This is a genomic window from Hymenobacter lapidarius (assembly GCF_001816145.1).
Classification (GTDB): Bacteria; Bacteroidota; Bacteroidia; order Cytophagales; family Hymenobacteraceae; genus Hymenobacter; species Hymenobacter lapidarius.
The window spans coordinates 57,672-111,441 of the sequence record NZ_MDZB01000022.1 but is presented as its reverse complement, the minus strand read 5'-3'; the positions used below and the strand labels follow the sequence as shown (position 1 = coordinate 111,441).

Below are 53,770 nucleotides of genomic sequence, written 5' to 3'. Positions count from 1 at the left end.
GGCCCTCGCCTCGCGTTACGAGAAGAACGCCAGTACCTTTCTGGCAATGGTCACGCTAGGAGCCATCCTGATGTGGCTTTAATTGTTCACACGTCCTAGCACGCTTCCCTTTTCCCCGTACCGGTCCGGCTGGCCCTCGAGTCCGTAATGCACCGGAATGGTGTCGGGCAATTGGAAGTAGCTCCAGCCAGCCAGGGCCCAAAGTAGCGCAAGCACGACCCACGCCAGCAGTTCGCGTTTTCTATCGCCAGGTGTTTGCGTAATCGACAGCTTTGGTCTTGTTTCCATTGTTGGCGCTGAACTGGCAACCAGTGGGCCACAGCCGTAAGCCGGTTGAATGTGGGTGTTCGTTGACTGTTCAAAAATAGTACAGATGCCGGGTTTTATACCCTGGGCGGGACCTCCAAGCGGCCACAGTTCGGGGACGCGCCGTAGCTTCGCCCCAAGGGCCCGGTTCTACTCCTGGCCCGCCAATTTTAGCATGAAAAAACGCATACTCTGCGGCCTGGTGGCGTTGCTGCCCGGCCTGAGCCTGGCGCAACCCGCCAAACCCGCCCGCCCGTCAGCGGCGCCGTACTTCCAGCAGGAAGTAAATTATTCCATCGACGTGACCCTCGATGACAAAACCCACCAGCTCACGGGCCGCGAGGAGCTGACGTACACCAACAACTCGCCCGCCACGCTCTCCTTCATCTGGTTTCACCTCTGGCCCAATGCCTACCGCGACAACAGCACGGCGTTTGCCAAGCAGCAGCTGCGCAACGGCGAACGCAAATTCCAGTTCGCCAAAGCCGCCGACCGCGGCTACATCGACGGGCTCGACTTCAAGGTGAACGGGCAGGCGGCCAAGCTGGAAGTTGACCCCAACAACCCCGACATGGCCAAGCTGCTGCTGCCGCAGCGGCTGGCGGCCGGGGCCAGCGTGCGCATCAGCACGCCGTTTCGGGTGAAGATTCCGGCGTCGTTTTCGCGGTTCGGGCACGTGGAGCAGAGCTACCAGATAACGCAGTGGTTCCCCAAGCCGGCGGTGTACGACCGGCGCGGCTGGCACCCGATGCCCTACCTGGACCAGGGCGAGTTTTATTCGGAATTTGGCTCGTTCGACGTCACCATCACCCTGCCCGCCAACTACACGGTGGGCGCCACCGGCGAGCTGCAAAACCCCGACGAGCGCGCCCGGATGGACGCCCTGGCCGCCGCCACGGCCCTCAAGAAAACCGCCAAGGACTTTGGCACCGACCGGGCCTTCCCGCCTTCCGACGCCGCCACCAAAACCCTGCGCTACAAGCAGGGCCGGGTGCACGACTTCGCCTGGTTCGCCGACAAGCGCTTCAACGTGCTGAAGGACACCGTGACGCTGGCTTCGGGCCGCACCGTCACTTCCTGGGTGCTCTTCACCAACAACCAGCCCGAGCAGTGGATAAAGGGCCTGCAGGACGTGAATGACGCCCTTACCTACTACTCCCGCTGGGTGGGCGAATACCCCTACTCCGCAGCCACCGCCGTGGATGGCGCCCTGAGCGCGGGCTCCGGCATGGAGTACCCCATGGTGACCGTGACGCAGCCCAGCGCCATTATCCACGAGGTGGGCCACAACTGGTTTTACGGCATTCTGGGCAGCAACGAGCGCGACTTTCCCTGGCTGGACGAGGGCGTGAACAGCTACGAGCAATTGCGGGTGGAAGGCCGCGAAAACCCGCAGGCGGGCATTCTGGGCGACCTTTATAAAAGCCCGAAGGCCGTTTCGTCCCTGGGCATTGAAAACCTACCCGGCAGCGCCCTCAACCTCCTGCCCTACCAGGTGATGGCCAGCCGCGGGCTCGACCAGCCGGTGCAGGGCCCCGGCTCGGCCGCCTACGGCCAGGTGAACTACGGCGTGATTGTGTACTTCAAAACGGCGGCGCTGATGAAATACCTGGCCGGCTACTTGGGCCAGGCTACGTTTGACGATGCAATGCGTGCCTACTACACCAAGTGGCAGTTCAAGCACCCCTACCCCGAGGACATGGAGGCGGTATTTGAAGAAATCACCGGGCAAAAGCTCGACTGGTTTTTCCGGGAGATGCTCACCAACACCCGCGAGTACGACGCCGACATTTTTGCCACCCAAATAATCGGCGACGTGGTAAAAGTGCTGGTCCGCACCGACTCGCCGGTGCTCTGGTCGGTGCCCGTGTCCACGGTGGATGCGCAGGGCAAAGTCCTGCAGACGCTCTGGACCAAGCCCTTCGGCGACCCCGAAGACGAGGACCAGACCCAGCTTGATTTTCGCCGCGAAAACGTGGCCGCCGTGGTGGTAGATGCCGAATACCTCACGCCCCAGCTCAACCGCCGCGACGACCGCCTGAAACTGGCCGACGGCAGCTTCCGCCGCTGGGAACCCCTGCGCCTGAAGCCCCTGCTGAGCGTGGAGCGTTGGGACCGGTCAGTTATCAACTGGGTGCCCGTGCTGGGGGCCAACACCTCCGACAAGCTCATGCTCGGGGCGGCGTTCTACAACGGCTTGCTTACCACCAAGCGGGTGCAGTACCTGGCCATGCCCATGTACAGCTTCAGCCGCAACGAGCTCAACGGCATCGCCTCGCTCAACCTCAACGTGCTGCCTGCCAAAGGCAGCCGGCAGGTAACCACCGGCGTCACGCTGCAGCGCTTTGAGCGCTACCTTAAGCTGGAGCCCAGCATCACGGTGGTGCTGCCGCATTCGGCCTACGACCAGCCCCAGCACCGGTTCAAACTGTCCACCACGTCCGTCGATGACCAGGACCGGGGCGTGACCAACGCCATTTCGGGCGAGTACGCCGTGCGCGGCGGCAACGCCCTGCACAGCTGGACAGCCCACGTCGAGCTCAACCAATTCGACAACAAGCCCACCGAGCTCGCGCGCACCGGGTCGGCGCTGCTGCTCCGGGCCCACGCCACCTACGAGCGGTTTTATTCCCCTAAGAAACGGGCGTCGGTTCGCCTTTTTGGCGGGCGCTTTCTCACCCAGTCCAGCAACCCGGCCTTTGTGCTGGGCCTGAGCGGCAGCCCCGACTACCGCCGCCAAACCGCGTTCCTCGACCGCCAGCAGATTTCAAACAGTGTCACCGCGCAGCTGCACCAGACCGATAACCGCGACGGCGCTTTCAAAGCCTATGTCCCCGTTGTTAGCAGGGAGTGGCTCAGCACGCTCAACCTGTACGCTGATTTGCCGATTACCAAACTGGGGGTGTTTGCCGATTTTGGCGTGATTGCCGAACAGCGTCAACTGCACCCCAACCTCCCGGCCCAAGGCCTGTTCTACGACGCGGGCCTGGCGCTGCCCATCGTCCGCAACGTGCTGGAAGTGTACCTGCCCGTGGCCGGCTCGCAATACAAAAACGGCCTGCCCAGCAGCCGCAAGGACTTCACCGACCGCATCCGCTTCGTGCTTAATCTCAATCAAGCCAATCCGTTCCGCTTGGCTGACGAGAAACTGGCGCAATAATCCTCCCCGACTTCATGCCTTCCATGCACTGGCCCCAGCTGCTTTCGCAGCGCCGTTTCCCCGACCAGCAGCTGCCGCCGGCCAGCGCGGCGCCCGTGCGCGGGGCCTTCGTGCAGGACTACGACCGGGTGGTGTTCAGCTCCGCTTTCCGGCGCCTGCAGCGCAAAACCCAGGTGATGCCGCTGCCCGAAACCGACTTCGTGCACACCCGCCTCACCCACTCCCTCGAAACCGCGGTGGTGGGCCGCTCCCTGGGCCGGCTGGCCGCCCGCCACCTGCTGGAAGATGATGCCGCTCTGGCCCAGCTGCTGCCCAACCTCGACCAAGACTGCGGCGACATTGTGGCCGCCGCCTGCCTGGCGCACGACATTGGCAACCCGCCCTTTGGCCACTCCGGCGAAGATGCCATCAGCAGCTACTTCGAGAGCGCGGCCGCGGCCCCGTTTCTGGCGCCGCTCACCGCGGCTCAGGTTGCCGATTTGCAGCACTTTGAAGGCAACGCAGCGGGATTTCGCATTCTCACGCACACCTACGCCGCCCACAGCACCGGCACGGCCGGCCTGGGCCTCACCTACGCCACGCTCGGGGCGTTCACCAAGTATCCAAAGCCCAGCATCGTGCCCGCCGAGGCCCGCACCGGCGGCGCTTCGGAGAAGAAGTACGGCCACTTTCAAACCGAAAGCCTGCGCTTCCAGCACGTGGCGGCAGAGCTGGGCTTGCTGCCGAAAGGCGACGTGGCACTGGGCTTCACCCACCGCCACCCGCTGGCATTTTTGGTTGAAGCAGCCGACGACCTGTGCTACCGCATCATCGACTTTGAAGACGGCTTGAAGCTGGGCCTCATTGAGCCGCAAACCGGCCTGGGCCTGCTCAAAAAGATGCTCAACGACCCGGCCGGCCGCGTGGGCAGCGTGCAGTGGCACGACTGGCGCGAGGAACTGGGCTACATCCGCGCCCGCCTCATCGGCAAGCTGGTGGCCGAAGCAGCGGGCCTGTTTGCCCAGCACGCCCCCGCCATCCTACGCGGCGAATACGACCAGCCCCTCATCAAAGAGCTGTCCTGCTGGGCTGATTTGCAGGAAGTGCAGCGCCTCAGCATCGAAAAGCTCTACCGCAGCCGCCCGGTCCTGGAAATTGAAGCCGCGGGCTTCGAAGTACTAGGCGGCTTGCTAGATGTCTTCCTCACCGCCATTTTCGACGCCAGCCAGGGCCACCGCAGCCGCAAGCTGCTGTTGCTGCTCCCCGAGCAATTCCGCGCCGAGGGTCATCAGGCTGGCGTTTCGGCCTATGAGAAAATCCTGCTGCTCACTGATTTCGTGGCTGGCATGACGGACCAGAACGCGCTGAGTTTATACAAGACCATTAAAGGAATTGAGCTACCGAAAGGGTTTTAGCGCAGTGTAAGGGCGCGGCTGGGCCACCTCACCGCCGCCCGCGCAAAATGCGCGGGGGTTGCAGCAGCACTGCGTCAGTGCGCGAGGCCAACTGGCGAGGCGTGGGAATAATTTCGATGTCCGGGCGCACGCCGCGTCCTAGTTGGGGACGGGCGCACGCGCTCAACAGCCGGAAGTGCGGCAGCTGCAGCACCAGCTGGGTTTGGGGCAGGGCGATGGCCGAAATAATGCCGCCGTTTGCGCCCGCCTCTGCTCCCCCACTCTCCTGGCCCAGCACGGTTATGTGGCGCTGGGCACGCAAGCTGGCAGCAAAGTTGGAAGCCGCGGAAAAGGTACCGCCGTCCACCACAACCGCCACTTTCCCGCGAAAATAGTCCTGCCGGTAGGGCGTTTGCTTACCCACGGTGGCGGCAGCGAAACCAAATAGGCCGTTCGGCAGGCGCTTCACATTCGTGGTGTCAAAGGCCGAGTCGCTGTCCTGGCCGAGCGGCATAAAAGACGGGGCAAAAACGGGAGTGAGGGCGCTTTTGGTCAGTGCAAAGTCTCTTTTGAGCAAGTACTTCAACAAGTCAATGGCAATGGCGTTGTTGCCGCCCGTATTGCCGCGCAAGTCAATAACCAGCCGCCGGACCTTCCGCTGCGCCATTTCCGCGAACACCGACGCATGGTAGTTTTTGTAGTCTTCCAGCTCATCGTAATCAAAGCTGCTGATGCGCAGAATAGCGGTAGCAGGAAGGCCAGCGGGGTAGCTCAGTGAGCGCCGGCGCGCCAGTTGCCGGTCCCGCTGTTGCGCGGGAGAAAGGGGCATCTTTGCCGATGGTGTGGCAGCAGCTGAAGCAGGCCGTTGGAGCTGGGGGCTGAGCCGCCGCTGCTGGCCCGTACTGTCTTGGACCAGCAGCTCGTAGGTGGGCTTGGCTTCGTACAACGACCAATAGGTATTATCGAAAAACCCCGCTTCAAGCTGCTGGTCCTGAAATCCGAAGCCGTAGCCGTCGCCCGATAAGCGGACGCGCATGCCGGCCAGCACTTCGCGGGCCGGGTGCCCTTCAATGGCCAGCAGCTCGGTGCCGGGGCGCAGGGTGGGGTCAGTGCTTTGGTTGGCCGCTACAAACAAGCGGTTTTGGCGAATTGCGACTGTAAAAGGAAAGATGTAGTGCGGTTGCTGGCGAGACCACGCCCGGTAGGCAGGCGAATGTTGGAGCCGCGTGTGTCCGCAATGCACCCGCGCCACCACCGTCTGCAGCAAGCCCCAGTACTCCTCCTCGCCCATCTGATGCGAGAGGGCCGCCGCGGTGCGTTCAAAATAAAGGTCCAGCGAGTCTTTGGGAGTGTACCAGTACAGGCCCGGATGCGCTTCCTCCAGGGCCCGGCGCAAAAACGCAAAGTCAGCTTGCAGCTGCGGTACCGAGTAGCGGGTGGCGGGGTCGTAGGGCAGCTTGCCAGCATTTTGGGCAACCGCCCCAAAATTGATCCATAGGCAACAGGCACCAATCCATACTTTCTTCATCATCAGAGTTAAAAGCTGTCGGGAAAGGTGAATCAATCCCTAGGAATGTCACCAAATGTATCGTCGTTACTTTCATTTTCGTGCAGCGCCACCAGATTCTCCAGCAGCGCTTCCAGCAGCTTCCTCCCCTTCCACACTGATTTGAGCTTGGCCCGAATCTGCTCGGCGGTCTGCACAAATTCTTGCTCCTCGGCCGTTTCGTGGCCTTCAAACGCCATGAGCTGCTCCACCATGGACACCGTCATTTCGGGGTGAAACTGCAGACCGATGATGCCATCGCCCCACACAAACCCTTGGGTGGCGCACCCCGCCGACATGCCCACCCGAATGGCGCCCGGCGGCACCGTGAATGTATCCAGATGCCAATGCAGCACGGCCGCCTTTTCGGGCCAGCCGCGCAGCAACGGGTGCTCCAGAGCCTTGGCCGAAAAACGCACCGTCCAAAAGCCTATTTCCGGCTCGTGGTTGGGCCGAACTTCCGCCCCGAGAGCCTCCGCCACCAGCTGCGCACCCAGGCAAATGGCCAGCGTCACCTTTCCAGCCCGCAACACTTCCCGAACGAAGGCTTTTTCATTTACCAGCCACGGAAAAGTAGCCTCGTCGTGCACGCTCATGGCCCCGCCCAAAATCAGCAGCCCATCAAACTCGTTGAGGTCCGGAAATACTGGATTTAGCTCGAAAAAACTCGTAAACGTGAGCACATGGCCGTGCGCCGCCAGCCAGTCGGCGGCGTGGCCAGGTCCTTCATTAGGCAGGTGTTGGAGGCAGTGCCAACGCATATAGTACACGAATTAGATAAGAGCTTACACGTAAAATGTCATGCTGAGCGCAGCCGAAGCATCTCGCGTGCCATCACTAATCATAACGATTGAGTTACTACCACACGCGAGATGCTTCGACTACGCTCAGCATGACGTTCTAAAAAAAATCAAAAGGCGCCTTACTCCCACTCAATCGTGGCTGGGGGCTTGCTCGAAATATCGTACACCACGCGGTTGATGCCGCGCACTTGGTTGATGATTTTGTTGCTCACCTCGGCTAGAAAATCGTAGGGTAGGTGCGCCCAGTCGGCGGTCATGCCATCTACGCTGGTTACGGCGCGCAGGGCCACTACCCGCTCGTAGGTGCGCTCGTCGCCCATTACGCCCACGCTTTGCACGGGCAGGAGCATGGCACCGGCTTGCCACACCTGCGAGTAGAGGCCGTGCTCTTTTAGCAAGTTGATAAACACGGCATCGGCGCGCTGCAGCAGGTCCACTTTCTCGGGGGTGATGTCGCCGAGGATGCGGATGCCCAGGCCGGGACCAGGGAACGGGTGGCGGTTGAGAATGTCGGCGGGCAGCGCCAGCGCAGCGCCCACTTCGCGCACCTCGTCTTTGAAGAGCATCCGCAGCGGCTCTACAATTTTCAGGTTCATTTTCTCCGGCAGGCCGCCCACGTTGTGGTGGCTCTTGATGGTGACCGACGAACCGTGCACCGACACCGACTCGATAACGTCGGGGTAAATAGTGCCCTGGGCCAGCCAGCGGGCGCCTTCCACCTTCTGCGCTTCGCGGTCGAATACCTCAATGAAAGTGCGGCCAATGGCCTTGCGCTTGGCTTCGGGGTCGGATAGGCCAGACAAGGCGGCGTAGAACTCGGGCGCGGCGCGCACGCCGGTCACGTTCAGCCCCAGGCCTTCGTAGGCCTGGAGCACCGTCTCAAATTCGTCTTTGCGCAGCAGGCCATTATCTACAAAGATGCCGTGCAGGCGCGGGCCAATGGCGCGGTGCAGCAGCAGGGCCGCCACGCTGCTGTCCACGCCGCCGGAGAGGCCGAGAATTACCTGGTCGTCGGGGCCAATGGTGTTTTGCAGGGCCAGCACCGCTGAATCCACAAAGTGGTCGGGCGTCCAGGTTTGGGCGCATTCGCAAATATTCACCACAAAGTTGGCCAGCAGCTGCTTGCCTTCGGTGGAGTGCGTCACCTCGGGGTGAAACTGAATGCCGTAGGTGTTTTGGCCTTCAATTTTGAAAGCAGCCACCGCCACCTCGGGCGTGCTGGCAATGATGTCGTAGCCGGCGGGCAGCGTCTGGATGGTGTCGCCGTGCGACATCCACACCTGCGAATCGGCGTGCATGCCGCGCAGCAGCGGCGACGCCTCGTTGAGCTCAGCCAGGCGGGCCCGGCCGTACTCGCGGATGGTGGCCGGCGTGACCTCGCCGCCGCCCTGCTGGGCCAGCAGCTGCGCGCCGTAGCACACGCCCAGCACCGGCACCTGGCCGAGCAGGTGGCTCAGGTCGGGATTGGGCGCGTTCTCATCGCGCACCGAACAGGGCGAGCCGGAAAGAACAACGCCCCGAATATCCTCAGTTAAAACGAGGTTCGGGGCGTGGGTGTAGGGGTGAATTTCGCAAAAAACATGCAGCTCGCGAATGCGGCGGGCTATCAATTGGGTGTATTGCGAGCCGAAATCCAGAATGATGAGTCGTTCCATGCCGCAAAGCTAACCACGGATTAGCACGGATTTTAGCGGATTTCACGGATTTTGTGCCCGGCTGCACGCTTCAAACCTGCGTTTGGTGGCGCCACTAATACGGGCTATTTGCAAAACCTTCAATCCCTTACACGCTACTAACGTGGGAGGCTGCGTACCCGCCGTCTATAAAATCCGGGAAATCCGTGCTCATCCGTGTTCCGTGCATTACCTTTGCATCGGCAAGTCAGAACGACCAGCTCCCGCTGAACTCCCCCAGGACCGGAAGGTAGCAAGGGTAAGTGGTTGTAGCGGTGCGATTTTGGCTTGCTTTTTTTTGCCCTTTCGTGTCGGCCCCGGCGCTGCTCTGTTCCGCATTTTGGCGGCCCGTTGAGTAGCTTTGGGGCTGATTCTTTTTTATTAGCTGTTAGCTAATAGCCGTTAGCGGAAGCCTTAAATCGGCTTTTAGCTTCTGTTCTGATAGCTTGCTTTGGTAAGTAGCTAACAGCTAATAGCTAACAGCTAATAGCTCAAGTATGAAATTCTTCATTGACACCGCCAACCTCAACGAAATCCGCGAAGCTGTAGAGCTGGGCGTGCTCGACGGCGTGACCACCAACCCGTCGCTGATGGCCAAAGAAGGCATTCGCGGCATGGACAGCGTGATGGCCCACTACCGCCAAATCTGCGAGCTGGTGGACGGCGACGTGTCGGCCGAGGTGATTGCCACCGACTACGAGGGCATGATTCGCGAGGGCGAAGAACTAGCCGAGCTGCACCCCAACATCGTGGTGAAAGTACCCATGATTAAGGACGGCATCAAGGCCATCAAGTACTTCTCGGATAAAGGCATCAAAACCAACTGCACGCTGATTTTCACGGCCGGACAGGCGCTGCTAGCCGCCAAAGCCGGCGCTACCTACGTGTCGCCCTTTGTGGGCCGCCTCGACGACATCGGGCACGACGGCTTGCAGCTGGTGGAGCAAATCGTGCAGATTTTCAGCAACTACGGCTACCCCACCGAAGTGCTGGCGGCTTCGGTGCGCCACGTGCCGCACCTCATCCAATGCGCTGAAATTGGCGCCGACGTGGTGACCTGCCCACTAAACGTGATTACGGGCCTGCTCAATCACCCCCTGACCGACAAGGGCCTGGCCACGTTCCTGGCCGACCACAAGCGCGTTAATTCTTAACGCTTAATTAAAAATTGAGAATTAAAAATCAAAAGCTTTCGGTTGATTTCTTGTAGCGGCGATAATTCCATTTTTAATTCAAAATTCTTAATTCACTCCATGTACATCATCAAAGTAAAGGGCAAGGCCAAAATTCCGGACTACATCCAGCTCCGGGACGAGGCCTTTGTGCTCATTGCCTACTTCCGGGCCGACCGGCCGCTGAAGGACCTGCACCGCTACGGCCTGGAGGGCAAGGAAGTGGCGCTGGCGGCGGTGATTGCGGATTTGGAGTTCGGCAAGCTGCGGCCGTTAGCGCTGTAGCGTGCCGGCCGGGCAGCGGCGCTTTTTGTATTTTCAACTTCCCTGGCGGCGGCTTCGCGCCGCTGCCGTTTGGCCAGTTTTTCTATGTCCGAGAACGTTATTGAGCTGCACGATGCCACGATAATGCAGGAGCAGCAGGCGGTGTTGCAGGGCGTGACTTTTACGCTGGAGAAAAGCGCCTTTGCCTACCTGGTGGGCCGCACGGGCGCGGGCAAGTCCTCGCTGCTCAAAACGCTGTATGCCGACCTGCCTCTGCAAAGCGGCAGCGGCACCGTGGCCGGGTTTGTGCTGCCCAAGCTGCCGGCCGGCAAAGTGCCGTACCTGCGCCGCCGCCTGGGCATCGTGTTTCAGGATTTCCAGCTGCTGTCGGACCGCTCGGTGGCCGAAAACCTTATGTTCGTGCTCAACGCCACCGGCTGGAAGGGCAAGGCCAAGAAGCAGCAGCGCATCAGCGACGTGCTCACCCAAGTGGGCCTCAACGGCGCCGCCAACCGCATGCCGCACCGCCTCTCGGGCGGCGAGCAGCAGCGCGTAGTTATTGCCCGGGCCATGCTCAATGAGCCCGTGCTCCTGCTGGCCGACGAGCCCACCGGCAACCTCGACCCAGACGTATCGGCCAGCATCATGCAGCTGTTTGGGGAGATAAATAATGCTGGCACGGCTATTCTGATGGCCACGCACAACTTCCAATTGATTGAGAAGTACCCGCACCGGGTGCTCACCTGCAAGGACGGGGAGCTGCTCGATTCGGCTAGGCCACCTCGGATTTAGCCCGATTGTCGGCCCGGATTCGCTGTCGGCTTGTTGTTAATGGTTACGTAGCATGGCGCCTGGGCTGTCGGTATTGATTCCTGTTTTTAATTGGAACGTCAACCCCTTGGTTGAGGCGCTGCTGGCGCAGGGGGGCGACTGGCCAGGACCGGTCGAAATCATCTTATTGGACGATGGCTCCCGCGAGGAATTCCGGGTGCTAAACCGGCCGCTGGCCGCGTGGGCCGGCGTGCGCTACCGGGAACTGGCGCAGAATGTGGGGCGAGCCGCCATTCGCAACCAACTGGTGGCGGCCACGCAACACCAATGGCTGCTGCTGCTGGATAATGACAGCCTGCCGCCCGATGCCCACCTGCTGGCCCGGTACGCCGCGGCCCGCACCCAGGCGCCGGTCCTCATTGGGGGCACCAGCTACGCCCCTACCCAGCCGGCCGATGCGGCCCTGCACCTACGCTGGCTCTACGGACGAGAGCGGGAGGCACGCCCCGCCGCCGTGCGGCAGCTGGCCCCACACGGACAGCTCACCATCAACAACGCCCTGATTCGGGCCGATGTACTGACCCGCTATCCGCTCGACGAAACCCTGAACGGCTACGGCCACGAGGATACCGCCCTGGGCCTTGCCCTGGCCAGGGCGCAGGTGGCAGTGGTGCACCTCGACAATCCGGTGTTGCACGCGGGCCTGGAACCGGCCGCGGTATTCCTGCAAAAAAGCGAAGAGGCCGTGCGCAACCTGGCGCAGATGCACCACCACCCAGGCGACGCCACCGAGTCCCGGCTGCTCAAAACCGCCGGGCAGCTGCATCGCCTCGGCTTGGCGCCGGCCGCGCGGCACCTGCTCAAGACGCTGGCACCCATCCTTCGGCGTGGGCTGCTTTCACCGTGCCCACGCCTTGCCCACCTCGACTTATTGAAGCTTTACTGGCTTCTGGTGGCACAGAGCCGCCGCGTGTAGGGCTGCTATTCACACAAAAATGCCGGTTCCCAGCACTTGGCTGAAAACCGGCTTTTCGAAGGACCGTTGCGGTCGGAAATTAGTTTTTCTTGTCGTCTTTGCCGTCGAATACGTCTTTCACGGCACCGCCCACTTTTTTGCCGGCCTGCTTCACATCGGCGGCGGTGTTTCTGGCGGCCTGGCCTACTTTACTGCGCTCATCGGCGGTTTCGGCTTTTATTTCTTGGGCTTCGCCGCTCACGGCGTTGGCTCCCTGGGCAGCGCGGCCCTGGGTTTTATCCCAGGATTTGAAAGCGGCGTACTTCAGCTTCTCCTTCTGAATCTCAGCAAGGTCTCTGGCAGAAATGTCGCCTTTCACTTTGTCGTAGGCTTCATCCAGGGCACGCCACTCGGCGTTAATGTTGCGCCAGTCGTCGAGGTCGTAGCGCTCCTCGTTCCGCTTTATGTCGCGGGTAAACGCCTCGTAAGTGGCGCGGGCATTGGCAGCCGTGAGCTGGGCAGCGGGCCGGGTGGGCTTGTAGTACTGGCCCATTTTCATGGCGCCGGCGGTGCCGCCCGTGGCCCGGGCGTCCCAGTTAGCCTGGCGCCGGTCGTAGGCGGTGGAGTAGCGGGTGCGCAGGCCGTCTATTTCCTGGCGGCGGGCTTCGTCGTATTCGCTGGAGTACTTATCAACGGCAGCCAATTTGGCGTCGAAGTCAGCTTTCAGCTGGGTGCTTTCCCGGTCGTAGTCGGCGGCCACTTCATTGGCTGCCGCGCTGGATTTGGCTTCGGTTTGCTCCACGAAAACGACCAGGTCGTTGTACGCCTGGTCTCTTTCGGCTGAAACCTCTTGCTTATCCGCCTGCGAGCAGCTGGTGCTGGCAAAACCGGCGCCGCCCAACATCAAAAGGGCAGCCAGGGAGTGGAGGGTGAAGTATTTTCTGAACATAACGCAGGGGAAAGAAAGGGGGAGAAAGATGTGTTTTCGGCAGCATTGACGCTCCCAAGTGCCTTTTTAACGCAATGTTTTGCCGGGAAGTTGTCGCCCCTCCCGGCGCACGGCTTCCACCAGGCAGGCGACGCGCCACTGCGGCTGGCGCAACAGGGCGGCTGTGGCGGGGCAGTCCTTTATCTTTGGACACCGATTTGCTGCTTGTTCCGTGTCCATTTTACCCGCTCCGCCCACTCCTATTCACCTGCTCGACCTAGCTGGGGAGCACGCCGCCATGCAGCCGGCATTGGCCGATGCCCTCCGTGAGACCATGGCCGGGGCCGCATTTATTCAGGGGCCGGCCGTGGGGGAGTTTACCACAGAGTTGGGCGCCTACCTGGGCGGCGCCCACGTGGTGCCGTGCGCCAATGGCACCGACGCCCTCACCCTGGCCCTGATGAGCCTGGAGCTGCTCGCCGGCGCGGAGGTCATTGTGCCGGCTTTCACCTACGTGGCTACCTTGGAAGCAGCGGCGCTGCTGGGCCTGCGCCCGGTGCTGGCCGATGTAGTCCCCCATACCTTCAACTTGGACCCCACCGCCGTAGAGGCCGCCCTCACGCCGCGCACCGGGGCCATCATCGCCGTGCATTTGTATGGGCAATGCGCCGATTTGGAGGCCCTGCGCCGTATTTCCACGCAGCACGGCGTGGCGCTGATTGAGGACAACGCCCAGGCCATTGGGGCCTCTTACCGTTTCGCCAGCGGCGAAACCGCCTTTGCCGGCACCGTGGGCGAAGTAGGCACTACGTCGTTTTTCCCCTCTAAAAACCTGGGCGCCCTGGGCGACGGTGGCGCCCTGCTCACCCGCGACCCGGCCCGCGCCGCCCTACTCCACCAGCTGGCCAACCACGGCCAGAGCCAGAAATACCATCACCAGCGCATTGGCCTCAACTCGCGACTCGACACGCTGCAAGCCGCTCTGCTTCGCGTGAAGCTGCAGCACCTGCCCGCCGCCACCGCCGCCCGCCAGGCCGTAGCCGCCCGCTACGACGCGGCATTAACGGGCATTTCGGGCCTGCGCGTTCCGGCCCGTGACCCGCGCAGCACGCACGTTTTTCATCAGTACACCATCACGGTAGCGGACCCCGGGCGCCGGGCTGACTTGCAGCACTTTCTGCAGCGCTGTGGCGTGCCCACCATGATTTACTATCCGCTGCCGGTGCACGCACAGCCGGCGTACACCTACTTGGGGTACCAGGCGGGCCAATTTCCGGTGGCCGAGCGGCTGTGCGCATCGGTGCTGTCGCTGCCAGTGCATCCGCGGCTGACGCCGGAGCAGCAGGCGTACATTATCGAATGTGTTGGCTCTTTCTTTGGGAATTAATTCTGCCTAGTGAGCCTACCTGCTATCCCTGTTCGTTTCGCCATTTGCGGCGTGGGCCACATCGGCCGCCGCCACGCCACGCTAGTTTCGCGGCACGCCGGAGCCGAAGTAGTGGCCCTGGTTGACGTGCGCCCCGAGCTGCAGGCCGACTTAGCGGCCAGGTTTCCCGGTGTGCCGTTTTTCCTTTCGCTTGAGGATTTCCTGCAGCACGGCCCCGCTGCCGACGTCCTCACCGTGGCCACGCCCAACGGGCTCCACGCGCCGCAGGCGGTGGCGGGCCTGCGCCACGGCCTGCACGTAGTTATTGAAAAGCCCATTGCTCTGACCACCGCCGATGCCGAAACCATTGTGCGCACGGCTCGGGAAACCGGCAAGCTGGCCTTCGGGGTGATGCAAAACCGCTACTCGCCGCCCGCTGCCTGGCTCAAGCAGGTGGTGGACGAGGGCCGCCTGGGCCAAGTGTTTCTGGTGCAGCTCAATTGCTTCTGGAACCGCGACGCCCGCTACTACCAGCCCGGCAACTGGAAAGGGACTCGAGCCCTGGACGGCGGCACGCTCTTCACCCAGTTCAGCCACTTTGTGGATTTGCTGTACTGGGTATTCGGCGACATCACCAATATCTCGGCCCGCTTCCGCGACTTCACCCACGCAGGATTGACGGAATTTGAGGACAGCGGCCTCGTGACCTTTGATTTGGTGCGCGGCGGCAGCGGCACCCTCAGCTACAGCACCGCCGTGTGGGACCGTAACCTCGAAAGCAGCCTCACCGTGGTGGCCGAGCGCGGCAGCCTGCGCATCGCCGGCCAATACCTGGACAAAGTCGAGTATTGCCACTTGGAAGACTATACCTTGCCCGACCTCGCCCCCACTAACCCCGCCAATAATTACGGCGCCTTTCAGGGCTCCGCCGCCAATCATGTGCAGGTCATCGACAACGTGGTGGATACCGTGCAGCAGCGCAGCTCTGCCACGACCAATGCGCTGGAGGGCCTTAAAGTGGTGGAGATAATTGAGCGGATTTACGCGCTACGGTAATTGCGTCGGCGTAATAGATACCAGTCACTTCCTATTTCTTCTCATCTATAAAGTTCTGGAAAGCGTAGGCGATGCCGATGGTGAGGCCCTGCGAGTACTGCAGGCCGGCGTCCTGGTCGAAGTCGTAGAGGCCGATGCCGTTGAGGGCGACGTTGACGTATTTGCCCACTTTGGCGGTGAGGCCGAGGTCGAGGCGGTGGTCAATTTCTTTGCCGTTGAGGTTGGCGTAATTGGCGAATAGGACGTAGCGGGCCTTGAGGGCCACGGCGGGGCTGAGGGGCTTGTCGTATTCGGCCAGGATTTGGGCGGCCAGGACTTCCCAGCGGGTGCTGTGGCCGGGGTTCACGCCGTAGGGCGTGTCGCCGAGCACGGCCACAAACCGCTCGGCGCGGTTCACCACCGTGAGGCGGGGCGCGAAGGGCGCCAGGCGCACCCGAAACGTGGGGTTGGGGTGGTACTCGAAGCCGTAGGCGGCAGTGAGGAAGGCAGGCGCGAAGAAGCCGGACACCTGCCGGGCGCGGTCGTTGCCCAGGGCATCCTTGTCGTACTTGTAGCCGCCGGCGAATTGCGTGAGCAGGTTCAGGGAGAGGAACATATTCCAGTCGGTGCTGATGGCGCGGCCGTACTTGGTGTCGAGGTAGAGGCGGTCCTGGCCCTTGCGGTAGCCCAGGCCGCGGGTTTCGGAAAAGGCAAAGAGGAAGTCTGACTCGTTGTCGAAGGAGTGCACGCCGAGCTTGCGGTTAGCTTTGAGATTGGCCAGGGCGTTGAAGCCGATGGTGTTGACTCCTCCCCCGCGCCAGTTGGTGCTCAGCAGGGACTCGTTGAGGCCGAGGCTGGCTTTGCCGGATTTGCGCCAGAGCGGCGGGGCCGGCGGCGGCACGGCACGGACGGTATCGGCGGGGAGCACTACCTGAGCCTGGCCGCGGCCGGGAGCCGCCAGCAGCCCGAGGCCCATTGCAAAAAGCAGTAAAGAAGCACGCATAAGGCAACTATAGAATACAGGTGAGGGGCCAAAGAAAGGAACAAAGCCCGAATCCGGGACGGCCGGGCAGGCCCGCCGGGGCTTAACCTGGACCATTTGGGTGCGCCATTATTTTTTGTAATTTGCTGTATGATGTGCTGGGCCGGTTGGGGAGGCGCCGGAGGCACTGAGCGGGTCTTTATACACTTCCTTGCTGCCGTCATGGTACTCTATCAACTCATCTATCAAAGCCAGTCGCTGGTGCCGTTTGAGACGCCCGAGCTTGAGGACCTGCTGGCGCAGGCCCGGACCTACAACCTCATCCACCACATCACGGGCATCCTGCTCTACACCCCCGACGGGCGCTTTATGCAGGTGCTGGAGGGCCAGAAAAGCGTGGTGCGCAACCTCTACTACAACCACATTCTGCTGGACCCGCGCCACTACAACTGCCGGGTGCTGACCGACGGCCCGGCCATCCTCCGCAGCTTTAGCACTTGGACCATGGGCTTCCGGGCAGCCACCGCGCTGGACTTGCGGACCCTGCTGTGCACCGTGCCCCCCGATACGCAGGGCCCCCTGGAACCCCGCCCCCACACCCGCCCCGAGCTGCTGGAGCTGCTGCAGGAGTTTGTGGAAAGCTGCGAAACCGAACCCTGGCTGGAACACCCGCGGGCGTAGGGCGGGACGGTGCTTCGCGCTGCTGCCGGTATCTTTGGGGCCATGCCCGCCCAGCCCACTACCTACCCCGTTTCTACCACTGCTTTGCCCGGTGGGGCACCCGTCTCCTTCTTGGCCGGGGTGGCCCGCGAGCTACTGGAGCGCTACGGCTCCGGCCCGCTCGATGAGCTGTCTGACCTGGTGGTGGTGGTGCCCACGCGCCGCGCCGTGGTATACCTCAAAAACGAGCTGGCTCTGGCCCTGCCGATGGGCGCGCCGCTGTGGGCCCCGCGCGTGGCCGCCATGGAAGACTACATGGTGGAGCTGGCCGGCGTGCAGGTGGAGGAGCCCATTGCGCTGCAATTGCTGCTGTTCGACCTGCTCAAGCACATCGACACCAGCCTGGAATTTGACCGATTCGTGGGCTGGGCGGGCCTGCTGCTCAGCGACTTTTCCAACCTTGACCAGAACCTGGCGCCCACCCACAAGGTGTTTGAATACCTGAGCCAAGCCAAGGCGCTGGAGCGTTGGAATTTGGAAGCTCTGCCCGAGAAAAGCAAGGCCGCCGCGCACTCCTTCAGCTTCTGGGACCAGCTCGAACGCGTGTACCTGGAGCTGCAGCGGCGCATGAAAGCCACCTCCCTCGCCTACCCCGGCCTGGCCTACCGCCTGGCCGTGGAGAAGCTCGAAAAGTACCTCCTCGACCCCGCCGCGGCCGAAGTAGCCCGCCACGTGTTCGTGGGCCTGGGCAACTTGTCTAAGGCCGAGGAGAAGCTCATTCGCTTGCTCATTGGGGCCGGGCGGGCCGAAGTGCGCTTCGACGCCGACCCGTTTTACCTGGAGGAAGACTCGCCGAACCGGGCCGGGCAGCACCTGCGCCGCTACTTTAAGAACTGGAACCTGCCCCGCGAGCACATGGGCGGCGGCACCGAATGGCTGCGCGGCCAGCCCCGCCACGTGCGCTACCTGGGCGTGGCCAACCCCAGCATGCAGGGCAAGCTGGCCGGCCAGCTGCTGGCCGAAGCCCGCCGCCAGTACCCCGACGCCACTGTGGCCGTGGTGCTGCCCGACGAGACCCTGCTCCTGCCCGTGCTCCATGGCCTGCCGCCCGACGAAGTGCCCGACTACAACGTGACCATGGGCCTGAGCTTCCAGGCCACGCCGCTGTTCAACCTCGTCGATTTGCTGTTTGAAGTGCACCTCACCGGCATCCGGGAAGGCAGCGCTGAGACGGGCTACGGCGTGCCCCGCTACCACCACCTGGCCGTGACCAAGCTGCTGGGCCACCCCTTTTTGCGCCGCTACCAGCAGTGGCTCGATAAGCAACCCGACCAGCCCCAGTACCACGGCGTGCTCGACCAGGTGTGCCGCGAAATCGTGCGGCTCAACGCCGTGCTGCTGCCCGCCACCGAGCTGCTGAAGCTGGGCGCGCACCACCCGCTCATCGAGGCGCTGTTCAAAACCTGGGACAACTGCGACGACATCATTCGGGCCTGCCACGCCCTCATCGACCTGCTCAAGCAAGTGTACGCCGACAAGCAGTCGGGCATTGAAGCGGAGTACCTCTACCTGTTCTACACGCTGATAAAGCAGCTGGATTCGGCGTTCGACTGCCGCGAGCAGCGCCTGTCGGTGCGCTCGTTCCGGCGCTTTCTCTACGAGCAGATGGGCCGGACGCGCCTGCCCTTTTCGGGCGAGCCCCTGGCCGACGTGCAGGTGATGGGCCTGCTCGAAACCCGGGCCCTGGACTTCGACCACGTCATCATCCTGAGCTGCAACGAGGGCGTGCTACCGGCGCCCAAAAAAGCGCAGTCGCTGTTTCCGTACGATGTACTCACGGAGTTCAAGCTGCCCACCTACGCCGATGCCGAGGCCATTACGGCTTACAATTTCTGGCGGCTGCTGCAGCGCGCCCAGCGCGTGGATTTGGTGCATGTGCTGCCAGGCGCCGAAGGCATGAAGAGCGGCGAGCGCAGCCGTTTTCTGCTGCAGCTGCAAAACGACTTGCTGCCCCAAAACCCACACATGGTGCTGGAGGACCTGACGGTATCGGTGGCTACCGCGCCAACCCCGATGGGCGTTGACCCCTACGAGGGCGACCTTATTCTGGAAAAGGACGAGGAGATGCTGGCCGCGCTGCGCGGCGTGCTGGAGCGCAACATCTCGCCCTCGCGCCTCAACGATTTTCTGGCCTGCTCGCTGCGGTTCTACTTTTCCAAAGTGGCCCGCTTTCAGGAAAACGAGGCCGTGGAAGAGACCCTGGAAGCGGGCAGCTTCGGCACCATGGTGCACGCGGCGCTGGAAAACCTGATGCTGCCCTTCGAGCAGGACGCCCGGCACATCACCGCCGCTGACATTCCGGAGCTGCTCAAGCTGGTGCCCGAGGAAGTGCGCAAGGCCCTGCGCCAGGAAGAAACCGAGAAGCACGCCCGCCCCGACGAAGGCCTGAACCACGTGTACGGGCAGGTGGCCGTGCGCCTCATCTCGCGCTACCTCGAAGGGCTGGAGCAAAACGAAGGCCTGCCCCTGCGCCTCTTCAGCCTGGAAAAAGACCTGGCCGCCACCGTGTTTGTAGACGTGCCCGGCTCGGGCAGGCTGGCCGTGCGCCTCTTCGGCAAAGCCGACCGCGTGGACCGGTTGCCCGACGGCCGCCTGCGCGTGGTGGACTACAAAACCGGCCTCGTGGAAGCCAACGACCTCAACCTGACCAACCGCGGCAAGCTCACCCCGGCCGAGGCCACCGAGCGCCTGCTCGGGGAAGCCACCTCCAGCGCCGACAAAGTGCGCCAGCTCTGGCTCTACCGCCTCATGCTGGCCAGCACCGAAAAGCGCGAAACCGAAAACACGGCCATCGTATCGATGCGCAACCTCGACAAAGGCCTGCTATCAGCGGACTTAGACTTTCTTACCCCCAACGGGGAAGATTTTGTCCGGGTTTCCGAGGAATTAATGAGTAAAATTGTGCTGCGAATCCTGGACCCAGCGGAGCCCATCCGCAAAACCGACGATTTAAAAAAGTGCGAGTATTGCCCCTACCGCGGCATCTGCGCCCGGTAATTCATATTTTCCTGTCATCCTGAGCTCGCGAAGACCTTATCACGGTCGACCAAAAGCCGTTCTGCCTTTATAAAGTCCTTCGCAAGCTCAGGATGACGGGCATTAACCACCCCACCCATGACCGACCACAACACCAAAGACGAATTCATGCAAGCCGCCATCGACGAAGCCCGCCTGGGCCGCTCGCAGGGTGGCATTCCCATTGGCTCGGTGCTTGTGCGCGACGGCAAGATTGTGGGCCAGGGCCACAACAAGCGCGTGCAGGAAGACTCCGCCATCAAGCACGGCGAGATGGACTGCCTCACCAACGCCGGCCGCCAGCGCACTTACCGCGACACCGTCATTTACACCACGCTCATGCCCTGCTACATGTGTGCCGGCACCATCGTGCAGTTCAAAATCCCGAAGGTGATGGTGGGCGAGTCGCGCACGTTCGGCGAGTCGCGGGCTTTCCTTGAAAGCCACGGCGTGGAAGTGGTGGACCTCGACCTGCAGGAATGCGTGGATATGATGGATGAGTTCATTGCCGCCGAGCCCACGCTCTGGAACGAGGACATTATGGAGCTGTAGGCCAGCACCGCATGCCAGCCGAGTGGTTCAACGGGTAAAGACACCGGTTCATCGAGCTTGTGTCTTTACCCGGCATCCGACGGCTTCGTTTTTGCGTCCCCACATACGCGTTAGCCTTTTGTTGTAGTCCATGTCCCTCCACGCCGTCCATCGCCTGTTGCGCCCGCTGCTGGTGTGGCGTGCGCGCCACATCAGCGAGCGGATGTACATGCTCATTCTGAGCGTGTTGGTGGGCTTGGGCGCGGGCCTGGCGGCGGTGTTGCTGAAAACAGCCATCCGGGCGCAGCAAAACCTGCTGCAGGGCGCCATCTCGGAACCGCAGCGCGTGTTTGCCCTGTCGCTGTATCCCATCATCGGCATCACCCTCACCGTGCTGGTCACCAAGTACTTGCTAGGCGGGCAGCTGGGCCGCGGCATTGGCCCCATCATCTACAGCACGGCCCGGGAAAACAGCGTTGTGCCGCGCTCCAAGTTGTATTCGCAGATGATTACGGCTTTTCTCACGGTTAGCTTCGGCGGCTCGGCTGGTACCGAGGCCCCGATTTCCGTGACTGGGGCCGCCCTGGGCTCCAACATCGGCCGGGTGCTGCACGTGGACCGGCGGCGGCGGCGCCTGCTCACCGGCTGCGGCGCGGGCGCGGGCGTGGCGGCCATCTTCAACTCGCCTATTGCGGGCGTGCTGTTCGCTGTCGAAACCATCTTGCTGGAGCTGCCGGCGCAGTATTTTATTCCGCTGCTCATTTCCTCGGCCACGGCCACCGTGGTATCCAAATTTCTGTACGAAGGCCAGCCCTTCGTGCTCATTACCACGAGCTGGCCCGTTGATGCGGTGCCGTTTTACATTTTGCTGGGCTTTTTCACGGCCTTTTTTTCGGTTTACATGATTCGGACCTACCATTGGTTCGAACGCTTCTTTAACCGGTGGCCGGGCCTGGACTGGCGCAAGGTGCTGCTGGGCGGCGCGGCGCTGGGCGGCCTGATTTTCTTCTTCCCCACCCTGTACGGCGAGGGCTACAACACCGTGGAGCAGCTCCTGCGGGGCCAGGCCGACCGCCTGACCGACGGCAGCATTTTCTCGGTCTACCAGGACAATAACCCCTGGCTGCTGCTGGTGCTGGTGCTGTTCAGCTTGCTGCTGAAGGTGGTGGCTACCAGCATCACGGTGGGCGCGGGCGGCAACGGCGGCATGTTTGGCTCGTCGCTGTTTGCGGGGGCGCTGGCGGGGTTTTTCTTTGCCCGGCTGCTCAACCTGAGCGGGGTGGTGCACATTCCGGAGGTGCACTTTGTGGTGCTGGGCATGGCCGGCACGCTGGCGGGCGTCATACACGCGCCACTCACGGCCATCTTCCTCATCGCAGAAATCACGGGCGGCTACGCCCTGTTTGTGCCGCTCATGCTGGTGAGCAGCTCTTCCTACCTCATCACCAAGTACTTCGAGCCTTACTCCGTGTACACCCGCAAGCTCACGGCCCGGGGCGTGGACGTATACGCCAACCGCGACCGCGGCCTGCTGGCCCAGCTCGACCCGCGCAAGCTGCTTGAAACCGATTTTATTGCCGTGCGCCCCAACACCACGCTGGGCGAGCTGGTGGATATTTTCCGCCACACTTCCCGCAATCTGTTTCCGGTGGTGACAGCCGGCGGCCGGCTCCTGGGCATTGTCAGCCTGGATTCTGTGCGGGATGCCCTCTTCGATGACGCCCACTACACCACCACCCAGGTGCGGGAGCTCATGCAGTCCGCCCGCGCCGTGGTGGGCCCCAACGACGACCTGCAGCACACCCTCGCCCTCCTCGACCGCCACGACGCCTGGGCCCTGCCCGTGTGCGAGGAAGACGGCCGCTACCTCGGCTTCATCCTGAAATCAGCCATCCTGGCTCGCTACCGGCGACAGCTCATTCTGGAAAGCGAAGCGTGATTTTCAGTGAGCAGTTATCAGTGAACAATGAATAGTTCCTTTTTCGACCAACAACTGATAACTGCTCACTGATAACTACTCACTGTTCATTGATAACTGCCCTACACCTCCAGCATGTCCGGCGTTCGGTGCGCGAGCATCAGCCCTATCATCATCAGCAGGCCGGTTAAGAGAATGACGACAAAAAGGATGTTTTCGCTGACCTCACCGATGAGCATATTCTGGGGAATGCTGTAGAAGAGCAGGACCGAAATCAGGCCTTTGGGCGCAATGAACAGTTCGGGGATGAGGTCGGTCTTGGCCACGTACTTGAGGTAAAGAAACCGAATAAAGGTCAGCATTACCACAATCAGCACCCCTTGGAATAGCAGCGACAAGCTCACCAGGTTGGAGAGCGTGATGGAGAAGCCAAACATCAGGAAGAAAAACGTGCGGATGAGAAACGCCGATTCGGCGGTGATGCTCTTGAGCTGCTGGAGCTCGGCGGCCAGTTTTTCGGGACGGAACCAGCGCTGCATGCGCGCGCCGCGCGCCAGCAAATCGGCGTTGTTCACCACCAGGCCAAATACGAGTACCAGCACCAGGGAAGAAAGGTGCAGCTTTTTGGCCAGGCTGTAGATGAGCACCAGAAAGGCAAAAAGCAGGAAGAACTTGACATGGGCGCGCAGCCGGCCCAGCAGGAAAACCAGCAGCGCGGTGCTGAGCACGGCCACTACCACCACGGCCAGCACGTCGCGCCCGAACGTGACCACTGACAGCCCCTGCGCGAAGTTGTCCTGCAGGGCAAAGTTGAACAGCATGATGCCGATGATATCGGAAAAAGTGCTTTCGTAAATGATAAACTCCTGCTTCTCACCCCCCAACCCGGCCACGCTGGGAATGGCCACCGCGCTGCTCACCACGGCCAGCGGCACGGCATTTACAATGCAGCTCTGCCAGCCGACGTCAAGGTAAGCATGCAGCAACGCCGCGATGGCCCCTACCTGCACCAGCATAATGACCAGCGCTGCCAAAAACGAACGCCGCACGAGCGGGAATTTTTCGGGCGTCAGGCGAAGGTCCAAAGAGCCTTCCAACACAATGAAAATCAGGCCAACAATGCCAAACAGCTGCAGCACAACTGGGGGTACTACAATGGGCATTTCCCAATAGGCGCTGGCCTGGCCGAGGGCGATGCCGGCCAGCAGCAGCAGCAGGACCGAGGGCACCTTGGTGGCGCGTGCCGTGAGGTCAAACAAGTAGGACAAGAGCACGGCGAGGCTCAGGCCAATTAGTATAGTGTAGGGTCCCATACGCCAAAACTAACGGCAAAGCCGCGCTTTGGTTAGTTTACTTGCCAGCCGCGGGCCGTACTTTGCAGCCTTTACCCCTTCTGGCCGTGGCCGAAACACCCCGTGATAACGCGTCTTTTGTAGCGGTGGTGGGCGGCGGGCCGGCCGGCCTGCTGGCCGCTCAGCGCCTGGCCGAAGCCGGCTGCCGGGTACGGGTGTACGAAGCACAGGCCACGGTGGGACGCAAGTTTCTGGTGGCCGGGCACGGCGGCTTCAACCTGAGCAACGCCGAGGACATGGGCCGCTTTGCCAGCCGCTACGGCCCCGAAGAGCCCCGGTTCCGGAACTTGCTGCACCACTTTTCGCCGCTTGAGCTGCGGGCCTGGGCCACGGGCTTGGGCATCGAAACCTTCGTGGGCACCAGCGGCCGCATTTTTCCGGTGGCCGCCCACAAACCAGCCGAGCTGCTGCGCGCCTGGGTGGCCCAGCTGGGCGAGTTGGGGGTTGAAATCCTGACCCGCCACCGCTGGCTGGGGTTTGTGGGCGCCACGGGCCTGCGCGTGCGCGACGAGAGCGGCCGCCCGGAAGTGGCCCGCGAGCTGGTGCTGGAGCCAGTCGCGACCATCCTGGCATTGGGCGGCGCCAGTTGGGCCAAAACAGGCTCAGATGGCGCGTGGGTGCCCTTGGTGGAGCAGCTTGGCGTTGCCGTTACCTCGTTTGCGCCGGCCAACTGCGGCGCGGAAGTGGCGTGGTCGGCTTTCTTCAAGGAGAAAGCGGGTCGGGCGCCCCTCAAGAACATGGCCCTGCGCGTGAACGACGGCCCAGCCCTGCGCGGCGAGATTATGCTAACCGAGTACGGCCTGGAAGGCACGCCCGTGTACGCTAAAACGCCCCAACTCCGGGCCGCGCTGGCCACCGGCGGCCCCGCCAACCTGCACCTAAACCTGAAACCCGACTTGACGCCCGAGGCTCTGTTGACCAAGCTGCGGCAGCGGCGGCCGGGCGCGTCCCTGTCCGACTTCCTGCGCAAAACCCTGCACCTGGGGCCGCCGGTGCCCACCCTGCTGCGGGAGGTGCAGCCCGAAGCGGCCACGCTGGACCCGGTAGCTCTGGCCGCCCTTTTGCAGGCCTTGCCAATTGCCGTGACGGGTCTGCGCCCCCTGGACGAGGCCATTTCCACGGCCGGGGGCATTGCCTTTGCGGCCGTGGACGACCACCTGATGCTGCGACAGCGGCCGGGCACTTTTGTGGCAGGCGAAATGCTGGACTGGGAAGCGCCCACGGGTGGCTATTTGCTGCAGGGCTGCTTCAGCACCGGGGCGTGGGTGGCCAAGGGCGTGCTGGCGTGGCAGCAGGCAATGAGGAATATAAGGTGAGAACATCCCCTTATTAAGGCAGTCATGCTGAGCGCAGCCGAAGCATGACCGTTCTTTTGCTTATGTTGGATAACCGCTGAACGGCTACTTCTCGGCCCGGATGCGGGCGGCAGCTTGTTCGGCGTCGCGCAGAATCTGTTTGGCTTCGCTCAAAAGCCGGCGGGCGGGGTTTAGCTCATCGCGGGCGATGAGGGCGAAAAGCAGGAAAAACGACACCAAGGGCAGCACCCACCCCAGCACAAACCAGAGCCAGAACGACCGGCCGCGGCTGTGCGCGCAGTAGCCGGTCAGAATGGGGATGAAGGAAATGGCCACCGCCACCACAAAAAGCATGTCGACGAAGAGCATAGGCTTGCGAGGTTGGCGGTGCGTGAGTGGGCCGCAATGAGGGTGGCTGGCTTTATCCCGAATATACGGCAATGCAACCGGCAAATGAAGCAGCTTGACAGGAAATTTGTTTAAATGAACCACTATGCCGAGCTTTTTTCCGTAGTTCGAGGCGAAGTCGGGTCCGCAACGGGGCCCGGCCGTTCTGTAATTGCCAATGTGGGAACACCAAAGCCTGTTTCGCGTCTCTGCCCAACTCTTCGCCGAGGGAATCTTTAATCTACTGGACCGCAGCCTGCGACCCGAAGTTTTCCTGCTCGGGTTCGCTTCGTCGAAAGAGCCGGACGAACCCGGTGCCGTAATCATCGAGCCGGCCACCATGCGCTACTCGCCCTTCGATTTCAAGGACGTGAAGAGCATGGCTGCCTCCCTGGAAACGGATACCGGCCCGCAGGGAATTGTGTACCACCTGCACCCCAACGACCACGACCGCATCGCCAAGCATCATTGGTACGAACTGGTGTGCCGGGCCACCGAATCGACATTGCAGACGCTGGCTACTTCGCGCAACGAAAACCGGCGTTCCTTTTGCGCCGTGCCCGTGAGCCTGCAAGGCTACCTGGTGACGGTGGTGCTGCAGCTTTCCGCCGATTGCTACGACGGGTACTATACGCTGCCCAAGTCAACAGCTACCCGCCCCGTCAACCTCCCCCACGCGGCGGTAATAGAGTTTTTGCACGACTGCAACCGCGCCCTGCGCGAGGCCGACACGGTTGACAACGACCAGCCCGTGCTCGACCGCGACTACAACGAGCTGCTGCGCTCGGCGGGCCGCCGCCTCATGCTGCGCGTGGCCCCGGCCGGCACCCACGGCCTCTACGATGCCTGCAACGGCGTGGCGGCCTTGCGCCACGAGGGCGACGAGGGCGTGGGCACCATGCTGGTGAGCCGGCGCCTGCACCCGGCCGTAATGCCGGTACTCACGTTGGAAACGCCCGTGCCCATGCGCGACCACCGTTCCATTCGCAAGCTGCTGGAGCTGAGCGAAGGGCACACGGCCCTGATTTCGGATGCCTCGCATGTCTTTGGGCTCGGGCAGCTGGTGCCCGAGTCCGACGGCCAGTACGAACCGCTGGTTACGGTGCACTTCACCAACCACTATAGCTGGGAAATGAGCCACGCCGGCCACGTACTGATGCGCGTGGTGAGCAACACCCCGCGCCTGCCGCAAGGCCAGGTAGCGGCCGACAACTTTGCCCGCACGGCCCGCATCGTTTTCCCCACCCTCTCCCTTGACAGCATCGATTATCTATGGGATTTGGCCCACAAAGCCACCACCCAACCCACCGGGACCATTCTGGTTATCAGCACCGGCGCGGCCAAGGAAGCCCAGCGCCTTACCCGGCAGTGCTTCCGAGTGGTGCCGCGCATTATGACGCCTTCCGTGCTGCGGCTCGTTACCAACATCGACGGGGCCGTGCTCATTGAGCCCAGCGGCATGTGCCACGCCATTGGCGCCATTCTCGACGGCCTGGCCACCGAAAAAGGCGACTCGTCGCGTGGCTCGCGCTATAATTCAGCCCTGCGCTATGTGAACAGCAGTAAATACCCTACGCTGGCCGTGGTGGTGAGCGAAGACGGCTGGATTGATTTGCTGCCTTCCTGATTGGAATGTGCGGGTGGGAGGGCGAAGGGAATGTAGTGTTCCTACGGAGGTGACGCTAGGCCCGAAACCAGTGCCGGCCTGGCAGCGCAGCAACCGGCTTATGAAAGGCGTTTACCGGAGATGGCTTGGGGCGACGGATACGCCCGGCCGGCCGCCGCACGTATCCGTGCGCCGTACCTTTGCCCCGTGAAATTCTTCCAACACACCCACCGGGCCCTGGTGGCTGCCGCCGGGCTTCTGCTGACAGCCTGCGCCTCGCCCAACCAGCCCATTGCCGAACAAGGCCCGCCCTCGCCGGCCACCGCTGCCGAAATGGCCGTCATGGCGCGCCACGATTCGTTGATGGCCAAAATGGACGAACTGTACCGGCTCAAGGGCTTAATTACCAAGGCCAAGGCACCCGGGGCGGGCCCGTATTTCCGCGGCCTGGCCGCCGCCGATGCCGCCATGATGGGCTGGATGCATCAGTACCGCGCCCCCGATTCCACAGCCATCCCGGCCGCGCGCCTGGCTTACTTTCAGCAGCAACAGCAGCTGCTGGCCACGGTGAGCCGGCAATTTCGTGCAACGATAGACTCGGCTTCGTTGTTTATCAATCGGCAGCCCGCGCTGCCGTCACCGTCCGAGTCCGCTCCTTCCAACTAAGTTATGCTGAAACGCCTTTTTTTGCTGCCCCTGCTGGCGGCATCGCTCTTCACGTCCTGCACCGAGCCTGGTTCCGACACCGCCGCCCGCCTGCCCATCCTGGGGGAGCGCGACGTGCGCCCCCGGGCCGATGGTGGCCCCGCCGATACGATTTTCGCCACTGTGCCCGCGTTCAAGCTCACCGACCAATCCGGCAAAGTCATTACCAACCAAACCTTTGCCGGCAAAGCGTACATCGCCGACTTCTTCTTCGCCACCTGCCCCGGCATCTGCCCCAAAATGCAGGGCGAGCTGCTGAAGGTGTACGCCAAGTACGGCCAGGACCCGCACCTGGCCTTCCTCTCGCACACCATCGACCCCGCCCACGACACCATTCCGGTGCTGCGCGACTACGCCGAGCGCCTGGGCATGGGCGCGGCCAAGAACTGGTACTTTGCCACCACCGGCGCCAAGGGCGAGCCCACCGCCAAGGACTCCGTGTTCCAGCTGGCCCGCGCCTACTACACGGCGGCTGAGCCCGACAAGCTGGCCCCCGGCGGATTTGCCCATAATGGCACCTTCGCGCTCGTGGACGACCAGGGGCACATCCGGGGCCTTTACGACAGCCTAAACGAGCAAGAGGTAGCCCGGCTGATGACGGAGCTCCCCATCCTGCTGGCTGAAATCAAAACCCGTCAGCCGGCCGTGGCCCGCCAGTAAATGCGCATAGCATTTCGACTTCTGTTGGCGTGCGCGGTACTGGCCCTTACGGTGCCCGGATGCTTCCCCGTTAATAAAAACCAGGGCGAGCGGCTGTACGTGGAGCACTGTTCCAGCTGCCACGGCGGCGAGGGCCAGGGCCTGGCGCGCCTGATTCCACCCCTCGCCGGGGCCGACTACCTTGCCCTGCACCGCGCCGAGCTGCCCTGCCTGGTGCGCAATGGGCAAAAGGGACCCATTGTGGTAAACGGCATTTCCTACAACAACGTGATGCCCGGCGAAAAAGGCATGAGCCCCGCGCAGCTCACCAATCTGCTGAACTACATTGAGAACAGCTGGGGCAACAAGTCCAAGCCGCGCACCATCCGGGAAGTGGAAGAGCAGCTGCAGGCCTGCCGCTAATCCAGCGCCAGCACGCGGCAGCTTGACCACCGCAACGGGCCTAATATTTTGCCTCGCAAGAGCCGCACCGGGCCCTTTTGCCCGCTTTCCAACCCGTTTTCTGCCGTAGATTGCGCCACTAATCCATTTGCATTCTTAATTCCATTATGGGCCTGCTCGACTTCCTAAAAAATAAACCCGCCGACACCACGCCGGCCACTCCCGCTCCGGCGGCCAACCCTTCGGCGCAGCCCGCTGACAAAGCCGCGAATAAACCGGCTGAGAAGCCCGCCGGCGGCCCCCGCTACCAGGGCTCCAAATTTGTGGCGCCGCCCGAGCCGGTAGCGCCGGTGCCTACCTACCAAATGCCGGAGCCAGAGCCGTTTCCCTTCGAGCCCGAAAACGTGTTGGAGCAGCTGCTGCTGTTGGCCGCTACCGATGAAAACGCCCGCCCGGCGTTCTACCAGGCCCTGCTGCAGGAGGAAATCCTCATGATTCTGGCGCCCATGGAAGGCATCAACGAAGGCGAAGTGGTGCTGGCCGAAGGCCAGGAAATCCAGCTGCAGATTTTGTCCGATGGCAAGCTGCCCATCTTCTCCTCGGTGCCCCGCCTCACCGATGGCGGCGTCGACAACGGCACCGTGAGCTACGTGCGCCTGCCCGGCCACGCGTTTTTCAGCATGGTGCAGGGCCAGGACTGCGTGCTGAACCCGTTCTCGCCCGCGGGCAAGATTCTGCCCAAAGACGAGCTGGCCGCCCTGCTGGCCGGGCAGCTCACCGGGCCACTTTCGCCCGCCGGCGGCGATGCCCAGGTGCTGCTCAGCCCGCCCGCCGAAAACCCCACGGCCGTAACCGACGCCATTGCCGCTTGGGCTGCCACCCAGCCCCATCTCGAAGCCGCCTACCTGGCCCAGATGCAGCTTGCCAACAACCCCGAAGTGCCGCGTCTGCTCCTCGCTTTTGTGAGCAACAACCCCGACCCTGGCTTTATGCAAGAGCTGGGACCGGTGCTGCAAGGCCAGACTGATGCGTACCAGTTTGTGGATTTAATGCTGCTGGACATGAATTCAGAAGAAGGTGTGAATCCGTATTTCCGCACCATAGAGCCGTTTTACAAGGCCGGGTAAGAATGAAGCCTCAGCAGCGTTTCTAAGAAACTGCTTGGGCAAATAAGAACGTCATGCTGAGCTTGTCGAAGCATCTCTACCGCCATAGTAAATGAACTACTTGCGCGGTAGAGATGCTTCGACAAGCTCAGCATGACGTTCTTTTGTTTATTGCTCACCACAGGATTTTGGCACTGCCGGCCCGTGTCTTGGTGTCAACTGGCATTGCGCGCTACCTTTCCTGTATGAAACTTGCCACACTCCTGCTCCTGGCGCCTTTTGCCGCCCTTGCCCAAAACAAACCCGGTCCGCTGCTCCCGCCCGCCGACCCACGCATTCAGAAACTGGTTGAGGAGATTTCGGCCAAAAACCTGGAAGCAGATATCCGCAAGCTGGTCTCCTTTGGCACCCGCCACACGCTGAGCGAGACGGATAACCCCAAGCGCGGCATTGGCGCGGCCCGCAACTACGTGCGCGATGAGTTTCTAAAGTACAGCAAAGCCGGGGGCGGCCGCATGACGGTGGAGATGGACACCTTCACGGTGAAGCCCGATGGCCGCCGCATCAACAAACCCGTGCTGATGGCCAACGTGCTGGCCACCCTGCCCGGTACCGACCCCACCGACACCCGCATCATCCTGGTGAGCGGCCACATCGACTCCCGCGTTTCGGACGTGATGAACGCCACCGCCGACGCGCCCGGCGCCAACGACGACGGCTCGGGCACGGTGCTGGTAATGGAGTTGGCCCGCGTGCTGGCCGGCCAGAAGTTTCCCTGCACCCTGAAGTTTGTGGCGGTGCAGGGCGAAGAGCAGGGCCTCTACGGCTCTAGCCACCTCGCGGCCCGCGCCAAGAAGGAAAACTGGAACCTGATTGCCATGCTCAACAACGACATTGTGGGCAACTCGCACGGCTTCGACCCGGTGATTAACAACGACAAGCAGCTGCGCGTGTTCAGCGAAGGCGTGCCGGCCAATGAAACGCCCGAGCAGGCCCGTGTGCGCCGGCAGCTAAGCAACGAGAACGACGGCATCAGCCGCCAGCTGGCGCGCTATACCCAGCGCGTGGCCAAGCAGTACGGCAAAGGCCACGAAGTGGTGCTGGAGTACCGCCCCGACCGGTTCCTGCGCGGCGGCGACCACACGCCGTTCAATCAGCAGGGTTTTGCCGCCGTGCGCTTCACGGAGATGAACGAGGACTACACCCACCAGCACCAGGACCTGCGCACCGAAAAGGGCCGCGCCTACGGCGACGTAATTGAAGGCGTGGACTTTGCCTACCTGCGCCGCAACGCCGGCATCAACCTCGCCACCATGGCCAGCCTGGCCCTGGCTCCCGCTGCCCCATCTAAGGTAGAAGTCCTCACCGCCAACCTCACCAACCGCACCGAGCTGCGCTGGGAGGCGCCCACCACCGGCGCCCGGCCCGCCAGCTACGTGGTGCTAGTGCGCGAAACCAGTGCGCCCCAGTGGCAGCAACGCATCCCCATGACCGGCCTAACCGCCAACCTAGACATCAGCAAGGACAACTTCATTTTCGGCGTGGCCAGCGTGGACGCGGCCGGCCACGAAAGCGTGCCCGTGCTGCCGGTGGTGGGGCGGTAATAGTAGTTTCGGTACGCGCGAGCTTTTCGAAAAAGTGCAGTTGCTCACGCAACCATTAGCTCAGCCCGCAGGTCAAGCCAGAGAACCAACTTCCCTATTATGCGCTACTTGCTCATCTCCGCATTGCCTTTTTTGCTGTTGACAACCAGCTGCAAGAAATCAACTCCCATTCCCAACCTGGATGGCACCTACTCCGGCACCTTTCAGCGAGAGCCCGGCGGGCAGATATCGCAGGTGAGCCTGGTTTTTTCGGGAGGCGAATGGAGCGGCACCAGCCAAATACCCAAATACCCGGCCCTATGCTCGGGCACTTACAAAGTGACCAGCAACGACAAGATAACATTTACCAACGCCTGTATTTGGACAGCAGAATTTGACTGGACGCTCATACTAGGCGGAGAGTATGATTTAAACACGAAGGGAAACACCATAGAAATCATTGCGCAAAAGCGTAACGAGAGGGACATCTACCGCCTTAGCAAAAAGTAAGCTGCCACAGGCTTGCATACCTTTTGCTTGGAAAAGCAAATGAGAAAAGGCTCCGCTCGTAAAAGAGCGGAGCCTTTTTTGTAGCGCTGCTGATGCTCACTTCTTCCCACCAGCCGCGGCCAGCACCTCCTGATTGAGGCGGATGTATTCGTTGCGGGCAACTTCGTTCTTGTCGTCTTTCAACAATTCCAGAGACTTGTTGGCGGCCACGATGGCGTCTTTGTTGTTGCCCTGCTTTTGCAGCAATTTGCCCTTCCAGTAGTAGCCGTTGTAGCGGGTGGGGTTGGCGGCGATGTACTCGTCGAGCCAGCCCAGGGCGGGCGTCAGGTCCTTGCCGGCGTTGTAGTAGTACTGGATGGCCGTCATGTAGGGCTTCTTCTCGCCTTTCATGGCCTCCTGAATTTGGGCCATTACAATGCGGTCGGGGTCAGCCGTGATGGGTAGCGCCACCTGGGTGCGGTCCCAACTTACCACCAGGTCGGCGGAAGCGGGCCGGATGTTTTCTACGGTCAGCGACATGGTTTCCTGGGGGGCGGCCAGCTTGGTAGGCTTGGCTTTCACCCGCAGTACGTCGAGGTCCGGCTTGTAGGCGTAGGTGCCCCACTGCGCGGTGTCGCGGTTCAGGATGAAAGTCCACTCCTTGGCGTCCGGGATAGCCAGCAAAGCGTAGGCGCCGGCTGGCACAGTCTGGCCGACGATTTTAACGTCTTCGCCGAAGCGCACCTTGGTCACGGTATTGGCCCCAGTGCGCCACACCGTGCCATTGGGCACCAGCTTGCCGAAGGCCTCCCGCCCCCGCAACGAGGGGCGCGAATACGTGAGGTCGATGAAGGAGGTGGAGAAATCCTGGCGGATGTGCGTGGCCGGGCTAAGCGGCGGCACCGTGAGCTTGGTTTGGGCCTGGGCAGCGGAGGCCAGCAGCAGGCCGGTGGCGAGCAGTGCAAACATGTGTTTCATGGGTGCAAAGATGCTGAGAATGCAGTAATTGCGGAGCCCGCTTTGCCGCATTTCGAAACAAGGCCCCGTCTCAGACGTTCAAACAAAGAGCCTGCTCCGGGCCGCTAACTTATTCGCCGCATGAAAATCCTCCTCACCGGCGCCACCGGTTACATTGGGCAGCGCCTGCTGCCGCTGCTAGCCGCCGACCACGACGTGGTGTGCCTCGTGCGCGACCCGCGCCGCTTCTCCCTACCCGACTCGGTGCCCGAAGCGCTGCGGGCCCGCGTGCAAGTGGCCAAGGGCGACCTACTGCGGCCCGCCACCCTCAAACACCTGCCCACCGACATCGACGCCGCCTACTACCTGGTGCACTCCATGAGCGGGCACGGCGAAAACTTTTTCACCCTGGAGCAGCAGTCGGCGCACAACTTCACGCAGTACCTCAACACAACCCCCGCCCGGCAAGTCATCTACCTCTCCGGCATCGCCAACGACGAGGGACTGAGCGTGCATCTACGCTCGCGCCGGGCCGTGGAAAACGTATTGGGCCAGGCCACCACCGCCCGGCTCACGGTGCTGCGCGCGAGCATCATTATTGGCTCGGGCTCGGCTTCGTTTGAGATAATACGGGACCTGGTGGAGAAGCTGCCGGTGATGGTCACCCCGAAGTGGTTAAACTCACGTTGTCAGCCTATTGGAATCCGCGATATCATGTATTACTTGATGTCAGTTTTGAATAACCCCGATTGCCTGGGCAAGGCATTCGACGTGGGCGGGCCCGACGTGCTGACCTACCGCCAGATGCTGCTGGGCCTGGCCGCGGAGCGGGGTTACAAGCGCTGGATTGTGACCGTGCCCGTCCTCACCCCGCGCCTTTCATCGTGGTGGCTGTACCTGGTCACGAGCACCACGTTTTCGCTGGCCCAGAGCCTGGTCGAGAGCCTTAAAAACGACACGGTGTGCGACCCGGCCAAAAGCATCAACGGCGTAATTCCGCACGAGTGCATGGGCTACCGCGCCGCCCTGGCGCTGGCCTTCCAGCGCATCGAGCAGAACGAAGTGGTGAGCAGTTGGAGCGACGCCCTGAGCTCCGGCACCATGCGCCAGAACTACATGGACGCCATTCAGATTCCCAAGAATGGCATGTTCTTCGACCGTCAGCTTATGGCTTTTCAGCGGCCGGCGGCGGAGGTGCTGGACAATATCTGGCGCATCGGCGGGGACCGGGGCTGGTATAAAACCGACTGGCTCTGGCGCCTGCGCGGGCTCTTGGACAAGGCCGTGGGCGGCGTGGGCCTGCGCCGTGGCCGCCGCTCGCCCTCGCGCCTGCGGGCCGGCGACCCGCTCGATTTCTGGCGCGTGCTGGTGGCCGACAAAGCCAGCCAGCGCCTGCTGCTCTACGCCGAAATGAAGCTTCCGGGCGAGGCCTGGCTGCAGTTCCGCATCGTGGACCAGCCCGATGGCGGGCACGCCGTGGAGCAGCTGGCCGCCTACCGCCCCCGCGGCCTAGCCGGGCGGCTGTACTGGTACGCCGTGCTGCCGTTTCACGGCATCATCTTCAAGGGCATGGTCAAGAACCTTATTCAATACGAAGCGGTGCCAGTGGCAGAGGGTCGGGAATCCAGTCAGGCTCATTAAAGCATATTTTATAAATAAAAAATGAAATACCTAATTATTTTACCATAAAGCCCAATAAATCAGTTTACTATATACAAACCCTGGCGTTTTTAAAGTCGGATAAAGGCAAAAGTATTGTTGCAGCGCGGTGGCATAAGCATCTAGATTTGAGCACTCCTTTCTCACCGTAGCTCAATGCCTCGCCCATGACACATCCCTACTTCCACGGCTACGATTACTACACGCCCTTTTATCTGCTGGCCACCCTCACCAACGTGCTGCTACTGCTGGTGGAAGGCTGGCGGCGCGGTTTCCCGCTACGGCCCTGGCTGGCGCTGGTAGCAGCCAGCAGTCTGGCCTTGATTCTTGGCGCTAAGCTGATTACGCACCCACTGGGCGAGTGGGCCATGCTACTATTCACCGATGCTCCGGCCGATACGGCTCGTTCCATCCTGGGCGGGAGCCTGGCCGCGGTGCTTACCGCCGTGGCCCTGCGGCGCTGGCTGGGACTGAGCCGGGCCGTGCTGGACGCGCTGGCCCTGCCGCTGTGCGGGGCGCTGGTGGTGCAATGTGTGGGCTGCGTGCTCACGGGGTGCTGCTTCGGAGAGCCCACCACTGGCTTCTGGGGGCTCACGTATGCCGCCGGCACCCTGCCGTGGGCCACGCAGGTACAGGCGGGGCTGCTGCCGGCTACGGCGGCGCACAGCCTGCCGGTGGCCCCTACCCAACTGCTGGCGCTGCTGCTTTGCGCGGCGGTGGGCGGGGTGCTGCTGGCGGTGCGGCGGCGGCGCTGGCCCGTGGGTTCCTGGCTGCTCCTGCAAACGGGCTTGCTGCTTTTGGGCCGCGTGGCGCTTACTTTCTGGCGCGACCCCGTGGGTGAGCCCGTGGCGGGCACTGTGCACCCGGTGCTCGGCGGTCAGTGGTCGGAGCTGCAGTTGCTGCTGCTGCCGCTGGGGCTGGTAGCCCTGAGCGTGTGGGCCTGGCGCGTTTATGGACCAGCGGCTCTGGCCTCCTCAAGGCCGCCCACGGCTGAGCCTACGGCCGGCCCGATGCGCACAGTAGCGGTGGTGGTAGCCATGCTGGTGCTGTCGGCGGTGCTGAGCCGTCAGGCCCTGACCCTGCCCGAAGTACTGGTGGTACGCGCCCTGCTACTCACCGTGCTGGTGGCCGAAGCTGGCGCCATGCTCGCCTCGTTCCGGATACAAGGACTGCGGCTAGCGGGCCTGCCGCTGAGCGTGGCCGTGGGCGGCCTGATGATGCTGACTACGGCCCAAACGCCGGCCCCGGAGCAGGAGCTGCCCGCTCCTCCCGTCCCAATCCCCACCTACACCGCCGTGCTGACCGGCGGGGTACTGGGCAACAGCCACGAGGCCGAGGGATACATCAGTGAAAACACCGGATGCAGTGGCCAACAGCGACTGGCGCTGCAGCAGCGGGTGCGGGCGGCGGGCGGCGAAGTGGCTTTCGAAACCAAGCAACCGTCGGGCAGGGCCCGCATTTGGGGTGGCGGGGTATGGGCAGGCCAGCAGCGCATCGACATGCAGCTCCGGCCCGACCCCAACAGCTCCATGGTTATTACCGACCGTGATACCACCTTGCGTGAAACCCTGGTTGACCTACACGTTTACCGGGAGTTTCAACGCGAAAACGATTGGCGGAGCTACCGGTTGCGCGTGGGAGTGCACCTGGGCAGCCTGGGGTATTTTACTTATACTGGTACGAATGACACCCGGAGCGGCACGATTGCAATACCAGAACTCATGCTGCGGATGGGTAAATCATCGGTGCTGTTTGGGCAGGCTGATTTTTGCTACGGGGCCGAAAACGCGATGGGAGCCTACACCAGTCGCTTAAGCTTGGGCTCTGGGCTGGGCAGCAACAACGGCTCGTGGGTGCAGGCAGGCTACGCGCACTCGCCGCACTCACCTACTTCCAGCATGGGTTTTATGAGTGCCCTACTGCTTCTGCCGGGTAAATCCGGGGTCAGCATCGAGCCGTACTACGCCACCGACCTGGGCCGCCACAACAATTTCAGCATGCGGCTGAATTACCGCATCAACCGCTAACCAGCAATATGCGGCACGTCACTACCCGAATACCGGTATCACGCGCCCTTCTTCCACCTTCAGCGCGGCATCGTACTTGTTGCCGGTTTTGGCCGAGATAAAGCCTTTAATGACACTGGTTTCGCCCCGCCGCAGCAGCTGCTTGAGCTGCGTTTCGGTGAGGGCCTTGCCGCCCCATTCGAAGGCCACCCGAAACTGGCAGTCTTCCCGAAAACGGGAGCAGCCGTAGGCGGCCTTGCCCTTGAGCATGGTGCCCAGCTTGCACACCGGGCACGGAATCTGGCCCGAGTCGGGGGTGGCACCGGGCTTGGGCTCAGCCACCAGCTGCAGCGTGGGCTGAAAGGCGGTATCGAGGCCGATAGCCGCATCGAACTTCTGGCCGTCGGCGCCCACAAAGCCCTTCATGATGGGCGTGCGGCCCTTGGCCAGCAGGGCTTTCACCTGCGGGTCGCTGAGTTTCTTGCCGTGCACCTCGGCGGCCAGCCGGAACGTGCAGCCTTCGCGGAAGCGGGCGCAGCCGAAAGCGGTTTTGCCCCGCAGCACGTGGCCGGTTTTGCAAACGGGGCAGTAGCCTAGCCCCGCGCCGCTGGTAGTTCCGGCCGCGTTAGCGGCTTTGGGTGCTTTGGTGCCGGTGAGGCCGGCGGGCACTTTATTGCCCGAAGCCGCGCCGTTGTTCTGGCTTTGGCTCACGGCCAGCTCGGCGCTGCCGGAAGTCACCATGCGGCCCCGGCCGTCGGTTTTCACTTCCTGTACCATTTCGCGCACCAAGGCGGTGAGCTCGGCCAGGAACTGTTCCGACGACAACTCGCCTTTTTCAATCTGGCGCAGCTTTCGCTCCCACTGGCCGGTGAGCTCCGCCGATTTCAGGGTGGGGTTGCGGATGAGGCCGATGAGCTCGACGCCGGTGGGCGTAGGCAGCAGGCGCTTCTTTTCGCGCCGGATGTAGTTGCGCTTAAACAGCGTTTCGATGATGGCGGCGCGGGTGCTGGGGCGGCCGATGCCGCTTTCCTTCATGGCCTGGCGCAGTTCCTCGTCGTCGATGTTGCGGCCGGCCGTTTCCATGCCGCGCAGCAGGCTGGCTTCGGTGTAATCCTTGGGCGGCTGCGTGATTTTGCTGTCGAGGCGCGGGAGGTGAGGGCCGCTTTCGCCCTGCACGAAGCTGGGCAGCACGGTGCTCACCACGTCTTCGGCCTCCTCGCCGCCGGGCTTTTGGTTGGGCGCGTGGGCCGGGGTGGGCGCCTGCTGCTCCTCGGGGTTGCCGTACACCACGCGCCAGCCGGGGCTGAGAATCTGCCGGCCGCGCACCCGGAATGGGCGCTCGGCGGCCTCGGCCAGCACGGTGGTGTTACTCACCTCGCAGTCGGGGTAAAAGGCCGCGATGAAGCGGCGCGTGATGATGTCGTACACGCTGCCTTCCATGCCGCCGCCGGGACCCGCCGCGCCGGTCGGAATGATGGCGTGGTGGTCGGTCACTTTGGCGTTGTTGAACACCTTGGGCGTCTTCGGAATCTTGGTAGCGAGCAGCGGCGCGGTCAGGCTGTCATAGCCAATGCCTCGCAGAATGCCCGGGATTTTCGGGTACTGGTCGTCGGGCAAAAACGTGGTATCGACGCGCGGGTAGCTCACCGCCTTTTTCTCGTACAGGCCCTGCACAATCTTGAGCGTGTCCTCGGCCGAGAGGCCCAGCTGGTTGTTGCACTGCACCTGCAGAGAAGTCAGGTCGAACAAGCGCGGCGGTGACTCCCTCCCTTTTTTAATCTCCACCCCCGTGATAACCAGCGGCGCGGGCCGAACAGCCTCAAGCGCTTGTTGAGCTTCCTGCTCGGTCACGAAATAGCCCAGCGCCCGCAGCCGCGTTTTTTCATCGGGCGCGTCTTCGGCCTCTTTTGCCTGCTTGGGTGGGGCGATGTGGCTGAACATGGTACCCCGGTATTCGGTGCGCAGCACCCAGTACGGCTCGGGTTTGAAGTTCTGGATTTCGTGCCAGCGGTCCACCATAAGGGCCAGGGTAGGCGTCTGCACCCGGCCAATGCTGAGGAGCTGCTTGTCCTGGTAGGTGGTGTACTTGAGCGTGAACAAGCGCGTAGCGTTCAGGCCCAGCAGCCAGTCGCCCACGGCGCGGCTTTTGCCGGCTTGGTAGAGCTTGTCGAAGTCCTTGGCGTCGCGCAGGTTGGCAAAACCCTGACGGATGGCCTCCTCGGTGAGCGACGAAATCCAGAGGCGCTTCACCGGCTTGCGGCACTTGGCCTCCATCAGCACCCAGCGCTGAATCACCTCCCCTTCCTGGCCGGCGTCGCCGCAGTTGATGACTTCCTCGGCCTCGTCCACCAGCTTTTTGATGGTGTGGAACTGCTTCACCACGCCTTCGTCGCGGCGCATGAGCTTGATGCCGAACGAGTCCGGAATCATGGGCAGGTTGTGCAGGCTCCAGCGTTTCCACTCGGGCTGGTAGTCGTCGGGCTCCTTAAGCTGGCAGAAGTGGCCGAAGGTCCAGGTGACCTGGTAGCCGTTGCCCTCAAAGTAGCCGTCCATGCGGCGGGTGGCGCCCAGCACGTTGGCAATTTCGCGGGCCACGCTGGGCTTCTCGGCAATACAAACCTTCACTGATTTTCGCTGATTAAACGGATGCCGCCCATGGCTTGGGCGGCATCGCAATCAACAAAGATAGCCGAGGAAAAGGTCGGTTTTGGCCGCGCGGCGCCTACTTGCCCGGCTGGCCCGTGATAGGAAATTCGGCCAAGACTACTTGCAGGGCGCGGTGCATGGCCTGGGCCAGGTGCTGGGCTTCGTCCATGCGGGAGTCGGTATACCGTTCAGTGTCGGCGGTTTCGCCGCTCGTGTTCCATTCGCGTAGCTCGGCCAAGGTGCGCAGCGCGTGAGGGACTCGTGGAGCGGGCCGTCGAGGCGGGCGCGCAGGGTGGCATCGGTGGCCTGCGCGGCCTGAAGCTGCAGCAGGTCGGTGGCCACCAGGGCCAGTTGTTCCAGTAGCTGGCCTTCCGGCTTGGTAAGCTGCCGGGGCTTGCGGTCCAGCACACAGAGGCTGCCGATGCCCATGCCATCGGCAGCGCGCAGGGCCTGGCCGGCGTAGAACTTGAGGTCCATCTGCTGGGCCGCAAACGGGTTGACGAGCGCACAGGGCTTGGAGGGAATGTCGTCGAAAACCGCGGGCCCGTCCTGCAGGATGGCGACCGAGCACATGCTGTCCTCGCGGTCAACAATCGTGGCTTCGGGCAGCCCCGCGTTGCCAATGAACACCACGTCGCTCTCCCGCACCAACGACACCAGGGCAATGGGCACGTCGAAGAGCTTGGCCACCACGCTCACGAAATCATTGAACACTCCCTGGCCGGGCGTGCCCAGCACCCGGTAGGGCCGCAAGGCTTCCAGGCGCTCGTGTTCGTAAGCAGGTATCAGGTCGGAGTAGGTAGAATCGTTCAAAAGGTAGCTGGCTACTGCCCACGTACAGGCAGGATTAACAATGTAATTCTGTAAAAATACGTCAGAAGCCCCGGTGAGGTATCAAAAGCGGTGCCCCTAACCTGACCATTCGCCACTGCCGTCAGCATTTTAAACAATCCGTTTGATTGAAGGTTCCGCCAAATGTAACGTTTGCTCCAGACATAATACAAATTGCTAACCAACAAGCTGTAAGCGCAACCGATTAGCGCCTTATGTGGGAACAACTATCGGGTTGGCAATGTGTGAGGCCCTTCTTATCCGGCCCCAGCTCTATTTACCCATTTGTACCAGCCCGCCGCTTTCCCAGGCGGCCAGCTCAGCCCGGAGGTTGTGGCGAGCCTGGGCATCAAGCTCCTGACGCAGGGCGGGCGTGTGGTAGAGCACGGGCGCCGCCAGCATTTTGGCCAGCACCTTGCGCCGGCCGGGCCGGTAGAGCAGCTCGGGCACCAAGCGGTATTCCTGCCGCACCTGCCGGGCATAGGCCCAGTAATCGGCCGCTGGGGCGCCGAGGATGCTCAGGTCGGCATCCAGAAAATGGAGCAGGTCGAAGTCATCGGGCGGTTGGGGCTGGGTGTGGTCGTGGGTGCGCGCAATGAGGAAGGCCACGCGCTGCTGCCGGACCGGGGCCAGCGTCGAGGCGCGCAGGAAATCAAGGGCCAGCGCGGCGCTTCGGGCTTCGTTATCCGACTTTAGGGCGTTGTAAACGGCATCGTGAAACCAGACGGCCAGCTCCACCGCCGCAGCATCCTGAAGCGTGGCACCGTCCAGCCGTTTCAGCATGTTTTCGATGTGCTGCAGGGTGTGGTAGTGGCGCGTTGGCCCCTGATAGGCCGCGGCCAGCGTTCGGAATCGGCTTTCCCGCAGGCCGGCATCGGGCACGAGTGGTGCGGTAAGCTGGTGCCAGCGGGCAGCCAGCTCATTCTCGGAGTACGCCATAGCAACGGGTGGAATTATTGGGAGTATGACTCAAACCACAAAAGGCCAACAAAACAGACTGCAATGTTCTGCTTAGACTCCGCTCGGCAGGATGTTTTTTCGCCCTCCCAAACAGGTCCAGCTTCCACTTTCGCAGGCAAGATATTCACCTTGGTCCCCGTTGTAGATAGCCACAACGAACGGGCGCGAAATCATGGGTGGTTGGGGCCCATCACGTTGGCAATTTCGCGGGCCACACTGGGCTTTTCGGCAATGCAAACCTTCATTTTCGCTTGGTTGAGGAGCAGCGGAATCAACCCAGAATGCTGGTGAAAAGGTTAGCGTTAGTCCATTTACTTATCTCAAAGCGAAAGCACTACTCGTTCATCCAAAAGTCAGGTCAATCACCTGTAATTTGCTCACATTAAACATATTATATGCCAATAACACTTCTATTGGAGTCCAACAATCTTAAATTCCGCTTTGGGTGGGTCGGCTTTCGCTGCATACATTTCAGCATTCCTACTTTATTCCCTCCAACGTGTTTGAATTCCGCCTCCCGTTGCTTTTGCTCGCAAGCCTGCTTTTGCTGGGCAGTAGCGCGTGCAAAAAAGAAGACCTTGATAAAGAGGGATTAGGCTACATCAGTGGAATTCCTTACTATCACTTTACCGAAAAAGACCTTCTCTGGCTACGGGGGCGCGAAGGTGACGAATGGAAGTTTGAGAATGCCCGGGGATACCAACGTACCTACCAAGTATCAACGATGCAGGATATTCAAGCCGAGCACCGTTACATTCCACCAACTGGCTCCTTTATCAACTCAGGCAAATTGTTGAATTATTACGATGCGGCCAGGGTGTATGTAACCCGAACTGACAGTAGCAGGCATAGCGCTGGAATGTTGCGTTTCCAGCGCGACGCCGCACGCCTCTCCAACCTCAACTCAGGCGGAAGCGACCCAAACACCAGCTGGCTTTTCGGGAGTGGCGAGTGGTACGACTTTGTCGGTAGCGGTGACTTTCCCGGCAACTGGATTGCTTGCCGCGGTCTGAAATTTCCGAGCGGCCCCCAAATGGATGGTCCTTTCACCCAACTCGTAGTTCGGGGGAAACTCTACGACGAGGTGTTGGTATTTACAGGGACACCGCAGAGTCTTGGATGCCGCTCTTTGCCTCCTTCCGCTACGCAAGAGCTTTATTATGACCGGCAAGCGGGGATGGCTCGGATGGTGAGCACCACCGGGGAAATCTGGGACCGAATTCCTTGATGTCACTCCACTACCCCCGCTTATCCGCTTCCTGAGCCAGGCGCAGCTTGCTGTGTTTCTTGCCGTAGCCAAAATAGATGACCATGCCCAGGGCGAGCCAGGCAATGAGCCGCAGCCATGTTTCCCATGGCAGCGAGAACATCATCACCAGGCACACCACAATGCCCAGAATGGGCACCACCGGCACCCACGGCGTCCGGAACGGGCGCGGCGCGTCAGGGTTGGTGCGGCGCATGATGAGCACGCCCAGGCACACCATCACGAAGGCCAGCAGCGTGCCGATGCTCGTCATCTCGCCCACCACCGAAATGGGCACGAAGCCCGCAAACACCGCAATGAACGCCCCGAGCAGCAGCGTGGACTGCGCCGGCGTGTTGAACTTGGGGTGGAGCCGGGAAAAAACCGGCGGCAGGAGGCCGTCTTTCGACATGGAGAAAAACACCCGCGACTGCCCCAGCAAGTCCACCAGAATCACGGACGTGTAGCCGATGAGAATGGCCAGAATTACGGCCGAGCTCAGCCAGGCGTAGGGCGTTTTTTCAATGGCAATGGCCACTGGCGCGGCGCTGTCTTTAAACTCCGTGTAGTTGGCCAGGCCCGTGAGCACGTGCCCAAACAGCACGAACAGCACCGTGCACACCGCCAGCGAACCCAGGATGCCGATGGGCATGTTGCGCTGGGGGTTCTTGGTTTCCTGCGCCATGGTGGCCACAATGTCGAAGCCAATGAAAACGAAGAAGATAACGCCCGCCCCGCGCAAAATCCCGCTCAGCCCGAATTCGCCAAACTCCCCGGTATTGGCCGGAATGTAGGGTTGGTAGTTGGCCGGGTCGATGTACTGCCAGCCCAGCGCGATAAAAACCAGCACCACCGCCACTTTGAGCGCCACCACCAGCGCATTGAACCACGCCGAACCCTTGGTACCCCGCGTCACAATAGCCGTGATGGCCAGCACAATGAGCATGGCCGGCACGTTCACGTAGCCCGACACAGTGGAACCGTCCGCCAGCTGCGCCGACTCAAAGGGCGACATCACCAGCTGCGCCGGAATGTGCAGGCCGTATTTGCCCAGGAATTTGATGAGGTACTGCGACCAGCTGATGGCCACCGTGGCCGCTCCCACCGAGTATTCAAGCACCAGGTCCCAGCCGATAATCCAAGCAAACAGCTCGCCCATGGTGGCGTAGGAGTAGGTATAGGCGCTGCCCGATACAGGCACCAGCGCCGCAAACTCGGCGTAGCACAGCGCGGAGAAGGCGCAACCCACCGCTGCCACAATAAAGGAAAGGGTAACGGCCGGCCCGGCGTTGTTAGCCGCCGCAATGCCGGTGAGGGAAAACAGGCCCGCCCCGATGATAACGCCGATGCCAATGGCAATAAGGCTAAAGCCGTTGAGGCTACGTTTGAGGGTATTGGCCCCCGTTTCGGCTGCTTCCAGTTGAAGCAGCGCTAATGATTTTTTAAGCATGAAATTTCTTGATATGCGCTGCTGCGCTAAAAAGAACGTCATGCTGAGCTTGTCGAAGCATCTCTATCGCAATGCTAAACCCAATTAATAGGAATAGTTGCGCGGTAGAGATGCCCCGGCAAACTCAGCATGACGTTCTGTATAATGGCCGTTTCATTGTAATTGACCTACGCCAGCACCTGAATAACCGCCTCGGAAAACCGCTCCATTTCCTCCAGCTGCGGGCTGGCTTGCAGCAGGAAGAAGTCCACTCCTACTTGCTCAAAGGCCCCAATCCGGTCCTGAAGCTGGGCGGGCGTGCCGGTGAGGCCCGTGCGCAGGCCGCGGTTCGACACCGAGTAGTCCTGCAGCGACACCTGCTGCTCCAGCTGGGTGCCGGCCAGCCACTGCTGGTAGTTGCCGTAGCCCGCCGCCGACGCCTTCACGTTGGTGATGCGGTCGAGCTCCTTTTTCACGTCCTGCTCGTTGTCGCGCACAATGGTGTAGCCGGCCACGCCGAATTTCATCGGCGGCAGGCCTTTTTGCTCGCGGCGACGGCGCATGTCCGCGATGCGGGCCCCGATTTGCTCCGGCGAGTCGCCGTGCATTACGTAGCCGTCGCACTGCGTCGAAATCAGGTCCTTGGCCGCCTCCGACTCGCCACCGGCGTACAGGAACGGGGCTTTGGCGGGCTTGGGTTGCAGCACGTTGTCGGCCACCTGGTAGTACTTGCCGTCGTAGCTGAAATGGTCCTGCTTCCACACGTTGGTCACCACGTCGAGCCACTCGCGGGTGCGGGCGTACCGGTCGTCGTGCTGTTCGAAATGCAGGCCGTACTTAGTGGCCTCATCGCGCCACCAGCTCGATACTACGTTGAGTGACAGGCGGCCCGGCGCTATCAAGTCGATGTTGGCCGCTTGCTTGGCCAGCTGGGCGGGGTTGTGGAAAGTAGGGCGCACGGCCACCATGATTTCCAGCTGCTCGGTTACGGCGGCCAGCGCGGCGGCCGTGCTCCAGGCCTCCATGGAGGGCGCTTCCGTGCCTTTAATGTCGTTGAGGTACAGCTCCGCAATCAGCGTGAGGTCGTAACCCAGGGCCTCGCTGCGCTGTGCCAATTGCTTGACGTAGCTCCAGTCGGTAGGCATGTGCTCGTCCTCAACGTTGCGCAGCCAGCCCCCAAAAATGGGCATCCAATATCCGAATTTCATATTTTATGTGCTTTAAGAACTGTCATGCTGAGCGCAGCCGAAGCATCTCTACTGCTTCGTTGCTACGATTGAATTACTATCGCAGTAGAGATGCTTCGGCTACGCTCAGCATGACGTTCCGTTATTGTTTTTTGAACTACGCTGTGGCTAATTCGTCTTTTCCGGCCCCCACCGCAACGGCCGAAACCTGCGTTTCCAGATAGTCCACGAAGCGCGCGTAAGGGTCAAAGCCTACCACGTTCACGGCATCGGCTACGAAGTTGGAAAGCGCATTGATGTCGTAGAACAGCACGTCGCCGGTGCGGTCGTCGATGAGGTATTCGATGCCGCCCACGTCAATTTTAGCAGCCGCTACGATGCGCTCCACGGCGGCAATCACCTCCGCTGGCGGCGTAAAGGCCTCCACCTGAATGCCCTTTTTCGGCGCTTCGGTCAGACAAAATTCTGCCGATTGCTCCTCCGGAATCTGGCAGATTTCGGCGGGGCATAAGTTAAAGCTCTCGCCGGTAGTGAAGACCTTCATGGCGTAGAGAAACTTGCCGTCCAGCATTTCAACGCGGTGAATGTTGCCGCCACGGGGCGTCACGTATTCCTGCACCAGCGCCGTCTGGTCGATGCCGAGGTCAATCTGGTCGTTGTCCACCGCGGCTTGCAGGCCCTCCAGGGTATCGAAACGGATGATGCCCGCCCCGCTGCCGCCGATGTTCACCTTCACCACAATGGGGAAACGCAGCGCGCGGGCCGCATCCACCGCCCGGGAAGCGTGGTTTATCACAAACGACTTCGGGTATTTTAGCCCCAGCGACTCAAACAGCGAGAGCTGCCGGGCCTTATTGGTTTCGATGGCCGTGGCCGCCGAACCGTTGATAATGCGCGTGCCGATGCGCTCCAGGTGAGTGGCAAAACCCGCCGTGTGGAAAATGCCTTGGCCGTGTCCGCGCAGATAGGCGGAGGAGCTCATGCGGTTCACCACCAAGCTGTAGCGGCTCTCCTTCTCGGCGGGGTTAAAAAGGTGGTGGGCGGCGTCAATTTTCTCGTAGGGCAGCCCGCGGCGTTCCAACTCAGCAAAGAGCGGCTTGAACCATTCAGGGTGCTCGAAATAGATGCCAATAGGCTTCATCGTCAGCGACATAATCAGGGAAATTAATTGGGTTTGGAACAGGGGCGAAAGTCCTTCGGCCAATGCGAGGCGCACGGCGACAAGGCTTCCGGATTAGAATCGTACTAAGCCCGTGATATTCGTTGGAGACCTGTCTCTCAAGGGTTATGTGGTGGCCGACGCTTGTCCCAATGCCCAGCAGTGCGGGCAAATGATGGCGAGTCGGCTTTCGCACGAAACCGCCTCAGCACCAAGGCGCCAAGCCGATAACAACCCAGAAAAGAGTGATACAGCCGCTCGAAGCAGCCACAATATGCAGGCGTGCGGAAGCACTCAGCTCCCGCTTCCGCCTACCTACCCACGAAAATCAATCGGGAAAAGCTAAGCCGGACAACAACAGCAACAACAGCCCATACCAGCCCGGCGCATAAGGGCGGGGGTGGCATTAAAACCAGCGGTGTGATTGGGGAAGGTGTTGGCAGCGTCCACGGCAACTTGTTTTTATATGGTCAGGAATTGGCACCTTGCCCGCGGTTGCGGATGGTTGCCGGCGCGTCGTTGAGCCTGTCTCTCAGCGCCTCTGTATAAAAACAATCCTTTGGGATAAAGAATTGATACGGCAAATATACAACGAAGGCCCCGACTTGTTCAAAGTCGGGGCCTTTTTGCAGAAATCGCACCGCAACGATTGAACAATGTAGGAACGCGCTTGGCGCGTTCGGCGGCTGCACCTATTGCGCTGTTCAACGATTGAACGCGCCAAGGCGCGTTCCTACACAGGCCGCACAAACCCCAACGATTCAACGCGCTATGCCGGCTATTTTCGTAGCGCCAGCCGCACGCCGCCCATCAGCCACCGGTTGGGCATTTGGGCACCCAGCAGGTCGGAATACTGCTCGTTGAACAGGTTCTGTACCTGACCAGTGAGCCACAGGCGTTGCGGCAGCAAGGCCACTTCCAGGCGGGCATTAAAAACCATGTACTCGGCGGCCTGGGCGCGGCCAATAGCGGCCACGGCCGAGGCATTGCGCTGCTTCCACAAGCCACTCACACTACCGTTCACGCGCTTGGTGCTCAGGCCAACCGTGCCCGAAATTACCTGGCGGGCAATGTTGGCCAGATACTGCGAGGCGATGTTTTCGGCATTGGTCACCTTCACGTAGGTGTAGCCCACGCTGCCATCGAAACGGGTGGAGGACGTGAGCTGATGCGCGGCAGTCAACTCGGTTTCCATCCCCTGGGTCGTCACGTCAAACAGGTTTTGGGCAAAGCGGTAGGTGCGGGCGGCGTTCAGGTTGGCCAGGCCCGTGGCCTCAATTACCTGCGCGCCGGACACGGGCACGTAGTCGATTTGATTGTTGCCCTTCCGCAGGAAATACGTGGCTTTGGCCGTGAGGCCGGGCAAGGGTCGGTAGTCCACGCCCGCCTCGTAGTTGAGCGTGCGTTCGGCCTGCAATTCCGGATTGCCAACGTTGAAACCGTTCGGAACGATGCCGGCGCGGCCGTTGGACGTGTAGCGCTCAGTAAAATCGGGCGCCCGAATGGCCCGGCCGATGGCGCCGCGCACGGTCAGCACCTCCCCTATTTGCTGGCTCACGTTCAGCTGCGGCACCAGTTCGGTGCCGTAGGCCTGGTCGTGGTCGAGGCGTAGGCCACCGGTGAGGGCCAGGCCGGGCGTGGGCGTCACCGCCACTACGCCAAAGGCGGCGTAATGCCATTGGGCGTGGTTGCCCCGGTCGTTGCTGCGCACGGCGCGGCGGTCGGCCTGGGTGCCCAGGGTGGCGCGCACCTTGTCTCCAACCTGCTGCTGGTGGCTGAGCAGCAGGTTGGTGTAGTGCATGAGGTGGTCGCTGGCGACGGACGTGGGCGTGAACACGTAGTAGTCGGTGCTGCGGCTGGTCGAAAACTGGGCCTCGGTGCGGGCGCGCTCGTTGTGCTGGTAGCGCACCTGTCCCTGGTACCAGTCGCGGTTGGTGGTTTCGCGGGCCTGGTCGGCAGGGTTGGTGGTGTAGAAATACTGGGCGTTGTAGTCGCGGCGGTCCAGGCTGGCGCGGGCGGCCACGCTCAGCTTGGGCGCCAGCTCGTAGGCGGCGGAGAGGGAATACGTTTTCAGGTTGGCGTCGCTGCGCAGCTTGCTGGGGGCGGCGCGCAGCTGGCCGTCGGTGGTATTCAGCAAAATGCCGCCGCCCACGCGCAGCTTGTTTTTGGCCAGAAAGCCGCCGGTATTGGTGTGCCACAGGTTCCATTCGCCGCGCATGGTGGTGCTCGTCAGCTCGGCCTCGTCGCGACGCTCGGTGGCGGCGAAGGTTTTGGTGACGATGTTGATGACGCCGCCCACGGCATCGGGGCCGTAGAGGGCGGCACCGGCCCCGCGAATGATTTCAATCTGCTCGATTTCGGCGGGCGTAATGGGCAGGTACGCGCCAAAGTGGCCCGAAAGCGGGTCGTTGAGCCGCATGCCATCCAGCAGAAAAAGCACCTGGTTGAAGGTGCTGCCGCGCAGGCTCACATCGGCCTGCGCCCCGAAAGGGCCGCGGCTCTGCACTTCCAGGGCCGGCAGGCAGCGCAGCAAATCATCGATGGAATTGACGGGATAGCGCGCAATGCTGGCCCCGGAAATAACGGTCACGGCGCGCCCGGTCTGGTTCAGCGGCTGGCTCAGACGTGAGGCGTATACCGTGACTTCGCGCAGGGCGCGACTGCTGTCGGCCGGTGCCTGGGCCAACGTGGTGAGGGAAGGAACGAGAAGGAAACTGAGCGCGGTAAGGCGTGAAGAAAGCATCAGGCGTGGTTGAATGAGACCACAAACTTACGGCACGAACAGCAGCGCAAAGTAGTGCTTCGCGACTCCGAACGGCACCCAAACAACTTTACCCCACTGGCGCGGCAAGGCGAAGCCCCGCCCCGCGCTACTGTCTCTGTCCCTACTTTAGCAGGCGAATGGGCAACGCGGAAGCAATAGCGGTGCCCTTTGCGCAAATCATTCTTATCCAAACCGTTTTCATGAAGCATCTTTTTGCGCTGGGCCTGATGGGCCTGGTGGCCACCACGCCGGCCCTGGCTCAGGCTCCGGCCGCTCCTGCCGCGATGGCGGAATCGCCCTACCGCGCCTCCGCCACCAAAATCAACGACCTGGTGCACACCAAACTCGACGTGCGTTTTGACTACGCTAAGCGCTACCTCTACGGCAAAACCTGGATTACGCTCAAGCCCCACGGCTACCCTACCGACACGCTGCGGCTCGACGCCAAGGGCATGGACATCAAGGCCGTGGCCTTGATGAACGGCGACCAGCAAACGCCCCTGAAGTACACCTACACCGATGGCGCCAACCTGCGCATCAACCTGGGCAAAACCTTCAAGCCCGGCGAGCAATACGTCGTGTACATCGACTACATTTCGAAGCCCGATGAGTTGAAGGTGCAGGGCAGCGCCGCCATCACCGACGCCAAAGGCCTGTACTTTATCAACCCCGACAGCGCCGTGGCCGGCAAGCCCGTGCAAATCTGGACGCAGGGCGAGACCGAAGCCTCGTCGGCCTGGTTCCCCACCATCGACCGCCCCAACCAGAAAACCACCCAGGAAATCAGCATGACCGTGCCCAGCAAGTACGTCACGCTGAGCAACGGCGCCTTGGTGAGCCAGAAGCCCGCCGGCCCCGGCCTGCGCACCGACACCTGGAAAATGGACCTGCCCCACGCGCCCTACCTGTTTATGATGGCCGTGGGCGACTTCCGCATCACCAAGGACACCTGGCGCGGCAAGGAAGTGAGCTACTACATGGAGCCCAAGTACGCGCCCTTCGCCAAGCAGATTTTTGGCAACACCACCGACATGCTGGAGTTCTACTCCAACCGCCTCGGCGTGGAGTACCCCTGGAATAAGTACGCCCAGATTGTGGCCCGCGATTACGTGAGCGGCGCCATGGAAAACACCACCGCCACCCTGCACGGCGAGCAGGTGCAGATGACCGACCGCGAGCTGCTGGACCGCGAGTACCAGAACGAATCCGTGATTGCCCACGAGCTGTTTCACCAGTGGTTCGGCGACTACGTGACGGCCGAATCCTGGTCGAACATCACCGTGAACGAGTCGATGGCCGACTTCTCGGAAGGCCTCTACGCCGAGCACAAGTACGGCCGCGACGCCGCCGACGCGCACTACTACCGCTACCTGCGCCGCTACCTCAGCAGCCCGCGCGACGCCACTAAAAACCTGGTGCGCTTCCACTACGACAGCCAGGAAGACGTGTTTGACCTGGTGAGCTACCAGAAAGGCGGCGCCATCGTGGATATGCTGCGCACCTACCTCGGCGACGACGTGTTCTTTGCCGGCCTGCAGAAATACCTCCAGGACAACAAATTCGGCAACGGCGAAGCCCACCAGATGCGCCTGGCCTTCGAAGCCGTGTCGGGCCAGGACCTGAACTGGTTCTATAACCAGTGGTACTTCGCGCCGGGCCATCCGGTGGTGACCATCGACTACGCCTGGGACGCGACCAAAAAAGTGCAGTCCGTGACCGTGAAGCAAACCCAGCCAGGCCAGCCGTTCCGCCTGCCCTTCGCCATCGACTACTACGTGAACGGCAGGAAGCAGCGCCAGCAAGTGGAGATGACGGAGACCACCCAGACCTTCAGCATGCCCCTTTCGGCCAAGCCCGAGCTGGTGAACGTGGACGCCAACAAGAAAACCCTGTGGCAGAAAACCGACAACAAGCCCTTCGGTGAGTATGCGTTTCAGTACAACAAAGCGCCCTTGTTCGTGGACCGGATTGAGGCGCTGGCCGCTGCCGCCAAGGAGCAAACCACCAACGCCGCCGCTCGTGGCGTGCTGGCAGCAGCCCTCAACGACAAGTTCTACGGCGTGCGCGTTGCGGCGCTGGAGGCCCTGAAGCTGGACGATGCCGCCGTGGCCAAAGCCGCAACGCCCACCTTGAGCAAGCGCCTCGCGGCCGAGAAAGACCCGCTGGTGCTGCCCGAACTGCTGATAGCGGTAGCCAAACTGAAGGATAAGAAGAACGAAAAATTCTTCGCCCAGCAGCTCAGCAGCCAGTCTTATAGTGTGCAGGGCGCAGCCCTGGTGGCGCTTGCAACGCTACAACCCGCGCAGGCATTGGCCCGCGCCAAAACGTATGAAACCGACAGCAACGGCACTCTGGCCCAGGCCGTGACGGAAGTATACGCCAAGTACGGCTCCCTGGAACAATGGGCGTATGTGCGCGATAAGTTTGACGCGGCCCGCCCCCAGGGCCAGTTCAACCTGATGGAGCCGATGGCGACCATGCTCGGCCGCCTCAATGATGCCACAGCCTTTAACGAGGGCGTAACCCGCCTGAAAACACTGGCCGTGAAGTACAAGAGCTACGGCGCCGACAAGCCCGTAATTGGCCTGCTGCAAAGCCTGATGCCGAAAGCCGGCAGCCCCAACGCCGCCGAAACGCAGCAAACGGTGGAGAAAGCCGTCGCTGAGATTCAGGGCGCGAAGTAGCGCGTAGGCGTTAGGGAGCACGCCGCACCCCACCGCCACGGCTGTCCAAAAAAGAAGGCCTTCCGCTATTTGCTGAAGGCCTTCTTTTTTACCAAGTTTGTTTCGATAGCAGGGTGTTTATTTGGCGATGGGCTGCATGGCCGGGTCGTGCTTGGGGCCTTCGTACGTGCTGGAATCTTCTTCGGCAGTAGGCGAGGCGGGCACTTCGTCCGTTGCTTCCACTTCGTGTACTTTGGTGGCGTAAATGTGCTCCATGTCGCGCATCACGTCTTCGCTGCCCACCTGCAGGTCCTTTAGCACGCCATCGGCAATGTCATAAACGAGGCCGTGCAGGCGGGGCGGGTCGTCGGTACGCATGGCGTTCTGGATGATGTTGGTCTTGGCCAAGTTGCGCACCTGCTCAATTACGTTCAGCTCCACCAGGCGGCGGGCGCGCTGCCCCTTGTCTTTAATGCCCATTATTTCCTCGTCGTGCAGCCGCACCACGTCGCGGATATTCACCAGCCAGTTGTCAATCAGACCGTACTGTTTGTTGGCGGCGGCGGCGGCCACACCGCCGCAGCCGTAGTGGCCCACCACCATAATGTCCTTCACGCCCAGCACCTCCACGGCGTACTGCAGCACCGACAGCATGTTCATGTCGGTATGCACCACCAAGTTGGCGATGTTGCGATGCACAAACATTTCGCCAGGCCCCGTGCCGGTTATGCCCGATGCGGGCACCCGCGAATCGGCGCAGCCAATGAACAGATAGCGCGGGGTTTGACCCTTGGTCATGCGCTGGAAAAACTCCGGGTCATTCGCGTTCTTGCTCGCGACCCATTCGCGGTTATTTTCGAGGATTTCTTGGATGCCGGACATATAAACTGAAGTAATGTTGGTAGGTGGGGCCTCCTCTAAGGAAGCTAGACCGGGTAAAAGAATTTTTAAAGCGCGGAATTTGCGGGGAGGCCGGCGGGCCGGTTAGTGCCCCGCCACTGCCACCGAGCGAATGCCGCGCAGCTCCAGGTCGATGTTACGCGCAGGGGCAGCCCGGCGGAAAGATTCGATGGCTTCCAGTACGTCGTGGTCGATGACATCGGAACGGGTACCGTCTAGAATGACGCGGCTGCCACTGGGGAGCTGCTCAAGGGTGGTGACGATGCTGGCTTTGTTGAGAAACGAGACGTGCTCGGGCAACCGGAGATGCAGCAAGCCGGGCTCGTCTTCTGGGGTGGGCTCGTTGCGCAGGTACGAGCCGGCTTTGGAGTTGTCGCGCAGAATGAAGAAGAAACCCAACACCAAACCAATGGTCACTCCTTTGAGCAAATCTGTGAACAGCACCGCCACAATGGTGATGATGAAGGGAATGAACTGCTCGCGCCCTAAGCGCCATTGCGAGATGTACAAGGCCGGCCTGGTGAGCTTGTAGCCCACCAACAGCAGCACCGCGGCCAAGGCCGACAGGGGAATCATGTTTAGTACCGAGCCCAGGAAAACCAAGCTGATGAGCAGCAGCAGCCCGTGGATAAAGGCCGACATACGGGTTTGACCGCCCGCGCTGATATTGGCCGACGAGCGCACGATAACGGCGGTAATGGGAAGCCCCCCCAGCAAGCCGCTCACCAGATTGCCCGTGCCTTGCGCCAGCAGCTCGCGGTTGGTGGGCGTGTGGCGTTTCTGCGGGTCGAGGTTGTCCACCGCCTCCACGCTCAGCAACGTTTCGAGCGAGGCCACAATGGCAATGGTCAGGGCCACGCCATAGGTTGCGGGATTGCGCAACGCGCCAAAGTCGGGAAACGTCATCGCCCCCACCAGTTGCTGCATCGAAGAAATGACGGGCAACGTGACCAAATGCTCGGGACGCACCTGGATTTCAGGAGCCACTGCCCCCAGGAGTTGATTGATGCCGACGGCCACGAGCACGGCCACCAGTGCCCCCGGCACCAAGCGCGCCCAAGGCTGCCGACGAATGGCTTTGGTGTCCCACATCAACATGAGCACAAGCGACACGGTGCCCACCAACACCGAGCCCGGGCTCAGGCCCCTGAAAGCGGCGCCAATGGCCGAGAAAGTATTCAAACCATCAACCTGAGAGAAATTCAGGTCCTCAAAAAAATCAGAGTCAGCACCCATAAAATGGGGAATCTGCTTCATTATCAATATGATACCGATAGCGGC

General features: G+C 61.7%; 42 protein-coding genes, 1 other RNA gene, 1 pseudogene and 1 riboswitch (1 of these 45 running past the window's edge). Of the genes and pseudogenes, 26 read left to right on the top strand and 18 right to left on the bottom strand.

Annotated elements, in window-relative coordinates:
• Positions 1–78: 78 nt before the first annotated feature.
• Positions 79–288, bottom strand: a complete 210-nt coding sequence (locus BEN47_RS22770) for a DUF1648 domain-containing protein (RefSeq protein ID WP_083321980.1) — start codon at positions 286–288, stop codon at positions 79–81.
• Between the two features lie 193 nt (positions 289–481).
• On the opposite strand from BEN47_RS22770, the gene BEN47_RS01125 reads away from it, so the two are divergent.
• Both BEN47_RS01125 and dgt read left to right on the top strand, forming a co-directional pair.
• Positions 482–3,466, top strand: coding sequence for a M1 family metallopeptidase (locus BEN47_RS01125; protein WP_070724355.1), 2,985 nt, complete (start codon positions 482–484; stop codon positions 3,464–3,466).
• 14 nt (positions 3,467–3,480) lie between these two features.
• Positions 3,481–4,860 (top strand): dGTP triphosphohydrolase, encoded by a 1,380-nt coding sequence (gene dgt / locus BEN47_RS01120; protein ID WP_083321979.1) that lies wholly within the window; start codon positions 3,481–3,483, stop codon positions 4,858–4,860.
• A 28-nt stretch (positions 4,861–4,888) separates the two neighbouring features.
• On the opposite strand, the gene BEN47_RS01115 is transcribed toward dgt, so the two are convergent.
• From BEN47_RS01115 to guaA, 3 genes are all read right to left on the bottom strand, one after another.
• Entirely contained in the window at positions 4,889–6,370 is a 1,482-nt protein-coding gene (locus BEN47_RS01115; RefSeq protein WP_070724353.1) for a S41 family peptidase, read from the bottom strand.
• A gap of 29 nt (positions 6,371–6,399) precedes the next feature.
• Positions 6,400–7,146 carry a type 1 glutamine amidotransferase gene (locus BEN47_RS01110; RefSeq protein WP_070724352.1) on the bottom strand — a complete coding sequence of 249 codons (747 nt, stop codon included), beginning with the start codon at positions 7,144–7,146 and terminating at the stop codon, positions 6,400–6,402.
• A 161-nt stretch (positions 7,147–7,307) separates the two neighbouring features.
• Entirely contained in the window at positions 7,308–8,843 is a 1,536-nt protein-coding gene (guaA, locus tag BEN47_RS01105) for a glutamine-hydrolyzing GMP synthase (protein WP_070724351.1), read from the bottom strand.
• 218 nt (positions 8,844–9,061) lie between these two features.
• On the opposite strand from guaA, the gene ffs reads away from it, so the two are divergent.
• From ffs to BEN47_RS01080, 5 genes are all read left to right on the top strand, one after another.
• Positions 9,062–9,159: signal recognition particle sRNA small type (ffs, locus tag BEN47_RS01100), an RNA gene on the top strand.
• Between the two features lie 199 nt (positions 9,160–9,358).
• Positions 9,359–10,015, top strand: coding sequence for a fructose-6-phosphate aldolase (gene fsa / locus BEN47_RS01095; protein WP_070724350.1), 657 nt, complete (start codon positions 9,359–9,361; stop codon positions 10,013–10,015).
• Positions 10,016–10,114: 99 nt separating this feature from the next.
• A complete protein-coding gene (locus BEN47_RS01090) occupies positions 10,115–10,318 on the top strand; it encodes a fructose-6-phosphate aldolase (protein ID WP_070724349.1) in 204 nt (67 codons plus the stop codon).
• 84 nt (positions 10,319–10,402) lie between these two features.
• Positions 10,403–11,089 (top strand): cell division ATP-binding protein FtsE, encoded by a 687-nt coding sequence (locus BEN47_RS01085; RefSeq protein ID WP_070724348.1) that lies wholly within the window; start codon positions 10,403–10,405, stop codon positions 11,087–11,089.
• A 52-nt stretch (positions 11,090–11,141) separates the two neighbouring features.
• The gene (locus BEN47_RS01080) at positions 11,142–12,044 is read left to right on the top strand and encodes a glycosyltransferase family 2 protein (protein WP_083321978.1); all 903 of its coding nucleotides are present in this window, start codon (positions 11,142–11,144) and stop codon (positions 12,042–12,044) included.
• A gap of 79 nt (positions 12,045–12,123) precedes the next feature.
• On the opposite strand, the gene BEN47_RS01075 is transcribed toward BEN47_RS01080, so the two are convergent.
• Positions 12,124–12,972, bottom strand: coding sequence for a DUF6565 domain-containing protein (locus tag BEN47_RS01075; protein WP_070724346.1), 849 nt, complete (start codon positions 12,970–12,972; stop codon positions 12,124–12,126).
• Positions 12,973–13,183: 211 nt separating this feature from the next.
• Between BEN47_RS01075 and BEN47_RS01070 the strand changes: the two genes are divergently transcribed.
• Entirely contained in the window at positions 13,184–14,338 is a 1,155-nt protein-coding gene (locus tag BEN47_RS01070) for a DegT/DnrJ/EryC1/StrS family aminotransferase (protein WP_239691458.1), read from the top strand.
• Between the two features lie 9 nt (positions 14,339–14,347).
• Positions 14,348–15,373: a Gfo/Idh/MocA family protein gene (locus tag BEN47_RS01065; RefSeq protein WP_239691457.1), complete on the top strand. Its 1,026-nt coding sequence runs from the start codon at positions 14,348–14,350 to the stop codon at positions 15,371–15,373.
• 31 nt (positions 15,374–15,404) lie between these two features.
• Here the strand turns inward: BEN47_RS01065 and BEN47_RS01060 are convergent, their stop codons facing one another.
• The gene (locus BEN47_RS01060) at positions 15,405–16,355 is read right to left on the bottom strand and encodes a DUF3078 domain-containing protein (protein ID WP_070724345.1); all 951 of its coding nucleotides are present in this window, start codon (positions 16,353–16,355) and stop codon (positions 15,405–15,407) included.
• 201 nt (positions 16,356–16,556) lie between these two features.
• On the opposite strand from BEN47_RS01060, the gene BEN47_RS01055 reads away from it, so the two are divergent.
• The 4 genes from BEN47_RS01055 (at position 16,557) to BEN47_RS01040 (ending at position 22,539) form a co-directional block, all read left to right on the top strand.
• Positions 16,557–17,015, top strand: coding sequence for a BLUF domain-containing protein (locus BEN47_RS01055; RefSeq protein ID WP_070724344.1), 459 nt, complete (start codon positions 16,557–16,559; stop codon positions 17,013–17,015).
• Positions 17,016–17,057: 42 nt separating this feature from the next.
• Positions 17,058–20,051 carry a PD-(D/E)XK nuclease family protein gene (locus tag BEN47_RS01050; RefSeq protein ID WP_083321975.1) on the top strand — a complete coding sequence of 998 codons (2,994 nt, stop codon included), beginning with the start codon at positions 17,058–17,060 and terminating at the stop codon, positions 20,049–20,051.
• Between the two features lie 117 nt (positions 20,052–20,168).
• The gene (locus BEN47_RS01045; RefSeq protein ID WP_070724343.1) at positions 20,169–20,621 is read left to right on the top strand and encodes a nucleoside deaminase; all 453 of its coding nucleotides are present in this window, start codon (positions 20,169–20,171) and stop codon (positions 20,619–20,621) included.
• Between the two features lie 130 nt (positions 20,622–20,751).
• Entirely contained in the window at positions 20,752–22,539 is a 1,788-nt protein-coding gene (locus BEN47_RS01040; protein ID WP_070724342.1) for a chloride channel protein, read from the top strand.
• Between the two features lie 101 nt (positions 22,540–22,640).
• On the opposite strand, the gene BEN47_RS01035 is transcribed toward BEN47_RS01040, so the two are convergent.
• On the bottom strand, positions 22,641–23,831 hold the full coding sequence (locus tag BEN47_RS01035) for a cation:proton antiporter domain-containing protein (protein ID WP_070724341.1): 1,191 nt from the start codon (positions 23,829–23,831) through the stop codon (positions 22,641–22,643).
• An 86-nt stretch (positions 23,832–23,917) separates the two neighbouring features.
• Between BEN47_RS01035 and BEN47_RS01030 the strand changes: the two genes are divergently transcribed.
• Positions 23,918–25,186 (top strand): BaiN/RdsA family NAD(P)/FAD-dependent oxidoreductase, encoded by a 1,269-nt coding sequence (locus BEN47_RS01030; RefSeq protein WP_070724364.1) that lies wholly within the window; start codon positions 23,918–23,920, stop codon positions 25,184–25,186.
• Positions 25,187–25,270: 84 nt separating this feature from the next.
• Here the strand turns inward: BEN47_RS01030 and BEN47_RS01025 are convergent, their stop codons facing one another.
• Positions 25,271–25,534: a hypothetical protein gene (locus BEN47_RS01025; RefSeq protein WP_070724340.1), complete on the bottom strand. Its 264-nt coding sequence runs from the start codon at positions 25,532–25,534 to the stop codon at positions 25,271–25,273.
• A 196-nt stretch (positions 25,535–25,730) separates the two neighbouring features.
• Here BEN47_RS01025 and BEN47_RS01020 point away from each other — a divergent pair, with 196 nt between their 5' ends.
• From BEN47_RS01020 to BEN47_RS00990, 7 genes are all read left to right on the top strand, one after another.
• Entirely contained in the window at positions 25,731–27,179 is a 1,449-nt protein-coding gene (locus tag BEN47_RS01020; RefSeq protein WP_070724339.1) for a diadenylate cyclase, read from the top strand.
• A 186-nt stretch (positions 27,180–27,365) separates the two neighbouring features.
• Positions 27,366–27,824 (top strand): hypothetical protein, encoded by a 459-nt coding sequence (locus tag BEN47_RS01015; RefSeq protein ID WP_070724338.1) that lies wholly within the window; start codon positions 27,366–27,368, stop codon positions 27,822–27,824.
• Between the two features lie 3 nt (positions 27,825–27,827).
• Entirely contained in the window at positions 27,828–28,523 is a 696-nt protein-coding gene (locus tag BEN47_RS01010; protein ID WP_070724337.1) for an SCO family protein, read from the top strand.
• The gene (locus tag BEN47_RS01005; protein WP_070724336.1) at positions 28,524–28,925 is read left to right on the top strand and encodes a c-type cytochrome; all 402 of its coding nucleotides are present in this window, start codon (positions 28,524–28,526) and stop codon (positions 28,923–28,925) included.
• Between the two features lie 146 nt (positions 28,926–29,071).
• On the top strand, positions 29,072–30,031 hold the full coding sequence (locus BEN47_RS01000; RefSeq protein WP_070724335.1) for an enhanced serine sensitivity protein SseB C-terminal domain-containing protein: 960 nt from the start codon (positions 29,072–29,074) through the stop codon (positions 30,029–30,031).
• A 224-nt stretch (positions 30,032–30,255) separates the two neighbouring features.
• Positions 30,256–31,614, top strand: a complete 1,359-nt coding sequence (locus BEN47_RS00995) for a M20/M25/M40 family metallo-hydrolase (protein ID WP_083321974.1) — start codon at positions 30,256–30,258, stop codon at positions 31,612–31,614.
• Positions 31,615–31,713: 99 nt separating this feature from the next.
• Positions 31,714–32,103, top strand: coding sequence for a hypothetical protein (locus tag BEN47_RS00990; RefSeq protein ID WP_070724334.1), 390 nt, complete (start codon positions 31,714–31,716; stop codon positions 32,101–32,103).
• A 96-nt stretch (positions 32,104–32,199) separates the two neighbouring features.
• On the opposite strand, the gene BEN47_RS00985 is transcribed toward BEN47_RS00990, so the two are convergent.
• Positions 32,200–33,060 (bottom strand): DUF2911 domain-containing protein, encoded by an 861-nt coding sequence (locus tag BEN47_RS00985; protein WP_070724362.1) that lies wholly within the window; start codon positions 33,058–33,060, stop codon positions 32,200–32,202.
• A 120-nt stretch (positions 33,061–33,180) separates the two neighbouring features.
• Between BEN47_RS00985 and BEN47_RS22975 the strand changes: the two are divergent.
• The 3 genes and pseudogenes from BEN47_RS22975 to BEN47_RS00975 form a co-directional block, all read left to right on the top strand.
• Positions 33,181–33,576: pseudogene (locus BEN47_RS22975) on the top strand (NAD(P)H-binding protein); the annotation flags it as partial.
• 657 nt (positions 33,577–34,233) lie between these two features.
• Positions 34,234–34,680, top strand: a complete 447-nt coding sequence (locus BEN47_RS22970) for a DUF2867 domain-containing protein (RefSeq protein WP_438830489.1) — start codon at positions 34,234–34,236, stop codon at positions 34,678–34,680.
• 185 nt (positions 34,681–34,865) lie between these two features.
• Entirely contained in the window at positions 34,866–36,725 is a 1,860-nt protein-coding gene (locus BEN47_RS00975) for a prolipoprotein diacylglyceryl transferase family protein (protein WP_070724332.1), read from the top strand.
• 21 nt (positions 36,726–36,746) lie between these two features.
• Here BEN47_RS00975 and BEN47_RS00970 read toward each other — a convergent pair whose 3' ends face one another.
• From BEN47_RS00970 to BEN47_RS00960, 3 genes are all read right to left on the bottom strand, one after another.
• Positions 36,747–39,329: a type IA DNA topoisomerase gene (locus BEN47_RS00970; protein ID WP_070724331.1), complete on the bottom strand. Its 2,583-nt coding sequence runs from the start codon at positions 39,327–39,329 to the stop codon at positions 36,747–36,749.
• Positions 39,330–39,467: 138 nt separating this feature from the next.
• On the bottom strand, positions 39,468–40,163 hold the full coding sequence (locus BEN47_RS00965; protein ID WP_070724330.1) for a GAF domain-containing protein: 696 nt from the start codon (positions 40,161–40,163) through the stop codon (positions 39,468–39,470).
• Between the two features lie 291 nt (positions 40,164–40,454).
• Complete coding sequence (locus BEN47_RS00960; RefSeq protein ID WP_070724329.1) at positions 40,455–41,120, bottom strand: HD domain-containing protein; 666 nt, start codon at positions 41,118–41,120, stop codon at positions 40,455–40,457.
• A gap of 520 nt (positions 41,121–41,640) precedes the next feature.
• Here BEN47_RS00960 and BEN47_RS00955 point away from each other — a divergent pair.
• On the top strand, positions 41,641–42,369 hold the full coding sequence (locus tag BEN47_RS00955; protein WP_070724328.1) for a hypothetical protein: 729 nt from the start codon (positions 41,641–41,643) through the stop codon (positions 42,367–42,369).
• A gap of 10 nt (positions 42,370–42,379) precedes the next feature.
• Here the strand turns inward: BEN47_RS00955 and BEN47_RS00950 are convergent, their stop codons facing one another.
• The 4 genes from BEN47_RS00950 to BEN47_RS00935 all read right to left on the bottom strand — a co-directional run bounded on the left by BEN47_RS00950 (position 42,380) and on the right by BEN47_RS00935 (position 48,905).
• On the bottom strand, positions 42,380–43,837 hold the full coding sequence (locus BEN47_RS00950) for an amino acid permease (RefSeq protein WP_070724327.1): 1,458 nt from the start codon (positions 43,835–43,837) through the stop codon (positions 42,380–42,382).
• Positions 43,838–44,004: 167 nt separating this feature from the next.
• Positions 44,005–45,024, bottom strand: coding sequence for an LLM class flavin-dependent oxidoreductase (locus tag BEN47_RS00945; protein WP_070724326.1), 1,020 nt, complete (start codon positions 45,022–45,024; stop codon positions 44,005–44,007).
• Between the two features lie 136 nt (positions 45,025–45,160).
• Entirely contained in the window at positions 45,161–46,219 is a 1,059-nt protein-coding gene (locus BEN47_RS00940) for an ATP-grasp domain-containing protein (protein ID WP_239691456.1), read from the bottom strand.
• A gap of 402 nt (positions 46,220–46,621) precedes the next feature.
• Positions 46,622–46,714: riboswitch (SAM riboswitch) on the bottom strand.
• A 226-nt stretch (positions 46,715–46,940) separates the two neighbouring features.
• The gene (locus BEN47_RS00935; RefSeq protein WP_083321972.1) at positions 46,941–48,905 is read right to left on the bottom strand and encodes a TonB-dependent receptor plug domain-containing protein; all 1,965 of its coding nucleotides are present in this window, start codon (positions 48,903–48,905) and stop codon (positions 46,941–46,943) included.
• Positions 48,906–49,126: 221 nt separating this feature from the next.
• On the opposite strand from BEN47_RS00935, the gene BEN47_RS00930 reads away from it, so the two are divergent.
• Complete coding sequence (locus BEN47_RS00930; protein ID WP_070724361.1) at positions 49,127–51,610, top strand: M1 family aminopeptidase; 2,484 nt, start codon at positions 49,127–49,129, stop codon at positions 51,608–51,610.
• A 117-nt stretch (positions 51,611–51,727) separates the two neighbouring features.
• Here BEN47_RS00930 and BEN47_RS00925 read toward each other — a convergent pair whose 3' ends face one another.
• Together BEN47_RS00925 and BEN47_RS00920 are read right to left on the bottom strand one after the other, a co-directional pair.
• Positions 51,728–52,471, bottom strand: coding sequence for a carbonic anhydrase (locus BEN47_RS00925; protein WP_239691455.1), 744 nt, complete (start codon positions 52,469–52,471; stop codon positions 51,728–51,730).
• A 102-nt stretch (positions 52,472–52,573) separates the two neighbouring features.
• On the bottom strand, positions 52,574–53,770 hold the 3' portion of the coding sequence (locus BEN47_RS00920) for a SulP family inorganic anion transporter (RefSeq protein WP_083321971.1). 435 nt of this gene lie beyond the right edge of the window; the window shows 1,197 of its 1,632 coding nt (coding positions 436–1,632); its start codon lies off the right edge, out of view; it ends in the stop codon at positions 52,574–52,576.

Bases quoted from the DNA above. Each gene is read 5' to 3' on its own strand.
- BEN47_RS01075 (WP_070724346.1), bottom strand. From the start codon at position 12,972: ATGTTCAGAAAATACTTCACCCTCCACTCCCTGGCTGCCCTTTTGATG.
- BEN47_RS01080 (WP_083321978.1), top strand. From the start codon at position 11,142: ATGGCGCCTGGGCTGTCGGTATTGATTCCTGTTTTTAATTGGAACGTC.
- BEN47_RS00995 (WP_083321974.1), top strand. From the start codon at position 30,256: ATGAAACTTGCCACACTCCTGCTCCTGGCGCCTTTTGCCGCCCTTGCC.
- BEN47_RS01040 (WP_070724342.1), top strand. From the start codon at position 20,752: ATGTCCCTCCACGCCGTCCATCGCCTGTTGCGCCCGCTGCTGGTGTGG.
- BEN47_RS01020 (WP_070724339.1), top strand. From the start codon at position 25,731: ATGTGGGAACACCAAAGCCTGTTTCGCGTCTCTGCCCAACTCTTCGCC.
- BEN47_RS00960 (WP_070724329.1), bottom strand. From the start codon at position 41,120: ATGGCGTACTCCGAGAATGAGCTGGCTGCCCGCTGGCACCAGCTTACC.
- BEN47_RS01000 (WP_070724335.1), top strand. From the start codon at position 29,072: ATGGGCCTGCTCGACTTCCTAAAAAATAAACCCGCCGACACCACGCCG.
- BEN47_RS00925 (WP_239691455.1), bottom strand. From the start codon at position 52,471: ATGTCCGGCATCCAAGAAATCCTCGAAAATAACCGCGAATGGGTCGCG.
- BEN47_RS01055 (WP_070724344.1), top strand. From the start codon at position 16,557: ATGGTACTCTATCAACTCATCTATCAAAGCCAGTCGCTGGTGCCGTTT.
- BEN47_RS01115 (WP_070724353.1), bottom strand. From the start codon at position 6,370: ATGATGAAGAAAGTATGGATTGGTGCCTGTTGCCTATGGATCAATTTT.
- BEN47_RS01005 (WP_070724336.1), top strand. From the start codon at position 28,524: ATGCGCATAGCATTTCGACTTCTGTTGGCGTGCGCGGTACTGGCCCTT.
- BEN47_RS01060 (WP_070724345.1), bottom strand. From the start codon at position 16,355: ATGCGTGCTTCTTTACTGCTTTTTGCAATGGGCCTCGGGCTGCTGGCG.
- guaA (WP_070724351.1), bottom strand. From the start codon at position 8,843: ATGGAACGACTCATCATTCTGGATTTCGGCTCGCAATACACCCAATTG.
- BEN47_RS00975 (WP_070724332.1), top strand. From the start codon at position 34,866: ATGACACATCCCTACTTCCACGGCTACGATTACTACACGCCCTTTTAT.
- BEN47_RS01025 (WP_070724340.1), bottom strand. From the start codon at position 25,534: ATGCTCTTCGTCGACATGCTTTTTGTGGTGGCGGTGGCCATTTCCTTC.
- BEN47_RS00950 (WP_070724327.1), bottom strand. From the start codon at position 43,837: ATGCTTAAAAAATCATTAGCGCTGCTTCAACTGGAAGCAGCCGAAACG.
- BEN47_RS01010 (WP_070724337.1), top strand. From the start codon at position 27,828: ATGCTGAAACGCCTTTTTTTGCTGCCCCTGCTGGCGGCATCGCTCTTC.
- BEN47_RS00990 (WP_070724334.1), top strand. From the start codon at position 31,714: ATGCGCTACTTGCTCATCTCCGCATTGCCTTTTTTGCTGTTGACAACC.
- BEN47_RS01125 (WP_070724355.1), top strand. From the start codon at position 482: ATGAAAAAACGCATACTCTGCGGCCTGGTGGCGTTGCTGCCCGGCCTG.
- BEN47_RS00930 (WP_070724361.1), top strand. From the start codon at position 49,127: ATGAAGCATCTTTTTGCGCTGGGCCTGATGGGCCTGGTGGCCACCACG.
- BEN47_RS01045 (WP_070724343.1), top strand. From the start codon at position 20,169: ATGACCGACCACAACACCAAAGACGAATTCATGCAAGCCGCCATCGAC.
- BEN47_RS00985 (WP_070724362.1), bottom strand. From the start codon at position 33,060: ATGAAACACATGTTTGCACTGCTCGCCACCGGCCTGCTGCTGGCCTCC.
- BEN47_RS01110 (WP_070724352.1), bottom strand. From the start codon at position 7,146: ATGCGTTGGCACTGCCTCCAACACCTGCCTAATGAAGGACCTGGCCAC.
- fsa (WP_070724350.1), top strand. From the start codon at position 9,359: ATGAAATTCTTCATTGACACCGCCAACCTCAACGAAATCCGCGAAGCT.
- BEN47_RS01090 (WP_070724349.1), top strand. From the start codon at position 10,115: ATGTACATCATCAAAGTAAAGGGCAAGGCCAAAATTCCGGACTACATC.
- BEN47_RS22770 (WP_083321980.1), bottom strand. From the start codon at position 288: ATGGAAACAAGACCAAAGCTGTCGATTACGCAAACACCTGGCGATAGA.
- dgt (WP_083321979.1), top strand. From the start codon at position 3,481: ATGCCTTCCATGCACTGGCCCCAGCTGCTTTCGCAGCGCCGTTTCCCC.
- BEN47_RS01035 (WP_070724341.1), bottom strand. From the start codon at position 23,831: ATGGGACCCTACACTATACTAATTGGCCTGAGCCTCGCCGTGCTCTTG.
- BEN47_RS00945 (WP_070724326.1), bottom strand. From the start codon at position 45,024: ATGAAATTCGGATATTGGATGCCCATTTTTGGGGGCTGGCTGCGCAAC.
- BEN47_RS00935 (WP_083321972.1), bottom strand. From the start codon at position 48,905: ATGCTTTCTTCACGCCTTACCGCGCTCAGTTTCCTTCTCGTTCCTTCC.
- BEN47_RS01050 (WP_083321975.1), top strand. From the start codon at position 17,058: ATGCCCGCCCAGCCCACTACCTACCCCGTTTCTACCACTGCTTTGCCC.
- BEN47_RS01085 (WP_070724348.1), top strand. From the start codon at position 10,403: ATGTCCGAGAACGTTATTGAGCTGCACGATGCCACGATAATGCAGGAG.